General features: G+C 60.5%; 55 protein-coding genes (2 of these 55 only partly in view). 28 read left to right on the forward strand and 27 right to left on the reverse strand.

Annotation, left to right across the window (positions count from 1 at the left end; translation table 11 throughout):
- On the forward strand, window positions 1–108 hold the 3' portion of the coding sequence (locus AAEO81_RS19820) for a hypothetical protein (protein ID WP_341958665.1). The gene continues 141 nt to the left of window position 1, outside the view; the window shows 108 of its 249 coding nt (coding positions 142–249); the start codon falls outside the window, past its left edge; the stop codon is at window positions 106–108.
- Between the two features lie 97 nt (window positions 109–205).
- Here the strand turns inward: AAEO81_RS19820 and AAEO81_RS19825 are convergent, their stop codons facing one another.
- Window positions 206–1,378, reverse strand: a complete 1,173-nt coding sequence (locus AAEO81_RS19825; protein WP_341958666.1) for a mandelate racemase/muconate lactonizing enzyme family protein — start codon at window positions 1,376–1,378, stop codon at window positions 206–208.
- A 120-nt stretch (window positions 1,379–1,498) separates the two neighbouring features.
- Here AAEO81_RS19825 and AAEO81_RS19830 point away from each other — a divergent pair, with 120 nt between their 5' ends.
- The 7 genes from AAEO81_RS19830 (at window position 1,499) to AAEO81_RS19860 (ending at window position 8,365) form a co-directional block, all read left to right on the forward strand.
- Entirely contained in the window at window positions 1,499–2,377 is an 879-nt protein-coding gene (locus AAEO81_RS19830; protein ID WP_341958667.1) for a LysR family transcriptional regulator, read from the forward strand.
- A 279-nt stretch (window positions 2,378–2,656) separates the two neighbouring features.
- Complete coding sequence (locus AAEO81_RS19835) at window positions 2,657–3,289, forward strand: paraquat-inducible protein A (RefSeq protein WP_341964573.1); 633 nt, start codon at window positions 2,657–2,659, stop codon at window positions 3,287–3,289.
- A complete protein-coding gene (locus AAEO81_RS19840) occupies window positions 3,286–3,900 on the forward strand; it encodes a paraquat-inducible protein A (RefSeq protein ID WP_341958668.1) in 615 nt (204 codons plus the stop codon). Before AAEO81_RS19835 ends, AAEO81_RS19840 begins: the two co-directional genes overlap by 4 nt.
- Window positions 3,893–5,575, forward strand: a complete 1,683-nt coding sequence (locus AAEO81_RS19845; RefSeq protein WP_341958669.1) for an MlaD family protein — start codon at window positions 3,893–3,895, stop codon at window positions 5,573–5,575. Before AAEO81_RS19840 ends, AAEO81_RS19845 begins: the two co-directional genes overlap by 8 nt.
- Window positions 5,572–6,183 (forward strand): PqiC family protein, encoded by a 612-nt coding sequence (locus AAEO81_RS19850; protein ID WP_341958670.1) that lies wholly within the window; start codon window positions 5,572–5,574, stop codon window positions 6,181–6,183. Before AAEO81_RS19845 ends, AAEO81_RS19850 begins: the two co-directional genes overlap by 4 nt.
- Before the next feature lie 344 nt (window positions 6,184–6,527).
- Window positions 6,528–6,992, forward strand: coding sequence for an XRE family transcriptional regulator (locus tag AAEO81_RS19855; RefSeq protein WP_341958671.1), 465 nt, complete (start codon window positions 6,528–6,530; stop codon window positions 6,990–6,992).
- An 80-nt stretch (window positions 6,993–7,072) separates the two neighbouring features.
- Window positions 7,073–8,365: an amidase gene (locus AAEO81_RS19860; RefSeq protein ID WP_341958672.1), complete on the forward strand. Its 1,293-nt coding sequence runs from the start codon at window positions 7,073–7,075 to the stop codon at window positions 8,363–8,365.
- A 115-nt stretch (window positions 8,366–8,480) separates the two neighbouring features.
- Here AAEO81_RS19860 and araH read toward each other — a convergent pair whose 3' ends face one another.
- The 5 genes from araH to AAEO81_RS19885 all read right to left on the reverse strand — a co-directional run bounded on the left by araH (window position 8,481) and on the right by AAEO81_RS19885 (window position 13,909).
- Window positions 8,481–9,449: an L-arabinose ABC transporter permease AraH gene (araH, locus tag AAEO81_RS19865; protein ID WP_341958673.1), complete on the reverse strand. Its 969-nt coding sequence runs from the start codon at window positions 9,447–9,449 to the stop codon at window positions 8,481–8,483.
- A 41-nt stretch (window positions 9,450–9,490) separates the two neighbouring features.
- Complete coding sequence (gene araG, locus AAEO81_RS19870) at window positions 9,491–11,017, reverse strand: L-arabinose ABC transporter ATP-binding protein AraG (RefSeq protein WP_341958674.1); 1,527 nt, start codon at window positions 11,015–11,017, stop codon at window positions 9,491–9,493.
- 97 nt (window positions 11,018–11,114) lie between these two features.
- On the reverse strand, window positions 11,115–12,119 hold the full coding sequence (locus AAEO81_RS19875; RefSeq protein WP_341958676.1) for a substrate-binding domain-containing protein: 1,005 nt from the start codon (window positions 12,117–12,119) through the stop codon (window positions 11,115–11,117).
- Window positions 12,120–12,284: 165 nt separating this feature from the next.
- Window positions 12,285–13,163: an SMP-30/gluconolactonase/LRE family protein gene (locus AAEO81_RS19880; RefSeq protein WP_341958677.1), complete on the reverse strand. Its 879-nt coding sequence runs from the start codon at window positions 13,161–13,163 to the stop codon at window positions 12,285–12,287.
- A 53-nt stretch (window positions 13,164–13,216) separates the two neighbouring features.
- Window positions 13,217–13,909, reverse strand: coding sequence for a FadR/GntR family transcriptional regulator (locus AAEO81_RS19885; protein ID WP_341958678.1), 693 nt, complete (start codon window positions 13,907–13,909; stop codon window positions 13,217–13,219).
- Between the two features lie 333 nt (window positions 13,910–14,242).
- On the opposite strand from AAEO81_RS19885, the gene AAEO81_RS19890 reads away from it, so the two are divergent.
- The 8 genes from AAEO81_RS19890 to AAEO81_RS19925 all read left to right on the forward strand — a co-directional run bounded on the left by AAEO81_RS19890 (window position 14,243) and on the right by AAEO81_RS19925 (window position 19,813).
- On the forward strand, window positions 14,243–15,388 hold the full coding sequence (locus AAEO81_RS19890; protein WP_341958679.1) for an aldose epimerase family protein: 1,146 nt from the start codon (window positions 14,243–14,245) through the stop codon (window positions 15,386–15,388).
- Between the two features lie 363 nt (window positions 15,389–15,751).
- A complete protein-coding gene (locus AAEO81_RS19895) occupies window positions 15,752–15,976 on the forward strand; it encodes a DUF6555 family protein (RefSeq protein WP_062382299.1) in 225 nt (74 codons plus the stop codon).
- A gap of 325 nt (window positions 15,977–16,301) precedes the next feature.
- Window positions 16,302–17,246: an ABC transporter substrate-binding protein gene (locus AAEO81_RS19900; RefSeq protein ID WP_341958680.1), complete on the forward strand. Its 945-nt coding sequence runs from the start codon at window positions 16,302–16,304 to the stop codon at window positions 17,244–17,246.
- Between the two features lie 334 nt (window positions 17,247–17,580).
- Window positions 17,581–17,901: a YXWGXW repeat-containing protein gene (locus AAEO81_RS19905; RefSeq protein ID WP_341958681.1), complete on the forward strand. Its 321-nt coding sequence runs from the start codon at window positions 17,581–17,583 to the stop codon at window positions 17,899–17,901.
- A gap of 84 nt (window positions 17,902–17,985) precedes the next feature.
- Window positions 17,986–18,618: an RNA polymerase sigma factor gene (locus tag AAEO81_RS19910; protein ID WP_341964574.1), complete on the forward strand. Its 633-nt coding sequence runs from the start codon at window positions 17,986–17,988 to the stop codon at window positions 18,616–18,618.
- Window positions 18,608–19,042: a hypothetical protein gene (locus AAEO81_RS19915; protein ID WP_341958682.1), complete on the forward strand. Its 435-nt coding sequence runs from the start codon at window positions 18,608–18,610 to the stop codon at window positions 19,040–19,042. The genes AAEO81_RS19910 and AAEO81_RS19915 overlap by 11 nt, the downstream gene beginning before the upstream one ends.
- A complete protein-coding gene (locus tag AAEO81_RS19920) occupies window positions 19,039–19,512 on the forward strand; it encodes a periplasmic heavy metal sensor (RefSeq protein ID WP_341958683.1) in 474 nt (157 codons plus the stop codon). Before AAEO81_RS19915 ends, AAEO81_RS19920 begins: the two co-directional genes overlap by 4 nt.
- A gap of 88 nt (window positions 19,513–19,600) precedes the next feature.
- Window positions 19,601–19,813 (forward strand): hypothetical protein, encoded by a 213-nt coding sequence (locus AAEO81_RS19925; RefSeq protein ID WP_341958684.1) that lies wholly within the window; start codon window positions 19,601–19,603, stop codon window positions 19,811–19,813.
- Window positions 19,814–19,825: 12 nt separating this feature from the next.
- Here the strand turns inward: AAEO81_RS19925 and AAEO81_RS19930 are convergent, their stop codons facing one another.
- Window positions 19,826–20,557 carry a tellurite resistance TerB family protein gene (locus AAEO81_RS19930; protein ID WP_341958686.1) on the reverse strand — a complete coding sequence of 244 codons (732 nt, stop codon included), beginning with the start codon at window positions 20,555–20,557 and terminating at the stop codon, window positions 19,826–19,828.
- Window positions 20,558–20,732: 175 nt separating this feature from the next.
- On the opposite strand from AAEO81_RS19930, the gene AAEO81_RS19935 reads away from it, so the two are divergent.
- On the forward strand, window positions 20,733–21,386 hold the full coding sequence (locus tag AAEO81_RS19935; RefSeq protein ID WP_341958687.1) for an HAD-IA family hydrolase: 654 nt from the start codon (window positions 20,733–20,735) through the stop codon (window positions 21,384–21,386).
- 36 nt (window positions 21,387–21,422) lie between these two features.
- On the opposite strand, the gene AAEO81_RS19940 is transcribed toward AAEO81_RS19935, so the two are convergent.
- The 3 genes from AAEO81_RS19940 to AAEO81_RS19950 all read right to left on the reverse strand — a co-directional run bounded on the left by AAEO81_RS19940 (window position 21,423) and on the right by AAEO81_RS19950 (window position 23,984).
- On the reverse strand, window positions 21,423–22,163 hold the full coding sequence (locus AAEO81_RS19940; RefSeq protein ID WP_341958688.1) for an S-methyl-5'-thioinosine phosphorylase: 741 nt from the start codon (window positions 22,161–22,163) through the stop codon (window positions 21,423–21,425).
- A 9-nt stretch (window positions 22,164–22,172) separates the two neighbouring features.
- A complete protein-coding gene (gene nagZ, locus AAEO81_RS19945; protein WP_341964575.1) occupies window positions 22,173–23,171 on the reverse strand; it encodes a beta-N-acetylhexosaminidase in 999 nt (332 codons plus the stop codon).
- Between the two features lie 102 nt (window positions 23,172–23,273).
- Window positions 23,274–23,984: a TetR family transcriptional regulator gene (locus tag AAEO81_RS19950; RefSeq protein WP_341958689.1), complete on the reverse strand. Its 711-nt coding sequence runs from the start codon at window positions 23,982–23,984 to the stop codon at window positions 23,274–23,276.
- Between the two features lie 252 nt (window positions 23,985–24,236).
- Between AAEO81_RS19950 and lexA the strand changes: the two genes are divergently transcribed.
- A complete protein-coding gene (lexA, locus tag AAEO81_RS19955; RefSeq protein WP_341958690.1) occupies window positions 24,237–24,845 on the forward strand; it encodes a transcriptional repressor LexA in 609 nt (202 codons plus the stop codon).
- A gap of 11 nt (window positions 24,846–24,856) precedes the next feature.
- A complete protein-coding gene (gene sulA / locus AAEO81_RS19960) occupies window positions 24,857–25,360 on the forward strand; it encodes an SOS-induced cell division inhibitor SulA (RefSeq protein WP_166597313.1) in 504 nt (167 codons plus the stop codon).
- A 118-nt stretch (window positions 25,361–25,478) separates the two neighbouring features.
- Here sulA and AAEO81_RS19965 read toward each other — a convergent pair whose 3' ends face one another.
- The 7 genes from AAEO81_RS19965 to AAEO81_RS19995 all read right to left on the reverse strand — a co-directional run bounded on the left by AAEO81_RS19965 (window position 25,479) and on the right by AAEO81_RS19995 (window position 33,868).
- Window positions 25,479–25,715 carry a hypothetical protein gene (locus AAEO81_RS19965; RefSeq protein ID WP_166597312.1) on the reverse strand — a complete coding sequence of 79 codons (237 nt, stop codon included), beginning with the start codon at window positions 25,713–25,715 and terminating at the stop codon, window positions 25,479–25,481.
- A 75-nt stretch (window positions 25,716–25,790) separates the two neighbouring features.
- Window positions 25,791–26,312, reverse strand: coding sequence for a DUF6586 family protein (locus AAEO81_RS19970; RefSeq protein ID WP_341958691.1), 522 nt, complete (start codon window positions 26,310–26,312; stop codon window positions 25,791–25,793).
- Window positions 26,313–26,456: 144 nt separating this feature from the next.
- On the reverse strand, window positions 26,457–29,060 hold the full coding sequence (gene topA / locus AAEO81_RS19975) for a type I DNA topoisomerase (RefSeq protein ID WP_166597310.1): 2,604 nt from the start codon (window positions 29,058–29,060) through the stop codon (window positions 26,457–26,459).
- A 110-nt stretch (window positions 29,061–29,170) separates the two neighbouring features.
- Window positions 29,171–29,407, reverse strand: a complete 237-nt coding sequence (locus tag AAEO81_RS19980; RefSeq protein ID WP_166597309.1) for a DUF1653 domain-containing protein — start codon at window positions 29,405–29,407, stop codon at window positions 29,171–29,173.
- A 103-nt stretch (window positions 29,408–29,510) separates the two neighbouring features.
- Window positions 29,511–30,686, reverse strand: a complete 1,176-nt coding sequence (gene fadA / locus AAEO81_RS19985) for an acetyl-CoA C-acyltransferase FadA (protein WP_341958692.1) — start codon at window positions 30,684–30,686, stop codon at window positions 29,511–29,513.
- A 23-nt stretch (window positions 30,687–30,709) separates the two neighbouring features.
- Complete coding sequence (fadB, locus tag AAEO81_RS19990) at window positions 30,710–32,857, reverse strand: fatty acid oxidation complex subunit alpha FadB (protein WP_341958693.1); 2,148 nt, start codon at window positions 32,855–32,857, stop codon at window positions 30,710–30,712.
- A 573-nt stretch (window positions 32,858–33,430) separates the two neighbouring features.
- Window positions 33,431–33,868: a hypothetical protein gene (locus tag AAEO81_RS19995; protein ID WP_341958694.1), complete on the reverse strand. Its 438-nt coding sequence runs from the start codon at window positions 33,866–33,868 to the stop codon at window positions 33,431–33,433.
- 110 nt (window positions 33,869–33,978) lie between these two features.
- On the opposite strand from AAEO81_RS19995, the gene AAEO81_RS20000 reads away from it, so the two are divergent.
- Window positions 33,979–34,422: a universal stress protein gene (locus tag AAEO81_RS20000; RefSeq protein WP_166597305.1), complete on the forward strand. Its 444-nt coding sequence runs from the start codon at window positions 33,979–33,981 to the stop codon at window positions 34,420–34,422.
- 112 nt (window positions 34,423–34,534) lie between these two features.
- On the opposite strand, the gene AAEO81_RS20005 is transcribed toward AAEO81_RS20000, so the two are convergent.
- On the reverse strand, window positions 34,535–36,454 hold the full coding sequence (locus AAEO81_RS20005) for an ATP-binding cassette domain-containing protein (RefSeq protein ID WP_341958695.1): 1,920 nt from the start codon (window positions 36,452–36,454) through the stop codon (window positions 34,535–34,537).
- A gap of 442 nt (window positions 36,455–36,896) precedes the next feature.
- Between AAEO81_RS20005 and AAEO81_RS20010 the strand changes: the two genes are divergently transcribed.
- Complete coding sequence (locus AAEO81_RS20010) at window positions 36,897–38,825, forward strand: transglycosylase SLT domain-containing protein (RefSeq protein ID WP_166597303.1); 1,929 nt, start codon at window positions 36,897–36,899, stop codon at window positions 38,823–38,825.
- Between the two features lie 121 nt (window positions 38,826–38,946).
- On the opposite strand, the gene AAEO81_RS20015 is transcribed toward AAEO81_RS20010, so the two are convergent.
- On the reverse strand, window positions 38,947–39,558 hold the full coding sequence (locus AAEO81_RS20015) for a glutathione S-transferase N-terminal domain-containing protein (protein WP_341958696.1): 612 nt from the start codon (window positions 39,556–39,558) through the stop codon (window positions 38,947–38,949).
- 289 nt (window positions 39,559–39,847) lie between these two features.
- Here AAEO81_RS20015 and AAEO81_RS20020 point away from each other — a divergent pair, with 289 nt between their 5' ends.
- On the forward strand, window positions 39,848–41,491 hold the full coding sequence (locus AAEO81_RS20020; protein ID WP_341958697.1) for a phosphoethanolamine--lipid A transferase: 1,644 nt from the start codon (window positions 39,848–39,850) through the stop codon (window positions 41,489–41,491).
- 6 nt (window positions 41,492–41,497) lie between these two features.
- On the forward strand, window positions 41,498–42,322 hold the full coding sequence (locus AAEO81_RS20025; RefSeq protein WP_341958698.1) for an AraC family transcriptional regulator: 825 nt from the start codon (window positions 41,498–41,500) through the stop codon (window positions 42,320–42,322).
- On the opposite strand, the gene AAEO81_RS20030 is transcribed toward AAEO81_RS20025, so the two are convergent.
- The 5 genes from AAEO81_RS20030 to AAEO81_RS20050 all read right to left on the reverse strand — a co-directional run bounded on the left by AAEO81_RS20030 (window position 42,323) and on the right by AAEO81_RS20050 (window position 48,837).
- Entirely contained in the window at window positions 42,323–42,910 is a 588-nt protein-coding gene (locus tag AAEO81_RS20030) for a LysE family translocator (protein ID WP_341958699.1), read from the reverse strand.
- A gap of 155 nt (window positions 42,911–43,065) precedes the next feature.
- Window positions 43,066–44,535 carry an MFS transporter gene (locus AAEO81_RS20035; protein WP_341958700.1) on the reverse strand — a complete coding sequence of 490 codons (1,470 nt, stop codon included), beginning with the start codon at window positions 44,533–44,535 and terminating at the stop codon, window positions 43,066–43,068.
- A 167-nt stretch (window positions 44,536–44,702) separates the two neighbouring features.
- On the reverse strand, window positions 44,703–46,094 hold the full coding sequence (locus tag AAEO81_RS20040; protein WP_341958701.1) for a class II fumarate hydratase: 1,392 nt from the start codon (window positions 46,092–46,094) through the stop codon (window positions 44,703–44,705).
- Window positions 46,091–47,392, reverse strand: a complete 1,302-nt coding sequence (dctA, locus tag AAEO81_RS20045) for a C4-dicarboxylate transporter DctA (protein ID WP_341958702.1) — start codon at window positions 47,390–47,392, stop codon at window positions 46,091–46,093. The genes AAEO81_RS20040 and dctA overlap by 4 nt, the downstream gene beginning before the upstream one ends.
- A gap of 89 nt (window positions 47,393–47,481) precedes the next feature.
- Window positions 47,482–48,837, reverse strand: coding sequence for an adenylosuccinate lyase family protein (locus AAEO81_RS20050; RefSeq protein WP_341958703.1), 1,356 nt, complete (start codon window positions 48,835–48,837; stop codon window positions 47,482–47,484).
- Between the two features lie 106 nt (window positions 48,838–48,943).
- Between AAEO81_RS20050 and AAEO81_RS20055 the strand changes: the two genes are divergently transcribed.
- Window positions 48,944–49,687, forward strand: coding sequence for a GntR family transcriptional regulator (locus AAEO81_RS20055; protein WP_341958704.1), 744 nt, complete (start codon window positions 48,944–48,946; stop codon window positions 49,685–49,687).
- A gap of 46 nt (window positions 49,688–49,733) precedes the next feature.
- Here AAEO81_RS20055 and AAEO81_RS20060 read toward each other — a convergent pair whose 3' ends face one another.
- Complete coding sequence (locus AAEO81_RS20060) at window positions 49,734–51,167, reverse strand: NAD-dependent succinate-semialdehyde dehydrogenase (RefSeq protein WP_341958705.1); 1,434 nt, start codon at window positions 51,165–51,167, stop codon at window positions 49,734–49,736.
- A gap of 119 nt (window positions 51,168–51,286) precedes the next feature.
- Window positions 51,287–51,583, reverse strand: a complete 297-nt coding sequence (locus AAEO81_RS20065) for a helix-turn-helix domain-containing protein (protein WP_341958706.1) — start codon at window positions 51,581–51,583, stop codon at window positions 51,287–51,289.
- 379 nt (window positions 51,584–51,962) lie between these two features.
- On the opposite strand from AAEO81_RS20065, the gene AAEO81_RS20070 reads away from it, so the two are divergent.
- A complete protein-coding gene (locus AAEO81_RS20070) occupies window positions 51,963–53,447 on the forward strand; it encodes a nucleobase:cation symporter-2 family protein (protein WP_341958707.1) in 1,485 nt (494 codons plus the stop codon).
- Between the two features lie 52 nt (window positions 53,448–53,499).
- Window positions 53,500–53,979: an LEA type 2 family protein gene (locus AAEO81_RS20075; RefSeq protein ID WP_166597294.1), complete on the forward strand. Its 480-nt coding sequence runs from the start codon at window positions 53,500–53,502 to the stop codon at window positions 53,977–53,979.
- Window positions 53,980–54,008: 29 nt separating this feature from the next.
- Here AAEO81_RS20075 and AAEO81_RS20080 read toward each other — a convergent pair whose 3' ends face one another.
- The gene (locus tag AAEO81_RS20080) at window positions 54,009–54,572 is read right to left on the reverse strand and encodes a TetR/AcrR family transcriptional regulator (protein WP_341958708.1); all 564 of its coding nucleotides are present in this window, start codon (window positions 54,570–54,572) and stop codon (window positions 54,009–54,011) included.
- A gap of 157 nt (window positions 54,573–54,729) precedes the next feature.
- On the opposite strand from AAEO81_RS20080, the gene AAEO81_RS20085 reads away from it, so the two are divergent.
- The gene (locus tag AAEO81_RS20085) at window positions 54,730–56,139 is read left to right on the forward strand and encodes an amidase (RefSeq protein WP_341958709.1); all 1,410 of its coding nucleotides are present in this window, start codon (window positions 54,730–54,732) and stop codon (window positions 56,137–56,139) included.
- Between the two features lie 229 nt (window positions 56,140–56,368).
- A protein-coding gene (locus tag AAEO81_RS20090; protein WP_341958710.1) for an MFS transporter crosses the window boundary here: on the forward strand, window positions 56,369–56,627 show its beginning. Its footprint extends 959 nt past the window's final position; only the first 259 of its 1,218 coding nucleotides appear in the window; the start codon lies at window positions 56,369–56,371; its stop codon lies beyond the right edge, outside the window.

A 56,627-nucleotide genomic window follows, 5' to 3' on the forward strand; every position in this document is an offset into this window, starting at 1 on the left:
AAGAAGAAAGACGCTGAGCCGAAAAAATCGGCCAAGAAGGCTGACAGCAAGCCTGAAAAGGCCAAGAAGTCAGAGAAAGCCGACAAGCCTGCAAAAAAGAAAAAGTGACACCGGTCATTCGCTAGGGCTTCACGCCCTAGCTTCTCCGGCTGTAGATCGTCCCTGCGCACACTCCGCCATCGATCAAGCAGAGCAAAGGTTTTGATCAGGCGCCCTCGCCCAACTCGCGCATCACCGCATACAGCGCCGATTTCGCTTCAAAGCCCACGCCCGGGATGTCGGGCAGGCCAACGTAGCTGTTCTCGACTTGGATGCCATCAGCAAAGCCCCCGAATGGCTGGAACACATCCGGGTAGGATTCATTGCCACCCAGATGCAGGCCAGCGGCGATGTTCAGCGACATCTGATGTCCACCGTGAGGCACGACGCGGCGAGAGGACCAACCCAGCTCTTTCATCACGTCCAGCGTGCGCAGGTATTCCACGAGGCCGTAGGACAACGCGCAGTCGAATTGCAGGAAATCGCGATCCGGACGCATGCCGCCATGGCGCAGCAGGTTGCGGGCGTCTTGGTGGGAGAACAGGTTTTCGCCCGTCGCCATCGGCAGCTCGTAGTGGTTGGCCAGCTCGGCTTGCAGCGCGTAGTCCAGCGGATCGCCCACCTCTTCGTACCAGAACAGGTTGTAGGGCTTGATCGCTTCGGCGTAGGCAATACCCGTCTTCAGGTCGAAACGGCCGTTGGCGTCCACGGCCAGGCGCTGACCGTCGCCTACCACTTCCAGCACGGCTTCGATGCGGCGCAGGTCTTCTGCCAGCGGCACGGCGCCGATCTTCATTTTCACCACGTCATAGCCGCGATCCAGATAGCTCTGCATCTCAGCCTTGAGCTTGGTCTGGTCCTTGCCGGGGTAATAATAGCCCCCCGCCGCATACACCCACACCTTGTCGTCCGCCACGCCATCGCGGTACCGGTCGGCCAGCAGGCGATACAAGGGTTTGCCCTCGATCTTCGCAACCGCGTCCCACACCGCCATGTCAATCGTTCCCACCGCCACCGAGCGCTCGCCGTGACCGCCCGGTTTTTCGTTGGTCATCAGGGTTTTCCAGATGGCGAACGGGTCGAGGTTGTCATGTTCCTGATCGATCAGCGATTCCGGGTCGGCTTCCAGCACACGGGCCAGAAAACGGTCGCGCATCAGGGCACCCTGTCCGTAACGGCCGTTGGAGTTGAAGCCGTAACCAATCACCGGCTTGCCATCGCGAATGACGTCGGTGATCACCGCGACCACCGAACAGGTCATTTTGGAAAAATCGATGTAGGCATTGGCAATCGGCGAAGCAATGGAAACCGTCTTTTCGCGAATATCGACGATACGCATGAAGTCACTCCTATTGTTTTCAGTGAAAGGTGCAGCGCGTGTTGGGTCTCACTCTAGGGCTGGACCTTTCGCGACGGCCAATGCTAAAAACGCGGCACTCAATGCGCGGACGGCATCACGATGGAACTGGTTTGGCTGGAAGACTTCAATGCGCTGGCCCAAAGCGGCAATTTCTCCCGCGCTGCCGAATTGCGCCACGTCACGCAACCCGCCTTCAGCCGCAGGATTCGGGCGTTGGAGACGTGGGTCGGGGTCGATCTGTTCGAACGCACCACCCAAGGGGCGACCCTGACTGACGCGGGCCAGCACATGCTCGCCAACGCGCAAGAGATGACCCGGCGCGTGTACCAGATGCGCCAGGAAGCGCGGGAGGTCGCCGGAAAGCAGGCACGTTCGTTGCACTTCGCCGCGACCCACTCGCTCTCGTTCACGTTCTTTCCCGGCTGGGTCAGAGCGGCAGAACGTACCAGCCCTATCGAGGCCATTCGCCTGCACTCGGACAACATGCGGGTGTGTGAGCAGATGTTGTTGGGCGGCGAAGTGCAGTTTTTGCTGTGCCACCAGCACCCAGAGGTCCCGCCGCTGTTTCCGGCCGAGTCCTTTTATTCCAAAGTGGTGGGAACCGATGTCCTGATTCCCCTCGGTGCCGGGGCTCAGGAACTCTCCGCCGAGCGCGCGTTAGGCGGTCCGCAGCCATTGTTGGGGTACACCGCCGAGTCCGGGCTGGGCCGAATCGTGTCCGCACGGTTGCGCAAAGAACCCCAGCCACCCCACTTGCAGACCGTGTTCAGCTCTCACCTGGCGGCGGTTTTGCTGTCGATGGCGCTGGAGGGAAAGGGTTTCGCGTGGTTGCCCAGGACCCTCGCCGAGCCGGAAATGACCAACGGGAAATTGTGCCGGGCGCTGGACGAACACTGGGACATCCCGATGGAAATCCGCCTGTTCAGACCGAGCATGGCGTTGAGCGATTTCGCCGAAGATTTCTGGGCGAAGCTCTAGCCTTTGATCGCCCCGCTCACCCGCGGCCTGAACGGCGGTGGCACGAATCCACTTCAGCCAGCACGAAGGCGGTGTATCGCGCTACAATCGCCGGGATTTGGACGACAAACGTCGTAACACCTCTCTCACCCGTGCACCGGCGAACGTGCTTTGATTCAGTTGTTTTTCCATGTCGCCCGACCACACCGAACGCCATGCTGGCATTGTGGTCAATGACTCACATGCCCCGCTAGATACCGAATTAACGTGAATACGCCCATTTCCCCGACGACGGCGCCGATGACCAGCAGCCCGCCCTCGCAGCCCGATCCCGCGCAATGGATCATCTGCGAACACTGCGATTCGCTCTACCACGCCCAGCCGTTGAGCAAAGGGGAATCCGCGTATTGCTTGCGCTGTGCGGCGGTTCTCAACCGTGGCCACCGCATGACCATTGAACAGATGCTGGCGCTGAGCGTTGCGGCGGGGATCATGTTCATCTTCGCCAACGTGTTTCCGGTCATCAGTATCAGCATGAAGGGCCTGTACAACCAGGTGACCCTCTGGGGTTCGGTCGAAGCGCTGGCTCAGGGGCAGATCACCTTGATCGCGATGGTGGCCGGGCTGGCGATCATTCTCGCCCCCGCCCTTCAAATCGCACTGCTGTTCTGGGTACTGGTGCACGCGCGACGCAACGAAATCGCCCCCGGCTTCAAGACCTGCATGCGCACGCTGGAACACTTGCGGCCCTGGAGCATGCTGGAAGTCTGTCTGCTGGGCATTCTGGTGGCGATCATCAAACTCGGCGGGATGCTTGACGTTCATCCCGGCGTCGGCCTTTGGGCCATGGCCATGCTCATGGTGCTGATCGTCCTGATCGCGGGTAAAGACATCCGCAGGCTGTGGGACGATTTGGGGGTCGAGCCCGAATGAACGGCATCCCCTACGCCCGCGAACGCCAGGTCACGCTCTGCCATGTCTGCTCTTACGTCTGCCCGGAAGACGTCGAGGTCTGCCCACGCTGCGATTCGGCGGTGCACCGGCGCAAACCCAACAGCCTGACGCGCACCTGGGCATTTCTCATCGCGGGGCTGATTTTCTACATCCCGGCCAATACGCTGCCCGTGATGTTCACGACGCTGCTGGGCAGTGCCAGTGAAAACACCATCATGAGCGGTGTCATCGAATTCGCCGAGGGCGGCTCCTGGGACATCGCGATTCTGATTTTCATCGCCAGCGTGCTGGTGCCGTGCATCAAGTTTCTGGTGCTGGGCATGCTGTTGATCACCTGCCAGCGCCGCAGCCAATGGGCCATGCGTGAGCGTTCCCGGCTTTACCGTTTCATCGAGCTGATCGGCTACTGGTCGATGCTCGACGTGCTGGTGGTCGCCCTGGTGGCGGCACTGGTCCAGTTTCGCGGGCTCAGCACCATCGAGCCGCGACTGGGCATCCTGTTCTTTGGTTTGGTGGTGGTGATGACGATGCTGGCCGCCATGAGTTTCGATCCCCGGTTGATCTGGGACGCAGAGGTTGAAGATGTCTGATAACGCCCTCCCCCCGTCGGCCCCGGAGCCTGCACGACCGCAGGTCAAGGCCCGCAAAGCCCGTATTTCGCTGGTCTGGCTGGTGCCGATCGTCGCCGGTGTCATTGGCTTGTCGATGGTCATTCACGACTTTCTCAACGTCGGGCCGAAGGTCGTGGTCAGTTTTCTGACCGCCGAAGGCCTGGAAGCCAAGAAAACCCAGGTCAAGTACAAGAACGTGGTGATCGGCACGGTGACCGACATCGCCTTGAGCGACGACCGTACGCACATTCTGGCGACCATCGAACTCAATCAATCGGCCACCCCCTTTACCCGCGCCGACTCGCAATACTGGGTCGTACGCCCACGCATCGGGGCACATGGCGTGTCTGGCGTGGACACCCTGCTGTCCGGGGCTTTCATCGGCGCCGACGCGGGCAGTTCGGACAAAACCGAAAAGAATTTCATCGGCCTTGAAAACCCGCCGCCGGTCACCTTCGGCGAGAAAGGCAAACGCTTCATTTTGCACACCGACGACCTCGGCTCACTCGACATCGGCTCGCCGATTTACTTCCGGCGCATTCAAGTGGGCCAAGTGGTGGCTTATGAGCTGGCGAAAGACGGCAAGGGCGTGGACATCGAAATCTTCGTCAATTCACCCAACGATCAATACGTGCTCACGGATTCGCGCTTCTGGAACGCCAGCGGGGTGGACGTCAGCCTGGGCGCGGCGGGTTTGAAAGTGTCGACGCAATCGCTCACCTCGATCATCTCCGGCGGCATCGCCTTCCGCGAACCGAAGTACAGCCCGGACGCCAAGCCCGCCAACGCCAACGCCGAATTCAAATTGTTCGAGGACCAGACCACAGCACTTGCGCCTCCGGACGGCGAGCCGAAATACATCCGCATGCGCTTCAATCAGTCGCTCAGAGGCCTGGTGGTCAACGCCCCGGTGGACTTTCTTGGCGTGAACATCGGGCGGGTGGTTTCGGTGGATCTGGACTATGACCCGGCGACGGGAACGTTCCCCGGCGTCGTTGGCGCCGTCATTTACCCGCAGCGGCTCGGCGCGGCCAATGACAAACTCAAGGAACAGGCCGGTGGTGGCGACGAAGAAGAACAGACGTCACGGATTCTGGGACGCTTCGTCGAACGCGGGCTGAGGGCGCAAGTGCGCACCGGCAACCTGCTGACCGGCCAGTTGTACGTGGCCATGGATTTTGATCCCAAAGCCCCAAGAATTGCCTACGACCCTAAAGCGCGACCGCTGGAAATCCCGACCGTGGGCGGCAGCTTCGACAAATTGCAGGAGCAACTTCAGGCCTTCGTCGACAAGCTGGGCAAGATCCCCATCGACGATCTGGCAAAAAACCTCAATGGCAGCCTGATCGAACTGCAAAAGACCATGAAAACCGTCAACGGTCAGGTCCTTCCGCAAATGACCGGCACTTTGCAACAGGCGCAGAAAACCCTCGGCAATGCCAACGACACGCTGTCGGACGACTCGCCTGCGCGGCAGCAACTGGGTCAGGCGCTGGATGAAGTGCAGCGCACCGCCCGCTCGGTTCGGGTGCTGACCGACTTCCTCAGTCGCCACCCCGAATCGCTGATTCGTGGCCGCTCCGGCGATGCCGCACCCGGTTCCTACAAAGGTTCGTCCTCTTCCCGTGAAATTGCTCCGGAGCCTGCCCAATGACTGTGCGTACTCACCTGCTGGCCGTCGTCTGCGCGCTGAGCCTTGGCGCCTGTTCGTCGACGCCGACGCATTACTACACCCTGATCGCCCCCGCTGCTCAGGGCTCGGCGGGTGTCACGCCAGCCCCCTTTCAGTTCGAGATGCAGCCGGTGCTGATGGCCGTTCAGGTGGATCAGCCGCCGCTGGTCGTTCGTCAGGGCAACGGCAGCCTGGCCATTCTGGAAAACGAGCGCTGGGGCGCGCCGTTGGGAGATGAATTTCACGACGCGCTGACCGGGGAGCTGGAACGTCGCTTCGGTTCTCGCGATCTGGCCGGCTTGCCCAAACAGAGCGACCAGCCGGTTCTGACGGTCCGAACGGACGTGCGTCGCTTCGAGTCGGTGCTGGATCAATACGCCTTGATCGATGTCGTCTGGAACTTGAGCCTGCGTGCCGACGGCAGCAAACGCCAGACCCTCACCTGCAGCAGCGTGATTCGCCAGCCTGCCGGGACGGGTATGGAAAATCTGGTCATTGCCCATCAAAAAGCCGTGTCCAGCCTGGCTAATGCCATCGCCAAAACCGCAAATGAATGGGCTCGAAACACGACAGCCCGCTGCCCTTCCTGATTAAACATTCCGTTTAAGCGGCTTTCTGTCCGGGAGGCCGCTGGCGTCGCGGCTGCCCTAATTCTCACTCGCAACTTATACAGAAAAGCCATTTCGTACAGCTATTAACAAAAATAGATCATACGTACGTTTCACGAAATATCTTTAACAACCGATTGGATCCCTTTCCACTTCAATCGGATGTTCTGTATTGTCACCACATCGTTCATACACTCTCTACGAAACTTCGACGAAATGATTGAGCGCTTTGATTAATCATTCATTCAACTTTACTTGTGTTATGCGTACACCCGCTTGCTGCCGGGCCGACGAAGGCCACCTGCGGATGGACGCTGGAGGCTCATATGACAGGGATTGGTCCGCGACTTCGGCAAGAGCGCACCCGACTTAAACTTTCGCAAAGCGCTTTGGGGGCGATTGGGGGCGTTGAAACCAACGCACAAGGTAACTACGAAAGCGGCGCACGGTCGCCAAAAGCCGATTATCTATTGCGCATTTCAGGTGCCGGTATTGATATCAATTATGTATTGACGGGTTCACGCCTTCTTGAACTTGATAGCACCAAGCCATCTCCGTTTATGCCTGATCATGCACCTGACGAACATCTGGAAAAAGTGACCGAACAGTTACACCGCAATCTTCACGGCCTCATCGACGCGTTGTATCAGATGGCTTTATTGGTGGAAGTGCGCTCCAGTGGCACTCAGGACAACGCCGTCAAACAGGAACTGGAAGTCATCCGCACCGAGGCGCAAGAGTTGGCACAAGCGTCTGTCAGGCTGATTTTCGTCACCTCGAAACTGACGTGAGCCCTTGACCGCTCCGGTGTACATCGCCGCACTTCATAGCGCATGATTCACCGATTCGACGACGCCCCATGGACTTCGCTGTGACCCATACCGCCCCTGATCTGACCCGCTTGACCGCCAGCGCCGCCGCTCGGTTATTACAACGCCGCGAGTTGACCGCGCTCGCTTTACTGGACGCTTGCATTGAGAGGATCGAAGCGCGAGAGCCCGAACTTCAGGCTTGGCGCCACTATGATGCTGACGGCGCCCGAGCGCTGGCACGGCAGTTGGACGGTGGCCCGATCCGTGGTCCTTTACATGGGTTGCCATTAGGCGTTAAGGATCTGTTCGACACCCGTGATTTCCCGTCCGCCTACGGTTCTCCGATCTATAAGGCGCATCGACCCGCCCACGATGCGGCGGCTGTTGCGCTGTGCCGCGACGCGGGCGCCATCGTGCTGGGCAAAACCGTGACCACCGAGTTTGCAACCTTCACCCCGGGGCCCACCGGCAACCCCCACAACCCGGCGCACACACCGGGCGGCTCGTCCAGCGGATCGGCCGCGGCGGTTGGCGCACACATGGTGCCCCTTGCGCTGGGCACCCAAACGGCCGCTTCAGTGATCCGCCCAGCGGCCTATTGCGGCATCGTCGGTTTCAAACCGAGCTTCGGATTGATCCCCCGGGCCGGCATCAAGAGCCTCAGCGAGTCGCTCGACACCGTGGGCGGTTTCGGTCGTTGTGTCGAAGACGTGGCACTGCTCACGTCAGTCATGGCGAACGCCCCGCAATGGCGACAGGTGCCGACAGATCGTAAACCGCGCATCGGGGTGTGCCGCACGGCGTTCTGGGACAGGGCCAGCCCGGCGGCGCAAGCGGCGTTCAACGATGCGGTTCAGCGGCTGACGGCTCAAGGCGCTCACGCGGTGGACGTGACGTTGAGCGATGCGGTTGCGACGCTGGCCGACGTGCACGACGAAGTGATGTCCGCCGAGGCGTTTAAGGCACTGGCCGATGAGCGACTGAATCATCCGGACCTGTTAAGCGAACGGCTGCAGGCCATGCTGGAACGTGGCGGACAGATCAGTTTCGAACAAAGCCTTCAGCACCGGGCACACGTAGCCTCGGCCCGGCACCAGGTGGGGCGTGGCTTCGCGGACTACGATGTGCTGCTGACGCCCAGCGCCTGTGGCGAAGCGGAGTTGGGACTGGAGCGAACGGGCGATCCGCTGTTCTCACGCATCTGGAGCCTGCTGGGCTTGCCGAGCCTGAACCTGCCTGTCGGTTTCGGGCCTCAAGGGTTGCCGTTGGGCATTCAGGTGATCGGACCGGTGATGAGCGACACGGCAACGTTGGGTTTTGCCCACTGGATCGAGCGCAGCCTGGCAAGTTAACCCTCAACTAGATGTTTGGCTCAAAGTGTCGCCAGACGCTGTCACTCCAGAATGAACCCGGCCCCCACAGGATCGGGGGGCCATAAAATCCTGGCCCGACTGAAGACCCTTCGGGTTACCGCCGTTTCAACCGGTCAATGATCACCGCGAGCAGCAGGATGGTGCCGCGAATGACGTACTGGTAGAACGTGTCGATGTTTTTCAGGTTCATCGCGTTTTCGATGATCGCCAGAATCAACACCCCGGCGATGACGTGGCGAATCATGCCGATGCCGCCGCTGAGGGACACGCCACCCAGCACGCACGCCGAAATCACCGTCAGCTCAAAACCCTGCCCGATCATGGGCTGGCCGGAGGTCATCCGCGACGCCAGCACCACACCGGCCAATGCGCCGATCAAGCCGTGCACCGCGAAGATAATAATCTTGGTGCGGTCAACGTGGACGCCCGCCAGCAACGCCGCTTCCTGATTGCCGCCGATGGCCAGCGAATTGCGGCCGTAGGTGGTGTAGTTGAGCAGCCAGCCGAAAAACACGAAACACACAATCGTGATCAGGATCGGCACCGGCACGCCGAACAACTGGCCGTTGCCGAAGACGAAGAACGCTTCGTCGCCCACGCCCACCGCCTTGCCGTTGGAAAAGATGTAGGCCAGGCCGCGCACGATCTGCATGGTCGCCAGCGTGGTGATCAGCGCGTTGATGCGCAGTTTGGCGATCACGATCCCGTTGATCAGCCCCACCAGCAAGCCCATCGCCAGCGCCGCCGACACGCCAAGAAACACGCTGTCGGTGTCGCGAATCACAATCCCGGCGATGACCCCGGAACAGGCCAGCACCGAACCGACCGACAGGTCGAAATGCCCCGACGCCAGGCAAAACAGCATGGTGCACGCGGCGATGCCGACCGTGGAAATCGCCAGCCCCAAGCCGCGCATGTTGAGGGGCGACATGAAGTTGTCGATGAGCAAGGCACAGAGCACGAAGATGCCCAATGCAGCCAGGAGCATCGCCCAGTCGTCGAAGAATCGGCGCAGGTTCATGCCTTGGCGGGGAGCCGTCAGGCGGCTGGTTTCGGTAGACATACGCACCTCGTTTTTATTTTTCACTTGGGTGATCCGGTTTTTCAGCCGCGGGTACGCGGCAACGCCAATTGCAACAACCGTTGTTCATTGGCCTCGTCGCGAGACAACTCGCCGGTGATGGCGCCTTCGCTCATGACCAGAATCCGGTCGGAAATGCCCATGACTTCCATCAGATCGCTGGACACCACGATCACCGCGATGCCGTCGGCCGCGAGGTTATGGATGATGTCGTAGATCTCGGATTTGGCACCGATGTCGATGCCACGGGTAGGCTCGTCGAGCAGCAGCACCTTCATCGGCATCGACAGCCAGCGACCGAGAATGGCCTTCTGCTGATTGCCGCCCGACAGAAACAGCATTTGCTGTTCCGGCGAAGGCGTTTTGACGTTCATCGCGCGGATCTGCTGTTTGGCGTTGTCACGCTCCCAGCGGCCCTGAATCAGACAACCCAGGTGCACATGACGAGGCCGCGCACCGATGTTGATGTTCTCGGCCACGCTGGACAACGGCACGATGCCTTCTTTCTTGCGGTCCTCGGGGCACAACAGAATCCCGGCCGCAATCGCGTCTCGGGGCGACCGCAGATTCAACGGTTTGCCGTCGAGTTGCAGGGTGCCCGCCTGGGTCCGCGTCAGCCCCGAAAGCAGGCGGAACAGCTCGGTGCGACCCGCGCCCACCAGACCGAAAAAGCCCAGCACTTCGCCTTTCTCCACGGCGAAGCTCACCGGCTCCTGAATGCCCGGCCCTTCCAGCCCGGTCACTCGCAGGCTCGGCCCCTGATGCTGGCGCGGGCGGTAGTTGTAGATGTCTTGAATGTCGCGCCCGACCATGCACGTCACCAACCGGTCATGGTCCAGATCGGCCATGTCTTCGAAGGTGCGCACGAAGCGGCCGTCCTTGAATACCGTCACCGCGTCGCACACGCGGAAGATCTCTTCCATGCGGTGGGACACATACAGAATCACCCGGCCCTCGTCCCGCAGCTTGACGATGATCGCCATCAAGCGATCGATTTCCCGCGCCGAGAGGCTACTGGTGGGTTCGTCGAAGGCGATGACGTGGGCGTTGCGCGACATGGCCTTGGCGATTTCCACCAGTTGCCGTTGCCCCAGCGAGAGGTCCCCGAGTCGGGTGTTTGGGTCGATTTCGTCCGCCAGGCCTTTGAGCAACTCCCGTGCACGACGCACCATGGCCCGCCGGTTGACCATGCCCCAGCGGTTGGGCATGTGGCCAAGTAACAGATTCTCCGCCACCGACATTTCCGGGACCAGATGCAGTTCCTGGTGGATCACCGCAACACCCGCAGCAATGCTGTCGGCGGTGGACTTGAACGCCAGGTGTTGATCGCCGATTTGCAGGTCGCCACTGTTGGGCTGATACGAACCGCCGAGGATTTTTAACAGCGTCGATTTACCCGCGCCGTTCTCGCCCATCAGCGCGTGAACGCTGCCGGGGCGGGCTTCAAAATTGATGTCCGACAGCGCCTTCACGCCGGGAAAGGTTTTGCCGATCCCGTTGAATCGCAAACTGCCGCCGGATGGCTGTAGCTGAACCGATGCCTGTTGCATGTAACCCCTCCTCCTCGCTCCGCCCGATTGGGGTGAAGCGAGGCCTAGCAGATGTCAGCCTGACGCAGGGCGCCAGGCCGCTGATGGCTGCCGCGATTTACTTGTAGAGGCCGATTTTGGTCAGCACGTCCTTGAAGTTCTCGCGGGTGATCAGGGTCACGTCGTCCATGGCGGTGTATTTCGGCGGCTCCTTGCCGGTGGACACCCATTCATACATCTGCAGCGCGGTGTTGTAGCCTTCCTTGTCCGGGCTTGGCAGCATCGAACCGAAGAAGCCGCTTTCCTTTTTCTTCAGTTCATCGATGGCGTCAGTGCCGTTGATGCCGATGCCGATCACGTTGGCCGGAGCGAAACCCGCACCTGCGGTGGCGCGCACGCCGCCCAACACGGTGTTGTCGTTCATGCCGCCGACGATCAGGTTTTTCGCCCCGCTCGGCAGTTTTGGCAGGGCCGCGTTGGTGGCGTCCATGCTGCCCGGCACGTCGAGGGTTTTCTGCGGAGTGAAGAGGATGTGGTCTTCCGGCAGACCGGCTTTCTTCAACGCATCGACCGAACCGTCGGTGCGCTTCTTGCCGGTGTCCAGTTCGTTGTAGGTGTTGATGATCGCGTAGGTCTCTTTCCAGTCCCACTTGCGGTTCTGCGCTTCGGTGGCCATGGCCGCACCCTGTTTCTGGCCCACCTCAAAGGCGGCCATGCCGAGGTACGGCACGTCTTCCATGAACTTGCCTTTGGCGTCGACGAAACGGTCGTCCACGGCCATGACCTTCAGGTCGTTGGCTTTGGCCTTGGCGACGATGGCCGGGCCGAGGGACACGTCAGGCGGGCAGATGACAAAGCCCTTGGCGCCGTTGGCGGCCAGGTTGTCGATGGCAGAGAGGGTTTTTTCGCCGTCCGGTACGGCGATCTTGATGACTTCGAAGCCGTGTTCCTTGCCCGCCTTTTCGGCGAACTGCCATTCGGTCTGGAACCAGGGCTCTTCGGCTTGCTTGACGAGGAAACCGATCTTGACCTTATCGGCGGCCATCGCACCGCTGCTCATTCCAACGATGGCAGTGGCAACAGCGGCACAGCACAGGGAACGAATCCCGTGGCGACTCAACATAGCTAACTCCTTATTTTTATTGACTAGCTACAGCGTCCAGCAGTGAGTGTCGTGACAGCCTGAAGGAGAAATACGCGACAGGCCGAATCGACTGATTACAGTCTTATCATATTATCAATGGCGTCTATGTAACCGAGTGTCACACCTCTACAGCGCTCCCGTGACTCAACCCGCAAAACGGTTCGATGCCAGCCCTTTGATACCGGTTTCGGCCTGCAATACGCTCCCGTCCAGCGCCAAGGCATCGCTGGAAGGACGAGCGCTGGTGACGAACAGCGTGGCCATCTCCGGGCCGCCAAACACGCAACTGGTGGGGTGACTCACGGGCAGGTCCACGATCCGGTCGACGCTGCCGTCGGGCGCAAACCGAATGAGGCAATGGCCGCCCCATCGGGCGTTCCATACGTAGCCCTCGGCGTCCATGGCCGAGCCATCCGGCACGCCGCGCGCATGTTCAGAGGCCCAGACCTGACGTTCGCCCAGGCGGTCGTCGGCCTGAATCGGGTAGCGATAAATGACACCGTCCAGGCTGTCCGCCGTGAGCAGCGCAGCGCCGTTGTCGGGCCAGAGCATCGTATTGACAATCCCCTGGCCGTCGAGCAACGGCGTGACGCGCGCGTTGGCATCGACACGGTAAATCCCGCCGGAACGTCGTTCCAAAGGCAGGTCACCGCCTTCGGCATCGAGGTTGTTCTGCATGCTGCCCAGCCACAGACGGCCCTGACTGTCGCAGCGTGCTTCATTGGCCCGATTGCCTTCGACGGGGTCGGCCACACAGAGCAATGTCAGGGCGGGGTGTTCGGTAGGAGAATCGAGGTTCAAGCGGTACACGCCGCTGGCCAGAGTGACCAATGCGTCACCTTTGACGGTCGGGATGAACGCAGAGACGGGCTCATTGAATTGCCAGTGACGCACCTGCCCTTGATGCAAGCGCAAGGCTCGAAATCCGGCGATGTCCACCCAGTACAGGCTCTGCTGGACGTCGTCCCAGAACGGCCCTTCGGCCAGTTTGAATCGCAGGTCGGAGACCGGCTGCCATTTCATACGCAATGTCCTGTTCTTGTTTTGGTGAGGAAGGCTCGGGGTGCCGTCCTGTGTCACGTCGCCCGCGAGCGGGAAATCACCTCGTTGGCGTTCTCAATCAGACTCATGCAAGCCCACACGCCACGCGCCGGATCACGGGTCGCGATGGCATCGGCCAGGTCCTTGTGCAGCGGCAACGTACGGCCCAATTCGCCCGGCACCGCCGATGACACTTCGAACGAAATCGCCAGCAACGCCCCGAGCGCCGGGAGCATTTGCTCGATGAACTGGTTGTGACTGGCCGCCAGCACCGCCTCGTGGAAACGCTGGTCGGCATGGTTGTAATCGCCCTTGTCCGCCACGCTGGCCGCCAGTTGCAGATACGCCGCCTGAATCTCCGCGATCTGCGCGGGGGTGGCCCGTTCACAGGCCCAACGCACCGCCATCGGCTCGATGGCTCGACGCAAATCCAGCAGATCCGCCACAAAGCTCTCCGGCAAACCCTTGGCCGCTAGCCAACCGACCACCTGGGGGTCGAACAGGTTCCAGTTGCGCACCGGCAATACTCGCGTGCCGACCTTCGGCCCGACTTCCAGCATGCCCTTGGCCACCAAGGTCTTGATGGCCTCGCGGATCACCGTTCGACTGACCCCAAACTCCTCGCCCAACGCCGCTTCGACCTTCAACGACTGCCCCGGCGCCACACTGCCCTGAGCAATCCAGGCCCCCAGGCGGTCCACTGTTGACGCGTGAAAACTATTGCTCATCCATCCGCCCCTTCTTGCGGTGCTTTCCGCAAATCGAGGCTAATCATCATACGATTGACTGTCAAACGGCTGTACAAGGTCAAAAAGCTGGGCTAAACCTGTTCAAACGTCAGGCCTGAGCCTGCCTCTCGGTTAATAGTATTACAATTAATTTTAAAATCGAGCTTTTCGATCCAATAAAACCCAACACAAGATCACTGATGACAAATTAGTCATACCAATGATCGTTTTCAGGCTTCAATTGATCGGCGTGTCAACCTGCTTGCCGCTTGCCACTCGCCGCTCGAAGCTCGCAACTTTCCCCCGCTTCTAAAACAAAAAAGGAACGACGCAATGAGGAAGACGCTTATCCCTGCTATCGGACTGACCCTGCTGGTCTCTGCCCTTCAAGCCCATGCAGGCGCCGGGCTCACGGCCGAACACGCCGCATTCGGCAAACTGCCAGACGGCACCTCCGTGGAAAAATACGTGCTGCGCAACAGCCTTGGCATGCAGGCCACGGTGCTGACCTACGGCGGCACGCTGCAATCGCTGCTGATTCCGGACAAACACGGCAAGACTGAAGACGTAGTCCTCGGTTTCGATGACATCGACGGCTACCTCAACGGCACGGCGTATTTCGGCGCCACCATCGGCCGCTTCGGCAATCGCCTGGCCGACGGCAAATTCACCCTCGACGGCAAGCGCTACCAAGTCCCGCAGAACGACAAGACCAATGCCCTGCACGGGGGAACGAAAGGGTTCGACAAGCAAATCTGGAAAGCCGAGCAGATCAAGGACAAGGGCTGGGTGGGCGTCAAGCTGACCTATGTTTCGGCTGACGGCGAGATGGGTTTTCCGGGGACGTTGAAAACCGAAGTGACCTACAGCCTCAACGAAAAGAACGAACTGCGCATTCAGTACCACGCCACCACCGACAAACCCACGGTGCTGAACCTGACCAACCACAGCTACTTCAACCTTGCGGGTGCGGGCAATGGCGACGTGCTTGATCAGGTCGCCATTGTTCATGCCAGTCATTACACACCGGTCACTGAAAAGCTGATCCCGACGGGCGAACTGCCCACCGTGACCGGTACCCCGCTGGACTTCCTCAAGCCGGTCGCTTTTGGCAAGCGCATTCGTGAGGACAACCAGCAACTGAAATTCGCCGAACCGACTCAAGGCGGCTACGACCACAACTGGGTGCTGGATAACAAAGGCAAACTGTCAAATCTGGCGGCCGACGTGGTTGATCCGAAATCGGGGCGCCGCCTGCAGTTGTTCACCACCGAACCGGGCGTGCAGCTCTACACCGGCAACTTCCTCGACGGCACGGTGAAAGGCAAGGCTGGCAAGATTTACCCGCACTGGGGCGCCTTTACTCTCGAAACCCAACACTTCCCGGACTCCCCGAACCAGCCGAACTTCCCGTCCACACGACTCGATCCGGGCAAGGCGTATACCCAGACGACGGTGTTCAGGTTTTCCAGCAAATAGCCCTCACGTCAGACACTGCATGACCTGAGGCTTGGTCCAAATCCTGTGGAGACGCCGGAGGTTACGACGGCAGCGATTGTGGTAGGTCAGACACGCGTCTGCAAACTGACCCACCGCCTCGCTGCCGTTGTCCCTCCGGCCTCTCCACAGTGACCTCGGCGGTGCCAGAATCTGCGACCGGCACATCCGCTGCGCCGACTCTGAAATGCCCTTCGACCCATCCATTCGTCCACATCTGCAAGCTCCGAATCACCCTTCTGTACCACGCGTAACCGTTTGGCAACGAAAGGAATAATCCGACTGAATTTTCCCGAAAGATCTGACTCAAGGAGATGTGAGCGACTGATAGGGAGGTTTGCAAGCGTGGCACAGTACAAGCATTTCAGAATCGATTACCTGCTGCATGGCAAGTACAAAAGCTTCTACATCAGCGCCGAAGCCATGGACAACGCATCCGCCTGGCATTGGGCGTCGGTGGACGCAGGATTCGGGCAAATACCCAAATACCGTTCGGACAAGGTGCCGAAAGTCAGCAAGCCCAAGGCTGAACAACTCGGGTTGACTGACGTGGAATGGGCGGAATCCTGATTCGCACCCCATTCGCTGAAAATCGGTGCCGCCGGCCTTCGGGTTTCGGCGGTTTTTTTTGAAGGGTCCGCCCATGCCTATGTTGACCCGGCAACAGCGAATCAACAGCTTGCTGCTCATGATGCAGCCCTTGACCCGGAATCCCTTCCCGCCTCAATCACCCTGCCTCGCCAAAGCGCTGAACCGGCCAACTCTGCCGGGCGACGATGGCACCCCGTGATGGCACAGCCCCTGCAATCCTCAGTCCACGTTCAGGACGATCCTGAATGCCTCTCCTTTCAACGTCGACACCACCTCACCTGATCGACGTCATCGAGACACCGCAATGACCCTGTCCCGTTTCCTGCGTCGCAGCCTCGCATCCCTGGCCTTGCTGACCCCGCTCGCCCACGCCGCCACGCCCGTCACCCTGGTCGTAGGCGATCAGAATTATTACAACGTCCGCGCTTCGGTGGAGGCTTCCGGCGTCCTCAAGGACGCGCCTTACACCGTGGAATGGAAACATTTCCAGTCCGCCGCCCCGGTGGCTGAAGGCCTGGAAGCAGGCGCCCTCGATTTGGGTTTCCTTGGCGATTCAGGCTTCATCTTCCTTGCCGCCAAAGGGGCACCGGTCAAGCTGATCGGCGTGTCCCGACAAAACCCCGACACCATCGCCCTGCTGGTGCCCAAGGACTCTCCGGCAAAAACCATTCAGGACCTGAAAAGCAAGAAGGTCGCTTACTGGCCCGGGGCCTGGAGCCAGCAACTGACGTTGCGCGCGCTGGAAAAAGCGGGTTTGCCCAAGGATTACGTAGAATTCGTCAAACTGATGCCGATTGACGCCGCCGCAGCTTTGCCCCAAGGCAGCATCGATGCGTTCCCGGTGTGGGAACCGTACATCTCGCAACAACAGGTGTTTTCCGGTGCGCGTCCGATCATCACCGCACGCGGCCTGATGCCTGGGCTGTCGAGCATCGCGGCGAATGCCAACGCCATCGAACCCAAGCGCGCCGCGATCAGCGACTTCCTCGGCCGATTGCAGAAAGCCCGGGCATGGGTGCAGGCCAACAAAGAGGCCTACGCGGACCTGTGGGCGAAGAAAGCCAATCTGGATCAGGCGGTGTCACGTCACTGGATCGGCCAAGCTGACATGAGCGTCGGACCGGTAGACGATGGCGCGGCGAAAGACTATCAAGGCACCGCTGATTTCCTCGTGCAAACCGGCGCACTGCCCAAGCCGTTCGACACACACAGCGTAATCGACACGTCGTTTAGCGCCGCCTTTCACTGAGGCGCGACCTGACCATTGGCGCACTGCATCAGTGCCATTGAAAGAACTGATCATTAAACGACCATTGCGAGTAAGCCCTTGCCTTTAAGGGCTTACAGCCAGTTATCCACAGAGATATTCACGCTTTCCGTGGACAACTTTTTGAACAAAATGCCGTTGACTTTCAGGGGCTTCCGCGCGTAGCTCCTCGTTCAAACGGGGCCCCCTCCGTGTCCCGGGCACCGCTTCTTGGTACGGCAAAAAAAAATGTGTTTTTTCCGCGACGGATTTCCTCACCCACGCCGTTTAACCCTTCAACTGCACCCGCATCGGGTACAGGTTTGAAGGAGTTGTCATGAGAGCAGCACGATCTCTGGCGAAGTTACGCTATGCCTTGATCCTTCCGGTCGCCCTCGCCGCCCTGGCCAGCACCCCGACCTACGCCCGTGAAGAAATCATCATTCGCCAGGCGCCTCCGCCCGTGCGCATGGAGCCTGTTCCCGTGGCTCGGCCTGGCTATGCGTGGGATCAGGGCCACTGGCGCTGGCAGGGACGCGGCTACGTCTGGGTGCCGGGGCACTGGCAGCCGGTGCGTCACAACGGCCGTTGGCAGCCGGGACATTGGGAAGCCCGTGGCCCGAACTGGTATTGGATAGAAGGTCGCTGGCTGCGCTGAACCACTGACTGGGTTGTGGTCTGAGATGACAGGCTATTTCAGGCCCTCCCCGTCGCTCCCGCCTGGGATCGGCAGCCCCACGACCTGTCGAGACATGCCGTATTGAAAGACATTGATCCGGACATCGAGCTGTTGACCCGCATCGGCAACAACGAACCGGAAGCCGTCAATGAGATGGTGTCGCGCAAGCTCCCGCGCCTGCTGGCACTCGCCAGCCGCTTACTGGGCGATGCGGACGAAGCCCGCGACGTGACGCAGGAAAGCTTCATCAAGCTCTGGAAAGCGGCCGCCAGTTGGCGCAGCGGACAGGCGCGGTTCGACACCTGGCTGCACCGCGTCACGCTGAACCTGTGCTACGACCGGCTGCGGCGCCGCAAAGAACAGCCGCTGGACGATGACAGGCTGTTGCAGGAAATGACCGATCCTTCGCCCGGCGCTGACGAACAGGTGGAGACCGACGCGCAGCGCGCCTTGATGAGCGCAGCGCTGGCAGCCTTGCCGGACCGCCAGCGCGAGGCCATCGTGTTGCAGTATTACCAGGAGCTGTCGAACATCGAAGCGGCGGCGCTCATGGACATCAGCGTCGACGCACTCGAAAGCCTGCTGTCCCGAGCGAGGCGCAACCTGCGCCGTTATTTGACCGAGGCTGAGGGTGCCGATTCGCACACCGCCGTCAGCCCGGGTCTACCTCAAGGAGAGAAACGCCATGACGCCTGAACGCTTTGCTCATCTGACCGAGGCCTACGGGGCCGACCTCAGACACTGGCCCGCCGATGAGCGTGACTCGGCGCGGGCGCTGATTGCCCACGGTGATGAAAGCGTGCAGGCCGCACTGCAACAGGCCGCATGGCTCGACCATCGCCTTGACCTTCACCTGGCTACGGTTCCGGACGCAGCATTGATGCACGACGTCATGGCTTCAGCCCGGCGAGTGGAGCGCCCCTCGTTTTGGCAGCGCTATGCCGACTGGCTGTCGAGCCTTGGGTTCGTGGGCGTCGGCCTGGCCGGTGTTGCGGCGGGCATGCTGGTAGCGTCCCTGAGCCTGCCGCTGTCCGGTTCGCAGGAGCTGCTGCCGAGTGTGTTCGATCAGGGCGACACGGCGCTGATGATCGGCATTGATACCGAAGAGAGCGAAGAATGAGCCAGTCCCCGCAACGCTTGAAACGTCTGCTGATCGCGTCGTTGCTCGCCAATGTGTTTCTGGTGGGCGGCGTGGTGGGCGGTCTGTATCAATGGTCGCAGCACCCACGGCCAGCGCCCGCAGTGGTGCAACATGGCTTGCGTCAGGCGATCGCCCATCTGCCCCAGGAACGCCGCCATCAACTGCGTCAGATGCTGCGCGAGACCCGCGCCGACAATCAATCGCTGATCATGGCCAGCCGAGATGCCCACCGAGACGTCGTCCAGCGCCTGAAAGCGCCGTCCCTCGACCGCGATGCACTGGATGCGGACCTGGATCGTGCACGAACCGCCGACATCACGCTGCGCACCCGCGTGGATGCCACCCTCGCTGACTTCGCGGCGAGTTTGCCCGTCGAACAGCGGCAAGTGCTGGCCGACGCCATGACCGCTCGCCGTCAAGGCAAAGCGGCCAATACAGCAAAAGACTGACAGACAGCGACGGATTTGCCTGCCAGCCGCGTTAAACCCTTGAACGCCTCGTCAATCGGTCGAAGGCACGCTGGATCAAGGATTTCACATGCTGCGTAAAACCAAAGCTGCCCTGTTGGCCCTGGCCGTGACGCTGTCACTCTCAGGCTGCGTCATCGAACGCCCTCACCCGCGTCGTCCGCCCCCACCCGTTGAAGTCGTGCCCGTCATGCCCGCCCCCGGCGCGCAATGGGTCGGCGGACACTACCGCTGGGCCGGCAATCAATGGTTGTGGGTGCCGGGTCACTGGCGCAGGTATTAAGCCTGATAGGGCTCAGGCCGGTGCGCTTTTGGCCTGTTGCTCCAGGTGCAGCTGGAGCTGAGGATCGATGCTGAGCGCGGCGGCGAGCTCGTCAAGGTAATTGCGCTCGGCGTCTTGTTGATCGTCCACCAGTAGCACACTGGCCAGGTACATTTCAGCGGCCATCCCTGGCTCGCCATCAGCGGCCTGGGCGACTTCGGCAGCGTCCAATGGCTTGGCGACTTCTGCGTCCAGCCACTGTTGCAACTGCGGGTCGTCGGCGTGGCGGGCGATTTCCTTGCGGATCATGTCCTGCTCGTGCTCGTCGATAGTGCCGTCAGCCTTGGCGGCCGCGATCAGGGCACGCAGGATGGCATGGCTGTGATCCTCAGCTTCCGGCCCGGCCAGTTGATCGACCGTGCGCGGTGCCTCCTGTGGCGCGGATGCCTGTTGCCGCTGCCACGTCTGGTAGGCCTGAAACGCCATCATGCCGAGAGAGGCCAACATCGCGTAATTGCTCGACCCCGACCGGGTCTGTGCGCCACCGGCGGGTCGGCCCGCCAGCCCTCCGCCGCCGAGCAAGCCGCCCAGCAGACCGCCCAGTCCGCCCAGCCCACCGCCAGCGCTCGCACCGCCTGAGCGGCCACCCAACAGACCGCCCAGTAATCCGCCCAGCCCGCCTTGCCCTGTTTCGTTGCCACGTTGCTGCGTCGCCGACCCCTGACTGGCGCGCAAGAGTTGTTCCAGCAAATCGCTGGTGTTCATGTGCAGTTCCTCATCCGAGACATGTCACGCCTGAATCCAAACCATAGCCCTCAGACGACCGGTCGGCATGACCGTCTGGCCGACACCGTGTTCGGAAAATATTTATGGCCCGCCATTGCCTCAAAAGACGCGTGTTAGCATCGCCCCCTTCTCGACGCTTGAAGGAGCCCAAGGCATGCAGGACACCCACACATTCGCCGCCTTTCTGTTCGACATGGACGGCACGCTCACCAATTCCATCGCCGCAGCGGAACGGGTCTGGACCCAATGGGCCGTGAGCAAAGGGCTGGATGTCGAAGAACTGCTGTCCACCATCCACGGCGTGCGTTGCGTCGACACGATGCGTCGGCTGAACCTGCCCGGCGTGGACCCTGAACGCGAAGCCGAACGGCTCGCCCAGATGGAAACCGACGATGTCGAAGGCGTGGTGTCCATCGAGGGTGCCGCCCGATTTCTCGCGGCACTGCCGCCTGACCGCTGGGCCGTGGTGACGTCTGCGCCACGCCTGCTGGCCGAACGCCGGATTCAGGCGGCGGGCTTGCCTTTGCCGAACATCATGGTCTCGGCTGAGGACGTCGAGCAGGGGAAACCGGCACCGGACTGCTTTCTGTTGGCGGCGAAAAAACTGGGGGTGAAACCGGAGGACTGTCTGGTGTTCGAAGATGCGCCGGCCGGAATTGCCGCAGCAGAAGCCGCCGGAGCAAAGGTCATGGTGATCACCGCAACTCACAAGCATGTGATCGAGACGCCGCATCCGGGCCTGACCAGCTACGACGCCTACACCGTCTCCATCACCGATCAGGGATGGCTGGCACTGAAGCCGCAATGACAGGCGCCCATTGCGGGCGCCCACCTTCATCCTGCATCAGGCCGCGTTCAAAACCCGCGCCAGCACCGACTTGACCGTGCCGATGCCCTTTTGAAGGGCCTGATCAATCTCAGCCATGGTGATCACGGAGGACGATTTGCCCGCTGCGGGGTTCACCACCAGCGCGAGGCAGGCGTAATTCAGCTCAAGCTCACGCGCGAGCGCAGCCTCTGGCATGCCGGTCATCCCGACGATGTCACAGCCGTCGCGCTCCAGTCGCAGGATTTCGGCGGCGGTTTCCAGACGGGGGCCCTGAGTGCAGCCGTAGACGCCGTAATCGCTGAACGGGCTGCCTTCGGCTTTCAACGCGTCGACCAACCGCTCGCGCAGCGCCTGGCTGTACGGCTGGGTGAAATCGATGTGGGTGACCCGCTCCAAATCATCGGCAAAATAGGTGTGCTCACGACCACTGGTGTAGTCCACCAGATCATGGGGCACGCAGAAATGTCCCGTGCCCATGTCAGCGTTAATACCGCCCACCGCGTTGACCGCCAGAATCGCCTGCGCCCCGGCCTGCTTCAACGCCCACAGATTGGCGCGGTAGTTGACCTTGTGCGGCGGCAGACGATGGGGATGACCGTGGCGGGCCAGAAACATCACTTCTCGTCCGCCAAACTCGCCCACCTGAACCTCGCCCGACGGCTCGCCATAGGGCGTGCTCATGGCCAGAGACTGACGAATCGTCAGCCCCTCCAGTTGCGCCAGCCCTGTGCCGCCGATGATCGCGTAAACCGTCATGGCCAATCCTCAGTCGATCAGTTGAGCCGCACGCAGCGCTGTCAGCGCCGCGAGCCAGCGGGGATGTTGACGGTATTCGGTGGTGGCCAAGCCCTGACCGCGCATGCGAGCTATACGTGCGTGTGGCGTGATCTTCATCCGTTGTGCAGCGCTCAGTGCCAGCTCGGCGGCCGCGCGGTCGTTGCACACCAGCCCCATGTCACAGCCTGCGGTCAGTGCCGCTTCGATGCGGCTCGCGGCGTCGCCCACCACATGCGCACCTGCCATGGACAGGTCATCGCTGAAAATCACCCCGTCAAAGCCCAGCTCGCCACGCAGGATGTCCTGCAACCAGCGGCGTGAAAAGCCAGCGGGTTGATTGTCGATTTGTGGGTAAATGACGTGGGCGGGCATCACGGCCGCCAGCTGTTTGCTCAAGCGGGCGAATGGCACCAGGTCATTGGCCCTGAGGGTTTCGAGGCTGCGCTCGTCGGTGGGAATCGCGACGTGAGAGTCGGCTTCTGCCCAACCGTGGCCAGGGAAATGTTTGCCGGTCGCGGCCATGCCCGCGTCGCTCATGCCTTTGATAAACGCGCCAGCCAACAGCGCTGCGCGCTCCGGATCGCCTTCGAACGCACGACTGCCCACCACGGCACTGCGCTGATAATCCAAGTCCAGCACCGGGGCGAAACTCAGGTCGATCCCGACTGCCAACACTTCGGTCGCCATCAGCCAGCCGCATTGCTCGGCGAGGAATTCGGCATTCGGGTTGTCCGCAATCGCCCGCATCGCAGGCAAACGGACGAAACCCTGGCGCAGACGTTGAACCCGCCCGCCTTCCTGATCGACTGCCAACAGCAGGTCAGGACGAATCGCACGAATGGACGCGCTTAGCTCACGGACCTGCCGTGGACTCTCGATGTTGCGCGCGAAAATGATCAGGCCGCCCACTTCGGGCTGACGCAGAAACTGACGGTCGTCGGACGTCAGCCAGGTACCGGCGATATCCACCATCAGGGAGCCATGCAGGCCAGAATGCATAGAAAGATCCTTCAACAACCATTGCCCAATGCGGCATGGTGCGGGATCGTCGGGTGCGATGCAAATGCACGGCACCCGGTGAGGCGGGAATCAGACCTTGGCGGGCGCCGGGGTTGAACTCTTGCTACGGGGCTTGAGCTGCGCGCTGATCATCGCCGCGTCGGTGACACCGGTTTCGGCACGCATGCCGGCTGCCAGGAACGGCACCATCAAACGCATGACCTGCTCAATCGAGGTGTTGACACCGAAGTCGGTCTCGGCAATCGCTCGCAGTGCTTTGATGCCGGACATGCTGAACGCGGCCGCGCCGAGCATGAAGTGCACGCGCCAGAACAGTTCGATGGGAGGAATACGGGGGGCGGCTTCGTTGACCAGAACCATGTAGCGGCGGAACACCTTGCCGTACATGTCTTCGAGATAACGCCGCAGGTGGCCTTGGCTCTGACTGAACGCCAAGCCCAGCAGGCGCATGAAAATCGACAAATCATTGCCGCTTCGGGGTTGCACTACCAGCGCTTGCTCGACGAGAATTTCCAGCAACTCTTCAAGGGTAGGCTTGTGTTCGGGCTTGGCTTGCCGACGTTCCAGCTCCTTGTCGAGGCTGGCGCAAAACGGCCCCAGAAAGCGCGAGAACACGGCCTGAATCAGCGCCTTCTTGGAACCGAAGTGATAATTCACCGCCGCCAGATTGACCGACGCCTTGCTGGTAATCAGCCGCAACGAGGTTTCGGCAAATCCTTTCTCCGCAAACAGCTGCTCCGCAGCATCCAGAATTCGTTCAACTGTTTCCGACTGAGCCATGGGTTCTTCGCCTGACAAACACTTGTTTGAAACATACGTTTCAGCCGTCAGGCTGTCAACCCTCGGCTGTTCGCTTTCTGTCTGGCCGGTCACGGCATTTAATCATATAAATCGCGGCCCCAAGCCATCATTCCCGCCCGGTGGATCCATTCTCTTGGCGACGGTCGGTCAAGCCGCGTGAAAAGGATGATTGCCAAGACGCGATCACTGTATATAATCCCAGTCACTGTATAAAAAGACAGAGCGATTCACATGATCAAACTGACGTCACGCCAAGCTGAAATCCTGGACTTCATCAAACGCTGTCTGGAAGACAACGGCTACCCGCCTACCCGTGCGGAAATCGCTCAGGAACTGGGGTTCAAATCCCCCAACGCCGCTGAAGAACACCTCAAGGCCTTGGCCCGCAAAGGCGCCATTGAAATGACCCCGGGCGCGTCCCGTGGCATTCGCATTCCTGACTTCGAAGCCAAGGCAGACGACAGCGGCCTGCCGATCATCGGTCGTGTTGCCGCAGGTGCCCCTATTCTCGCCCAGCAGCACATCGAAGAATCCCTGGCCATCAACCCTGCCTTCTTTCATCCGAGTGCCGACTATCTGTTGCGTGTTCACGGCATGAGCATGAAGGACGTCGGCATTCTTGACGGCGACCTGCTGGCCGTTCACACCACCCGCGAAGCCCGAAACGGCCAGATCGTCGTGGCGCGGATCGGCGATGAAGTGACCGTTAAACGCTTCAAGCGGGAAGGCAACAAAGTCTGGTTGATCGCTGAAAACCCTGAATTCGCCCCCATCGAAGTCAACCTGAAAGATCAGGACCTGGTCATCGAAGGGCTGAGCGTCGGCGTGATTCGCCGCTAAGGAGAACGTTTATGCAGTTCCCACAGACACCGCAACAACATGCACAACTGCCGCTGTTCGAAGCCTTCATGGCCCCTGCCATGCCGCTGCTCGACGTGCCGCTGCTCCAGATTCCGGTCCTCGAAGACGTCGTCGAGGCCCCGTGGAGCAACGAACCCGAAGTCTTCAGTGAATTGTCGTTGCGCGGCGCTGCCGGAAACTGCCTGAACCTCCTCGCGCCGATCTTGCGCGACCTGAGCCAGGACCGAAACGATCGCTGGTTGACGCTGATCGCGCCACCGTCGAGCGTGACACAAGCCTGGCTACGAGACGCGGGCCTGAACCGGGAACGCATTATCCTGATGCACCCGAGAGGCACGCAAAGCGCGCTGGAGCTGACACGGGAAGCCTTGCGACTGGGCCGCAGCCACACCGTTGTGAGCTGGATCAACCCGCTGCCAAGCACCGCGCGCCAGCAATTGATCAGCGCAGCGCGTGTCGGGGATGCACAAAGTTTGAATATTCGCCTGGGCTGAGGCTATTCGCTCGAGCTACTCGGGACGGGCGTAACCGCCGGAAGCAGGCATGCGCCGGGCCTCTCGTCAAACAGAGAAGCCAGCAGAAAGGGTAGTACGAGGCTGATCCAGAACAGGATCAGTGCAGGACGCGAGGCCCCTCTTCTTCTTTGGTCAGCTCGCCTTCGGCCAGGCGACCGGCCATTTGCACGCCCACGCTGAGCATCGCCTTGGCGACTTCGACGTGTTGGCCATGCAGAAATGCCTTGGCGTCCTCAGAGAAGTTCAAGGTCACCAGCGACCCTTCATCTTCGGCGCGGCGCAGCTCAATGCGGCCGTCAGGCAGTTCTACAATTTCCAGAAAAGAGGTTGGCATCAGGACAGTTCTCCACGAAAGGCGGGCATTGTAACAGCCTGATGACTCAGGCCCTAGCCCACCGATCACAATGCCTTAACACTCGCTCAGCCCTTCACGGAATCGAATCGCCAGGCTTTTCAGCTGTTGGCGCCAGCTTTCCATTTCTTCGCGAGTCAGTTCGGGCTCGACTTCGTCTTCGGCGCCCACGGAAATGATCAACGGTTGGGTCACATCGCCTTTGGGTTTTTTCGGCGCGCGAGGCGGCTGAAACAGCGCGTTGTAGGACGCCAGCAGTTGCGCCAGCCAGGTTTCGCGCTGCTGAGCCAATTCCACCAACTCACCCATTTCAGGGATTGCGATGGCTTCCAGCACTTGAGGAGTGAGCAAGTCCTCGGCGCGGGCCGTGTTGGCGTTGGGCAGGCGATAGAAACCCGCAATTTCATGGCACAAACCCAGCAGCGCACCATAGAGATGAAAGATTGCCGACTCGCGTTCCGCCTGCTCAAGCCCTTGGGCGTTCATGGCGCGGCTTTCTTTCGCCTTGGCCATGGATTCGAGCGCCAAGCCTGCGAAGAACAGCTTTTGGTTGGTGCGGGTATAGAGTTCGTGAGCCATATCAGTGGTCTCCCCATCGATAAAGTGTTGTAACGAATCCGCCAAGGAAAAAAATCCCTCGATGCGCAGACCGGCCACCGAGGGATTCTTTTAACGCAAAGCGCGGGCGCTTGCCAGCCGCGTTAGCAGCTCACACGCGAGCGATCAACGCTTGTCTTCGACCTTCCACTTGCCGCCGTCGTAGAAGGCACGCCAGCCGGTCGGCTTGCCTTCCACTTCAGTCTGCACATACTGCTCCTTGGACTTACGGCTGTAACGAATCACCGCCGGACGGCCATCAGGGTCTTTCTGTGGGGCTTCGCACAGGAAGTGGTACTTCGGATCGATCTCGGACTTGTGCGGCACGATTTCCAGCACCAACGGCGCTCGGGTCTCGCGGTTTTTCGGGAACTGGCTGGCGGCCAGGAACAGCCCCGACGCGCCGTCGCGCAGAATGTAGGTGTCGTCGACCTTCTCGCACTTCAGCTCCGGCATTTTCACCGGGTCCATTTTCGGCGGCGCCGCTTCACCGCTCTTCAGCAGCTTGCGGGTGTTCTTGCAATTGGTGCAGCCGAAGAACTTGCCGAAACGGCCGGTCTTGAGCTGCATCTCACCGCCACACTTGTCGCACTCGACGCTCGGGCCTTCGTAGCCCTTGATGCGGTAGGTGCCCTCTTCGATCTCGTAGCCCGCGCAATCCGGGTTGTTGCCGCAGATGTGCAGTTTGCGCTTCTCATCAAGCAGGTAGGCATCCATCGCCGTGCTGCAGATCGGGCAGCGGTGCTTGCCACGCAACACGCGGGATTCTGATTCACCTTCGTCGTCTTCGGCGATTTCGTCGCCCGGCGTCAGGTTGACCGTGGCCTTGCAGCGCTCTTTCGGCGGCAGGCTGTAGCCCGAGCAACCGAGGAAAACGCCCGTGGACGCGGTACGAATCTGCATCGGACGGCCACACACCTTGCACGGGATGTCGGTCATCACCGGCTCGTTGGCTCGCATACCGCTGCCCGTGGCTTCGGCTACTTCCAGCTTCTTCTTGAAGTCGCCATAGAACTCGTCGAGCACGTTTTTCCAGTCGCGCTCGCCCTGGGCCACATCATCGAGGTTCTCTTCCATGCCGGCGGTGAAGCCGTAGTCCATCAGGTTGGAGAAGCTCTCGGACAGGCGCTCAGTGACGATGTCGCCCATCTTCTCGGAGTAGAAGCGGCGGTTGTGCAGCGCCACGTAGCCACGGTCCTGAATCGTCGAGATGATCGCCGCGTAAGTCGACGGACGACCGATGCCGCGTTTTTCCATCTCCTTGACCAGGCTCGCTTCCGAATAGCGCGCAGGCGGCTTGGTGAAGTGCTGGCTCGGGTCGAGCTTGATCAGCTTCATCACGTCGCCCTGAGCCATGTCTGGCAGCACGTCGTCATCACCGGGCTTGCTCATCTGCGGCAGCACACGGGTGTAACCGTCGAACTTGAGGATGCGGCCCTTGGCGCGCAGCTCGAACTCACTCGCCGCCACGCTGACAGTGGTGGACAGGTATTGCGCAGGCGGCATCTGGCAGGCCACGAACTGGCGCCAGATCAGCTCGTACAGACGCTCGGCATCGCGTTCCATGCCCGTCAGCTTGCTCGGATGAGTGTTGACGTCGGAAGGACGAATCGCTTCGTGAGCCTCTTGTGCACCTTCCTTGCTGCTGTAGACGATCGGCGCGTCCGGCAGGTACTTCTTGCCGAACTCGGTTTCAATGTAGGTGCGGGCCATGGCCACGGCGTCGGCCGACAGGTTGGTCGAGTCGGTACGCATGTACGTGATGTAACCGGCTTCGTACAAACGCTGGGCCATCATCATGGTTTTCTTCACGCCGTAGCCCAAGCGGTTGCTCGCGGCCTGTTGCAGCGTGGACGTGATGAACGGCGCCGACGGCTTGCTGCTGGTCGGTTTGTCCTCACGCTTGGCGATCTTGTAGGCAGACGCCTTGAGCTTTTCCAGCGCGGCCATGGCCTGCGCTTCGTTCAGCGGCTTGAAGGCCTCGCCGTTTTCCCGCGCCACTTCGAAACGCACGTTGGCGCCTTTCGCGGTGCCGAGGTCGGCGTGCACTTCCCAATATTCTTCCGGGTTGAACGCACGGATTTCGCGCTCACGCTCCACGACCAGTTTCACGGCCACGGACTGGACGCGGCCGGCAGACAGGCCACGGGCAATCTTCTGCCAGAGCAGCGGCGAGACCATGTAACCCACGACGCGGTCGAGGAAACGGCGGGCCTGCTGGGCATTGACGCGGTCGATGTCCAGCTCGCCCGGCTTGGAGAACGCTTCCTGAATGGCTTTCTTGGTGATTTCGTTGAACACCACGCGCTTGTAGCGCTCGTCGTCACCGCCGATGGCTTCGCGCAGGTGCCAGGCAATGGCTTCCCCTTCGCGGTCCAAGTCCGTCGCGAGATAGATGGTGTCGGCATCTTTGGCCAGGCGGCGCAGCTCGTCGATCACCTTTTCCTTGCCAGGCAAGATCTCGTACTTGGCTTTCCAGCCATGCTCCGGATCGACGCCCATGCGAGCCACGAGCTGGCGCTTGGCCTTTTCCTTGGGCGTCAATGCAGGCGCTTCGGAAGCTGTCTTGCCCTTTTTGGCGGCAGGTTCTTTCGCAGCGCTAGCCGAACCGCTGGTGGGCAGGTCTCGGATATGGCCGATACTCGACTTCACCACGTACTGGCTGCCCAGGTACTTGTTGATGGTCTTGGCCTTAGCCGGGGATTCCACAATGACCAGCGATTTGCCCATGGATCGGAAAATTCCTAATGCGAGAAAAAAAGACGTCAGAGCCGTCGAGGCCCCGCTATATATAGTGGCTACAAGGTGAGGTCAAGCAGAGGCTACTGCAAGGTCTCGCCTTACGACCTTGAAAAAAGGTCAGGTTCGGCCGTGACCAAAGCAAAGCGTGGCACGTGCTCGCCGTCAACCTCGACTGACTCCAGAAACATCGTCAAAGGACGAACCCAGAGGCCGTATTCACCATACAGCGCCTGATAGAACACGACTTCTTCTTCGGTCTCAGAATGCTTCGCGACACCGAATACACGGTACTCGGGGCCTTTGTAATGACGGTAGAGACCTGGCTTCAACGGCATGCTGTGGACCTCTCGAACGGACGCGAAAAAAACTTCAAAAAAAACATTTCCTGAAAAACACAAAAGCCGGGGCACGTGGCCCCGGCTTGAACACTCATGCCGATTAAACGCGTTCGAACACCGTTGTGATGCCTTGGCCGAGACCAATACACATCGTGGCCACACCCAAGGTGCCGCCCTTCTGCTTCATCACATTGAGCAAGGTGCCGGAAATCCGCGCCCCCGAGCAACCAAACGGGTGACCCAAGGCGATGGCGCCGCCGTGCAGGTTAACCTTCTGGTCCATCTTGTCGAGCACTTTCAAATCTTTCAGTACCGGCAAGGCTTGGGCGGCGAACGCTTCGTTGAGTTCGAAGTAGTCGATGTCAGCAATGCTCAGACCCGCGCGCTTGAGCGCTTTCTGGGTCGCTGGAACCGGGCCGTAACCCATGATCGCCGGGTCCACACCCGCCACGGCCATGGAACGGATCACCGCCATCGGCTGAATGCCGAGGTCCATCGCACGCTGGCCGGACATGACGATCATGCACGATGCGCCGTCGGTGATCTGCGACGACGTACCCGCTGTCACGGTGCCGCCTTTCGGGTTGAACGCAGGCTTCAGGGCAGCCAGGCTTTCCAGCGTGGTCTCTGGGCGAATGGTTTCGTCGAAGTCGTACATCTTCAGGAAACCGTTCTCGTCATACCCTTGCATCGGGATGATTTCGTCCTTGAAGTTGCCTTCCACGGTCGCCTGATGGGCCAGACGGTGCGAACGTACGCCGAACGCGTCTTGAGCTTCACGGGTGATGCCGTGCATCTTGCCGAGCATTTCAGCGGTCAGGCCCATCATGCCCGAGGCCTTGGCGGCATACAGCGACATGTGCGGATTGGGATCGACACCGTGCATCATCCCGACGTGGCCCATGTGCTCGACCCCGCCGATGACGAAGACGTCACCGTTGTTGCTCATGATCGCCTGAGCCGCAGTGTGCAGCGCGCTCATCGACGAGCCGCACAGACGGCTGACGGTTTGTGCCGCCGACGTGTGCGGAATCTGAGTCATCAGCGACGCCATGCGCGCGATGTTCCAGCCTTGCTCCAGGGTCTGGTTGACGCAGCCCCAGATCACGTCCTCGACTTCTGTCGGGTCGACCTTGCTGTTGCGCTCCAGCAGTTTGCTGATCAGGTGCGCCGACATGTCTTCGGCGCGGGTATTGCGGTGCATGCCACCCTTGGAGCGGCCCATCGGTGTGCGACCGAAGTCGACAATCACGACGTCTCTCGGATTCAAGCTCATATTCTCACCTGTTCGTTGGGCACTTAGCCGAAGAAGCGCTGGCCGGTCTTGGCCATTTCACGCAGCTTCGCAGTGGGGTGGTACAAAGCGCCCAGATCAGCGTATTGGTCAGCCAGGGCAACGAATTCAGCGACCCCGATCGAGTCGATGTAACGCAGCGCACCGCCACGGAACGGAGGGAAACCGATGCCGTAGATCAAGCCCATGTCGGCTTCGGCGGCGGTGTCGACGATGCCGTCTTCCAGGCAACGCACGGTTTCGAGGCACAGCGGGATCATCATCCAGTTGATGATGTCCTCGTCGGTGACTTCACGCTGCTCGTAAATCACCGGCTTGAGCACTTCCAGCACGGAGGCGTCGACGACTTTCTTCGGCTTGCCCTTCTTGTCGGTCTCGTAGACGTAGAAGCCCTTGCCGTTCTTCTGGCCCAGGCGATTGGCTTCGTACAACGCGTCCACGGCAGAACGGCGGTCGTCCTTCATGCGGTCCGGGAAACCCTCGGCCATGACGTCGCGACCGTGGTGGCCGGTGTCGATGCCGACCACGTCCATCAGGTACGCCGGGCCCATTGGCCAGCCGAATTTTTCCATGACTTTATCGATGCGCACGAAATCCACACCGGCACTGACCAACTTGGCGAAACCGCCGAAGTAGGGGAACAGGATGCGGTTGACCAGGAAGCCCGGGCAGTCGTTGACCACGATCGGGTTTTTGCCCATTTTCTTGGCGTAGGCCACGGTGGTCGCGACCGCGACTTCACTGGACTTCTCGCCACGGATGACTTCTACCAGCGGCATCATGTGCACCGGGTTGAAGAAGTGCATGCCAACGAAGTTTTCCGGACGCTTGAGCGCCTTGGCCAGCAGGCTGATGGAAATGGTCGAGGTGTTGGATGCCAGAATGGTGTTCTCACCCACCTGCGCTTCCACTTCGGCCAGTACGGCCTGTTTGACTTTCGGGTTCTCGACGACGGCTTCGACCACCAGGTCCACGTGACCGAAATCGCCGTAGGACAGCGTCGGACGAATCGCATTCAGCGCTTCGGCCATCTTCGCCGGGGTCAAACGGTTTTTCTCGACACGCTTGCCCAGCAGCTTCGACGCTTCGTCAAGGCCCAGTTGAATGGCCTCCTCACGAATGTCTTTCATCAGAATCGGCGTGCCTTTCAGCGCCGACTGGTAGGCAATGCCGCCGCCCATGATGCCCGCGCCGAGTACGGCAGCCTGCTTCACGTCCTTGGCGACTTCGTCGTAGATCTTGGCTTTCTTTTTCAGCTCCTGATCGTTCAGGAACAGGCCGATCAGGCTTTCGGCAGCCGAAGTCTTGGCCATTTTCACAAAACCGGTGGCTTCGACTTCCAGCGCCTTGTCGCGACCGAAGTTCGCGGCTTTCTGGATGGTCTTGATGGCTTCGACCGGGGCCGGGTAGTTAGGGCCCGCTTGACCGGCGACGAAACCTTTGGCGGTTTCAAAGGCCATCATTTGCTCGATGGCGTTGAGCTTGAGCTTGTCCAACTTCGGCTGACGCTTGGCCTTGAAGTCGAACTCGCCGGAAATGGCCCGTTTGATCAGGTCCAGCGCGGCTTCCTGCAGCTTGCCCGGCTCGACGATCGCGTCCACGGCGCCCACTTTCAGGGCATCTTCGGCGCGGTTGTCTTTGCCGGAGGCGATCCATTCGACGGCGTTATCGACACCAATCAAACGTGGCAGGCGCACGGTGCCGCCGAAACCCGGGTAAATGCCGAGTTTGACCTCTGGCAGACCGATCTTGGCCGTGGTGGACATGACGCGGAAATCCGCCGCCAGGCACATTTCCAGGCCGCCACCCAGAGCGATACCGTTGATGGCAGCCAGGGTCGGCACGTTGAGGTCTTCAAAGTCACTGAAGATTTTGTTCGCTTCAAGGTTACCGGCGACCAGTTCGGCGTCCGGCAGCTTGAAGTTGTCGACGAATTCGGTGATGTCGGCGCCGACGATGAACACGTCCTTGCCGCTGGTGACGATAACGCCCTTGACCGACCCGTCGGCCTTGATGGCATCGACGGCCTGGCGCAGGTCATTGAGAGTGAGGCGGTTGAACTTATTGACGGACTCACCCTTGAGGTCGAATTTCAGTTCGACGATGCCACTTTCAAGAGCCTTAACCGTGATGGCTTTACCTTCGTAAATCATCAACTGATCTCCACGATATGGAAGCTGAACAATACGCGTCAGACGCTGAAATCTGGCGCAAATCACGAGGTTTTCGTGGTTGCGAACACCAAACGCCAGTTACCCCGTCGACACGATTCGGGCGTCTGTCAGAGCATTCCTACGGCAAACGCTCAATTCATACGCCCGTTTGATTTGGGTGCGCCTACCTTCTGCCATATTCCAGCAATTGTCAATTCAGCAGACAGCGGACAAAACCGGCAAATCACAGGTAAAAGACACAGGTGATAAGGCAGCATTCAGCGTAATGATCGCGTTCAACAGACAAGCTGGGGGAGTAAACGCGAGAAGCGACGACCGGTACGCAAATCCTGGAAAATAATGGGATCCACCGCAGACAAATGCACCAAGAAGGTCTACATTCTGTGCACTGCGCATCAAGACGGGTCGTTTTTCAGAAGTGATGTGAAACGAATCGGCACGTCTTCTGCGGTATTGCACCGCAAAGCACCACGAATTACGGCCTGCCTGGCCAACCCCCAGCCCGATGTTGTTATCGGGCTTTTTAATGCCTGCGATTTGCCCTTGCCGCCGTCACGCCAACGCTTTCAACACGGCAGCAATGCGCTGCAACACTTCCGCTTCGCCGCGCTCCGCCCAATACAGGGCGATCAGCTGCTTGCCAGCTTCGACCTTGTACACGTCGGCGGGCAGCGTCTGAAAGTGCGCCTGCAAGCGGGCATCCTTACACGGCTCGCGCCATTGGTTGACCCACTCTCCGGGTGTCATCTGCCAGTAGGTCCAGACATCCGGCTCGCGGGCCGTGCGAGGTCGGTGATACTGCGCGCACGGGCTCGGCGGCTCGACGGGCAGCCAATGGGGCCATTCCTGTGGGATCAGCTGCATGGCCAGCCCCATGCGCCGTGCCTCCATTCGCATCGCCATGCGACCGCTCTGAGAGCGCGATGGTCTGAGCCATACCAAAGGGCTTAATATGACGGCAATGATTGACAGCACTATCCACACCGTCATATGTCTATGCCCCTGTCGCGGGGAGCGACGAGTAAAACATGAAGGCGTGCCATGAGGCGCGTGAAAAGAGCCATAATCAACACCATCGCAGACCTCAGAAGGAACATCCCATGTCCTATGAACATATTTTGGTAGCCGTGGACCTCACTGAAGAGTGCGATCCCGTTATCAAGCGTGCCATCAAGCTGGCGTTGGGCACCAACGCCAAGCTGTCGCTGGTACACATCGTTGAACCCATGGCCATGGCCTTTGGCGGCGATGTGCCAATGGACCTCTCGCAGCTGCAACAACAGCAGTTCGATCAGGCCAAGGAAAAGCTTGAAGCACTTAAGTTGAAATACCCTGACGTGAAAACCGGTGACAGTCATCTGACCTACGGCCAGCCGCGCCAGGAAATTCACCAGTTGGCCAAGGAACATCACGTAGACCTGATCGTGGTCGGCAGCCATGGCCGTCACGGCCTGTCGCTACTGTTGGGTTCAACCGCCAATGACGTGCTGCACGGTGCGCCGTGCGACGTGCTGGCGGTCCGCCTGGTCAAACGCGCCGAGTAATCCTGCGACGCAAACAAAAGCCCGGCCCGTTGAAGGGGTCGGGCTTTTTTGTGGCTGCCGATTGCCGAAGGATTACCCTTCCTGCTAAGCGCTTACTCGTCCAGCTCGGCGCTCACTCGTCAAGCTCGGCCCAGCGCTCGACCAACCCGTCCAGTTCCTTGTTCAGTTGCTCCAGGGACGCCAGCACTTTGGCCGTTTCGGCAGCCGGACGCTGGTAGAAGCCCGGATGGGCAATCTCGGCTTCAACGGCAGCAATCTGCTGCTCTTTGGCGTCGATCTCGCCCGGCAACGCTTCCAGCTCACGCTGCAGTTTGTAGCTGAGCTTTTTCTTCGTGGCGGGGGCGGCTTCCTGCACAGGTGCGGGGGCTGCAACCGGCTCGACGATGGCCGAATTCAGGTCGGCTTTGCCGGACTTGCTTTCCGTCACGCCCAAGAGACGCGGCGAACCGCCCTGACGCAGCCAGTCCTGATAGCCACCGACGAACTCGCGAACCTTGCCCTCGCCTTCGAAGACCAGCGTGCTGGTGACCACGTTGTCGAGGAATGCCCGGTCGTGGCTGACCATCAGCACAGTGCCTTTGAAGGTCAGCAGCACTTCTTCCAGCAGTTCGAGGGTCTCGACGTCCAGGTCGTTGGTCGGTTCGTCGAGCACCAGCAGGTTGGCGGGTTTGCTGAACAGCTTGGCGAGCAGCAAACGCGCGCGCTCGCCCCCGGACAGCGCCTTGACCGGCGTGCGAGCACGCTGAGGGCTGAACAGGAAATCGCCGAGATAGCTGAGGACGTGGCGGCTTTGGCCGTCGATGTCGATGAAGTCGCGGCCTTCCGCAACGTTGTCGACCACGGTTTTTTCCAGGTCGAGCTGGTGACGCAGCTGGTCGAAGTAGGCGACCTCCAGGTTTGTCCCCACATCCACCGAACCGCTGGTGGGCTGGAGATTGTCGAGCATCAGCTTGAGCAGCGTGGTCTTGCCGGTGCCGTTGGCGCCGAGCAGACCAATGCGGTCTTCACGCTGCAGGACCATGGAGAAGTCCTTGATCAGCATCGGGCCACCGGGGTGGGCGAAGCTGACGTTGTCCAGCACCATGACCTGCTTGCCGGATTTCTCGGCGGTGTCCAGCTGGATGTTGGCCTTGCCGGTGCGGTCGCGACGCTCGCTGCGTTCGACGCGCAGGGCCTTCAAGGCACGCACACGGCCTTCGTTACGGGTACGACGGGCCTTGATGCCTTGACGAATCCACACCTCTTCCTGAGCGAGGCGCTTGTCAAACAGCGCGTTGGCGGTCTCTTCGGCAGCCAGGGCGGCTTCCTTGTGCACAAGGAAGCTAGCGTAGTCGCCGTTCCAGTCGATCAGGCCGCCACGGTCCAGCTCCAGAATGCGAGTGGCGAGGTTTTGCAGGAAAGAACGGTCGTGCGTGATGAACAGCACGGCGCCCTGGAATTCCTTCAGCGCTTCTTCGAGCCAGGCAATCGCACCGATGTCCAGGTGGTTAGTGGGTTCGTCGAGCAGCAGCAGATCGGGCTCGGACACCAACGCCTGGGCGAGCAACACACGACGACGCCAGCCACCGGAGAGTTCGGCGAGGGTCTTGTCGGCGGGCAGTTGCAGGCGGCTGAGTGTGCTGTCGACCAGTTGCTGCAGGCGCCAGCCGTCACGGGCTTCAAGGTCCGACTGCACGTGCATCAGCTTGTCGAGGTCTTCGGCGGTGACGATGTTCTGGCTGAGGTGGTGGTATTCGGCGAGCAAGGCACCCACACCATCGAGGCCTTCCGCCACGACGTCGAATACGGTGCGGCCGTCGGCCACGGGCAGTTCCTGAGGCAACTCGCCGATTTTCAGCCCCGGCGCACGCCAGACGCTGCCGTCATCGGGCAATTGCACGCCCTTGACCAGCTTCAACATGCTGGATTTACCGGTGCCATTGCGACCGATGATGCAGACCCGCTCTCCACGGGCGATCTGCCAGGACACCTTGTCCAACAACGGCATGGCGCCGAACGCAAGGGACACATCGCTGAATTTGAGCAGGGTCATGAGCTTCTCCAAAAACCGGGGGCGCATTCTACCTGAGATGGCGAGGGGATTGGGCGGGATTCGATGATGGGGTGGGAATTGGTTTTCAATCGTTATTTTGATGCCCTCCGGGCCTTTCGCGAGCAAGCTCACTCCTACATTTGCTTAAACGTGCCATGGCCTGATGGACCGAGTTGGGAGCCTTTGGGTTAACGGGATATTGATCTGGAACACCAAAGGCTCACAACGCGGTCCAACAGAATGCGGCGCGTTGCAAAAAATGTAGGAGTGAGCTTGCTCGCGATCAGGCCCGAAGGGCATCAGAGTAAGAATCCCAAGCGAGCCCCTTAAACTACAACCATTTGTTTCCATCCCCTCACCCCCACCACCTTCGCGCTTCAACCCACGCGGTCAACAGGCTAAGCTAGCGGCACTTTTCACGGTTCATCTGCACGGAAGTCTCATGCGCAGTCGTTTGTTCAGCCTTTTGTCCTGCCTGCTTCTGTCGGCCACCGCCGCCCAGTCCGTCCAAGCGGTCGATATCACCACCCAACGTCAATATTACGATCAGGCCAAACGCGCGCTGGCCAAAGGCGATGCCGGGCCGTATCGCATGTACGGCGCGGCCCTGGCGGATTATCCCCTCGAGCCGTACCTCGCCTACGACGAACTCACGGCCCGCCTCAACACCGCGAGCAACGACGAGGTCGAGCGTTTCCTGGCCGAGCATGGCGACCTGCCACAGGCCAACTTCATGAAGCTGCGCTGGCTTCGACTGCTCGCCTCGCGGGGTGACTGGCAACCGTTCGTCAAATATTACGACCCCAAGCTCAATTTCACCGAGCTGGACTGCCTGTACGGCTCCTACCAGCTCAGCCACAACATGCGCTCTGAAGGCTACGCCAACGCCGAAAAGCTCTGGATGACCGGTAAGACGCTCCCGACAGCGTGCGACACGTTCTTCACCCAATGGGCCGTCGAAGGCCAGTTGACCGAACAGAAACGCTGGCAGCGCGCCAAACTGGCCGCGCAAACGCGTAACTATTCATTGGCCAACCAGTTGGTCAACAGCATGACCACCCTCGCTCCTCAGGGTCGTTTGCTGATCGCCGTGGCGCAGAAACCGGAAATGGTGAACAACCAGGGCCAGTTCATGCCGGCCGATGAAGCCATGTCCGACGTGGTCGGCCTGGGCCTGCGCCGCTTGGCAAAACAGGACCCGCAGCGGGCCATGGAATTGCTCGACAGCTATTCGCCCATGCTGCGCTTTTCTCACGAAGAACAGGTGCAGATCGCCAAGGAAATCGGCCTGACCCTCGCCCGCAGCTACGACGATCGCGCCCTCCCGCTGATGACCAAGTACGACCCGGACCTGCGTGACGACACCGTCACCGAATGGCGCCTGCGCCTGTTGCTGCGTTTGGGCCGCTGGAATGACGCCTACGAGCTGACCCGCCGTCTGCCGCAGGACTTGGCGACCACCAATCGCTGGCGTTACTGGCAGGCCCGTTCGCTGGAGCTGTCCCAGCCGAACAGTCCGTTGTTGCCAGCCATGTACAAAGCCGTGGCGAAGGAGCGGGATTTCTACGGTTTCCTCGCCGCAGACCGTACCCAGACGCCGTACATGCTGAACAACAAGCCGCTGCCGCTGACGCAGGCAACCCTGAATAAGGTCCGCAATACGGCGGGCGTGCGCCGTGCGCTGGAGTTCTACCAGCGTGGGGAAGTCGTCAACGGACGCCGTGAGTGGTACCACGTGACGCGTCACTTCAGCCGCGACGAGATGGTCGCCCAAGCGAAGCTGGCGTATGACATGGGCTGGTACTTCCCGGCGATTCGCACCATCAGTCAGGCGCAGTATTGGGATGATCTGGACATCCGCTTCCCGATGGCCCACCGCGACACCCTCGTGCGTGAGGCGCAGGTTCGGGGCCTGCACGCCAGTTGGGTGTTCGCGATCACCCGTCAGGAAAGCGCGTTCATGGACGATGCTCGCTCCGGCGTTGGCGCCAGTGGCCTGATGCAGCTCATGCCTGCCACCGCGAAAGAGACGGCGCGCAAGTTCAGCATTCCGCTGGCCTCCCCCGCCCAGGTGCTGGACCCGGACACGAATATTCAGTTGGGTGCGGCGTACCTGAGCCAGATTCATGGGCAGTTCAACGGTAACCGGGTGCTGGCGTCGGCGGCCTATAACGCTGGTCCGGGCCGCGTGCGGCAATGGCTGAAAGGTGCGAATCACTTGGCGTTCGACGTGTGGGTCGAGAGCATTCCGTTCGACGAAACCCGCCAATACGTGCAGAACGTGCTGTCCTATGCGGTGATCTACGGTCAAAAGCTCAATGCACCGCAGCCCTTGGTGGACTGGCATGAACGGTTTTTTGATGACCTGTGATGGATAGGGTGTAAGCGGGGGGATCAGGCGTTTCGGCAGTGACTGATCCTCCCTCCATCACGTCACGGCCCGTGCGACCCCCAACATCGGCGAAGCCCCTCCCGGAGCCAGAGCACCCGTTTCAAACCATCGGCAATGTTCGAAAAATTTCCAGCGCTTCTGCTTCTGCACTAAACCCTGCCAGCACCGGAAACGCCTCGCCGCTCACTTGATCGCCTACGACCAGCTGAATGAACGACCAGCCCACCGTGATACTGATCCCGTCCTGCCCGATATCCATTCCCGCGCTCAACGGCCGCGCCGTCAGTTCCCGTTCAAGCTCACCGCAAGCGGTCTTCAACTGCCCACTCACTCGCTCCAGCCACGGCCCATGCTGACGCTCCACAGGCCGCAGGTTACGTTCGTAATGAATCTGCACCGCTTTTTCATAGGCCACCAACGCCAGCCCGGTCAGCCGTAACGTCCGTGTCCGCTCTGCCAGCGTCTCGGGCATCAATCCCTTGCCGGGCCCTTGCAGAAACTCCACGTAGTCCAGAATCAGACTCGACTCCATCAACACCTGCCCATCATCGGTGACGAACGTCGGCGCCTTGATCACCGGATTGATCTCGCTGAAACGCGCCATGCCCTGAAACACCGACACCGACTCATGCTCGAACGCGATCCCCATCCGTTTGAGGCTGACCGCGACCCGCCGCACATAAGGCGAATCCAGCATTCCGATGAGCTTCATCCCCTGCCTCCTATAAGCCTGCAAGCCAATTGACGGGTTTCGACAACGATCCTTCGCAGGCTAGCTGAAGCGCTCAAGGCCGCAACGTACAGCCTGGGAAAACATTTCAGTTCGTAACACGCCGTCTACGCTGTATTCACGAAGTCTTCACAAACGTTCTGAAAAACTCCGCGCGATCCCCGTTATCCATCAACCCGCTTGCCTGTTCGGCAGGCCTGTCTGACGTGCACGTCGCAGGGATTGCTTGACGTGAAATGCACCCCCAGACCCGCTCCGAGTCGTTCGTCATATGGAAATACGTTCAAAACTGCCCGTCGTTACCTCCACCCGCCTGGTCATGCTGTTTTCCCTGTGTCTTGTGGCGTTTTACAACCTCGCCACCTGGCATGCACTGGTCGGTCTGACGCAGCTGCAAGGGGTTAAGGTCGTCGCGTTTTATGTCTCTTTCGCGTTTTTCCTGTGGGCGGCGATCACGCTGCTGCTGACGCCGTTCTCCTTCCGGCCGACGCTCAAGCCGGTGTTGAGTCTGGTGGCGATGTGTTCGGCGGCCGCCGCGTATTTCATGAACACTTACGGCATCACCATCGACACGGTGATGATGCAGAACGTCCTGGAAACCAACCCGGGTGAAGCCAAGGCGCTGCTCAGCGGCAGGCTCTTCCTTTATCTGGGCCTGCTTGGCGCGTTGCCGATTGCCGTGATCTGGCTGATCCCGGTGACCTACCGCCGCGTGCTGCCGGGGCTGATCAACAAAGTGCTGGTCTGCGTCGGTTGCGTGCTGGTGATCGCGGCCGCCGTGGGGCCGTTCTACTCGACCTACGCGCCGATCTTCCGTGACGAAGACAAGCTGACCCACTTCATCAACCCGACCAACTACATCTACGCCATCGGCAAGCTGACCAAGCAGACCGTGGCGATCAAGGAAACGGTCAAGATCCAGACCGTGGGCACCGACTCGGTCCTCAGTCCAGAAGCGCAAGCGCGGCCCAAGAAAAGCCTGATGATTTTCGTCGTCGGCGAAACCGCCCGCGCCGACCATTTCTCGCTCAACGGCTACGCCCGCGACACCAACCCGGAATTGAAGAAGCAGGACATTCTCAACTTCACCCAGGTGGCGTCCTGCGGCACGTCCACGGCAGTCTCGGTGCCGTGCATGTTCTCCAAATTCCCGCGTAGCGATTACAGCGACAAGAAAGGCAAGACCTATGAGGGCCTGCTGGACATGCTGCAACGGGCGGGTCTGAAGGTGGTGTGGCTGGACAACAACAGCGATTGCAAAGGCACCTGCCTGCGCGTGCCCCACAGCGACATTCCGAAAAACCAGCCCAGCCCCTTCTGCGACGGCCAGAACTGCCTGGATGAATCGCTGCTGGTGGGCTTGCAGGCGTACATCGACTCGCTCAAGGACAACGCGATCATCGTCCTGCATTCCGACGGCAGCCATGGCCCGGAATACTATGACCGCTACCCGAAATCCCTGGAGCGCTTCACGCCGGTCTGCCACACCAACCAACTGGGCAGTTGCACTTCGGACGAGCTGAAGAACGTGTACGACAACACGATTCTCTACACCGACCACTTCCTGTCGCAGACCATCGAGCTCCTCAAGCGCAATCAGGACAAGGTCGACACGTCGATGATCTACGTCTCGGACCACGGCGAGTCTCTGGGCGAAAACGGCATCTACCTCCATGCCGCCCCTTACGCCATCGCCCCGAGCGCGCAGACCCATGTACCGATGGTCATGTGGTTCGGCAACGCCACACTGGAAGACGCGGGCGTCGATCGCAGCTGCCTCGCCGCCAAGCAGAACCAGCCCGACCTGAGCCATGACTACATGTTTCATTCGGTGCTAGGCTTGCTCGGCGTCAACACCACCGAATACCAGCCGGCTCTGGATATATTCCACAGCTGCAAACACAGCAAAGGATGACCTGACATGCCCCTCCAGAACCCGGTAAGCCCCTCAGCGACTCCGGTGTTCTGGCGGGACGCGCAATTGCCATTCATCGAAGCCCGCTCCATCGCCGATGGCCGTAAGGTCTGCTATTCGCGGCACTCCCATGATGTGTTTTCCATCGGCGCGATCACCTCCGGACAGAGCACGTACCTGCACGAAAAAACCCACCAGACCATCAGCACCGGCACCGTTGTGTTGATGAACCCCGGCGACGTCCACGCCTGTAACCCGATCGACGACCAACCTTGGTCGTACATCATGTTTTACGTCGATGCGCCGTGGTTGGGCCGGGTGCAGCAGGCGTGCGGGGTCGAGGGGTTTCGGGCGATTCCGGCCATTTCCAGTGTTGATTCCGTGCTGTTCACCGGGTTACTGGAATTGCACCGGACCTTGATCGACCCGACGCTGGACTCGCTGGAGAAACACGAAGCCGCGGTCGCGTTTTTCACCCTGATGCAACAGCGGCTCGGAGGCGTGAACGCGCCGCTGAAGAAGGTCAATCTGAGGGTCGAGCGCGCGGCGCGGTACATCAATCAGCACTTTCTGCGGGCGATCCGGCTGGAGGAAATCTGCCGGGCGGCGAACCTGTCAGAGGCCTATCTGATTCGCGCCTTCGAGCAGCATTACCACATGACGCCTCACGCCTATCTGATCAACCGCCGCGTCCAGCACGCCCAGGCGCAGTTGCGTCAGGGCGACACCCTGGCCGACATCGCCCAGCAGAGTGGCTTTTCCGATCAGGCGCATTTTCAGCGGGTGTTCAAGAAACATCTCGCGGCGACCCCCGGCCAGTACCGCCAGTGATCAGACGTACAGCAGCGACAATGCACACCCGGCCAACAGCGCCGACATGCTGCGATTGAACAGGCGAATCCGTCGGGGGCTGCGCAGCCAAGGGCCGAGAAACGCCCCGGCGTAGGCCCAGCAGCCGACCGACAGATAGCACACCACGAAGTAGATCAGCGCAAACAGCCCGATCAGTCGCGCCTCGCCGTCCGCCACGAACGCCCCCATTCCCGCCACTGCCGCGAGCCAGGCCTTGGGGTTGAGCCATTGCATCGCAGCGCCGTGCCAGAACGACGGCGCGTGGGTGGGTTTGTCGAGGTGCAGGCGGCCATCGTCCATTGCCAGTTTCCAGGCGAGGTAGATCAGAAACGCCATCCCGGCCCAACGGATCAAATCGGTCAGCACGGGGTATTGGCGAAGCACTTCGTGCAGGCCAAACCCGGTGAAAATCAACAGCACGACAAAGCCCACCGTTGCACCCAGCACATGCCGCAGACTCGCCCCCAAACCGAACTGGGCCCCGGAACTCAGCGCCACCACGTTCACGGGCCCAGGAGAAATTGACGCCGCAAGGGCGAACGCCGCCATGGAAATCATCAGGTTCATTACCGCCCTTCTCCGTTCAATGAATGAGCGCAGACAGTAACGGGTGGGGTTGGGGGCGGTATTGAAGAAAACTGACCAGTGCCTGCCATGCTCACCCGTGTGAGGTCCGGCTCCCACGGCCTTCAGCCAGAATCAAACGCGCGGGTCTACTGCGGTTAATCACTCGCCTGCGACAACGGTCGAGCGACGTCTTCCAACGATTTGCGCTCGGACGCCACGCCCCAGATCGCTTGCACCGCCGCCGCCAGCAACATCAACGCGGCGCCGATCAGGTAACCGATGAACACCGGCCCCCGCTCATGGCTATCGATCAACTCACCAAACAGCGTCGGTCCGATGATCCCGCCTAGCGCGGTGCCGAAGGCATAGAACACCGCAATCGCCAGCGCGCGAATTTCCAGAGGGAAGGTTTCGGCCACGGTCAGATAAGCCGAACTGGCCGCCGCCGAGGCAAAGAAAAAGATGATCATCCAGGCAATGGCCTGCTGGGTGACGTTGAGCACGCCTTGTTCGAACAGGTAGCCGCTGATGCTCAGCAGCACGGCCGACACCGCATACGTCAGGCTGATCATGACCCGCCGCCCTACCACGTCAAACAGCCTGCCGAGCAGCAACGGTCCGCAGAAATTCCCCAGTGCCAGCGGCAGCACGTACCAGCCAATCGACGCTGACGGCACCTGGTAAAACTCGGTGAGCACCAACGCATAGGTAAAGAAGATCGCGTTATAGAAAAACGCTTGCGCAGTCAGCAGCGTCAGGCCGACCGATGCGCGCTGGCGATAGGTGTTGAACAGCGTGTCGAAGATTTCCCGTAACGGCGTGTGATCCCGCGCATGCAGGCGCAGTTTTTTTCCACTCGGCTCAGGCAGGTCATGGCCTTGCTCACGAAAGCGCGCTTCGATGCCTTCGACGATGGCTTTTGCTTCTTCGGCCTGCCCATGGATCAGCAACCAGCGAGGGCTTTCTGGGAGCCACAGGCGCATCAGCAAAATCATCAGCCCCAGCAACGCACCGATGCCGAAGCACAAACGCCAGCCCAGATCGCCGCCGATCCAGCCAGGGTCCAGCAGAATGATCGAGCCGCCCGCCCCCAGCGCCGCCCCGATCCAGAACGTGCCGTTGATGGTCAGATCGACCCAGCCGCGAAACCGGGCCGGGGTGAATTCCTGAATGGTCGAATTGATCGCCGTGTATTCGCCACCGATGCCCATGCCGGTCAGGAACCGGAACAGCATGAAGCTCCACAGGCTGAACGAAAACGCCGTGGCGGCCGTGGCGCAGATGTAGAGGGCCAGGGTGATGAAGAACAGCTTGCGTCGCCCAAGGCGGTCGGTCAGCCAGCCAAAAAACAGCGCCCCCAGCACGGCGCCGCAGATGTAGGCGCCACCCGCCAACCCAATGTCGGCGTTGGTCAGGCGCAGCACCGGGCTCTCTTTCAGCGCCCCTGATACCGACCCCGCCAGCGTGACCTCAAGACCGTCGAGCAGCCAGGTGATGCCGAGGGCAAACACCAACAACGTATGAAAACCGCCCCACGGCAAGCGGTCCAGACGCGACGGAAGGTCGGTTTCAAACACCCTGCCCTTGGCCTGCTCCGCTGCTGAATCGACGCTCGCGACGGTCATGGTGAATCCCTGCTCCACAGATCGGGATGATCTGAGGGTGAGAGTTCGGGGGCCGATTGCGAGTTCAGCCTAATTCGCCGTTCCTCAGCTCTTCGATTTTGCGAATACGCTCACCTCCGACACGTTCCGCATTTCGCCACGCATCCACCCCATTGGCGATTGCGCGCTCACCGAGGCGCCACCATCCACTCCGGTCGCACCATCCGTTCATACTCCTGCGTCGTCAGGAACCCCAGGGCCACTGCTGCGGCCTTCGGCGTAAGCCCCTCCTGCGCGGCTTTGCGGGTGATCTGAGCCACTCGGTCGTACCCCAGAACGGGATTGAGCACAGTGGCCATGAGCAAAGCGTTTTCAACGTTTTCGGCAAGCTTGGGCACGTTCACCTCCAGCCCTCTCAACAGCCGCTCGGTAAAGATGCCGACGCAGTGGGCCAGGACGCCAATCGATTGCAGCAGGTTGTGGATCAGCACGGGTTTGGCGACGTTCAGCTCAAACACGCTGGATGCGCCGGCGACAGTGATCGTTGCGTGATTGCCCATCACCTGCATTGCCGCCTGCACCAGCACCTCGGCCAAGGTCGGATTACGTTTTCCTGGCATGATCGATGAGGTCAAACCGTCGTCCGGCAGCACTAGCTCCGCCAGACCGCAGCGAGGGCCTGAGCCCAAAAAACGAATGTCATTGGCGATCTTGCTCAACGACACGGCCAGTACATTCAGCGCCCCCGACACTTCGACCAGCGCATCGTGGGTGCCCATGCCCTCGAACTTGCTCGGGTTCGGCACGAATGGCTCGCCAGTGATGTCGCTCAACGCCTCGCAGAACGCCCGATCGAAACCCTCCGGCGTATTGAGCCCGGTGCCCACGGCCGTGCCGCCTTGAGGCAACGTCCGCAGCCGTGGCAGGCACCCTTCAATACGGTCGATACCGTGGCTGATCTGATGAGCAAAGGCATCGAACGCTTGGCCCTGGGTCATCGGCACAGCATCCATCATGTGAGTGCGGCCAATTTTCAGCACGTTCGCCCAGGCCCGTGCCTTTGTGGTGAGAGCGTCGCGCAAGGCGGCCAAGGCCGGCAGCAATTCATCGCGCAGCTGCAAGGTTGCCGCAACGTGCATGACCGTGGGAAAGCTGTCGTTGGACGACTGCGATCGATTGACGTGATCGTTGGGGTGGACCGGTTGCTTGCTGCCCAACGCACTACCCAGCGCGAGGTTAGCCAGATTGGCGATGACCTCGTTGGCGTTCATGTTGGTCTGGGTGCCGGAGCCAGTCTGCCAGACCGTCAGCGGAAAGTGCTCATCGAACGCGCCCGCTGCGACATGCATGGCGGCCTGTTCGATGGCCAGCGCGAGGTCTTCCGGCAGCGTGCCCAGACGTAGGTTCGCCTGAGCGCAGGCCCGTTTTTGCAAACCGAAGGCGTGGATCAGCCCGGCGGGAAAGCGTTCGCCATACGAGCCGAAGACCTCCAGCGCACGCTGAGTCTGCGCGCCCCAGTAGCGGTTGGCCGGAATCGACACTGGCCCGAACGCATCGTGTTCCTGACGCACGTCGCTCATAACGCCGCCCCCGGCGCACGGCCCAGCTCACGGCGGTACTCTTCCTGCGCTGTCTGCTCGGAAAACTCCCCGGCCCACTTGGCAACAACCACGGTGGCGACGCTGTTGCCAACGGTGTTGCACGTGGCGACGGCCATCGACATGAAGCGGTAGACGCCGAACAAGAGCGCCAGGCCCTCGGCAGGCAGCACGCCGACAGCGGTAACCGTGGCGGCGAACACCACGAAGCTGCCACCGGACACAGCCGCCGCGCCCTTGGACGTCACCAGCATGATGGCAACGATGCCCAACTGGTGCTCCCAGCTCAGCGGCACGCCGTAGGCATTGGCGATAAACAGAACACACAAAGACATATAGATGGACGTGCCATCCAGGTTGAAGGCGTAACCGGTGGGCAATACCAGGCCGACGCTCTGCTTGGAGCAACCAAATTTTTCAAGCTTCTGCAACAGTCGGGGCAACGCGCTTTCAGACGACGCGGTGCCCAGTACGATGAAGATCTCGTCCTTGATGTAATTCAAGAACCGCCACAAGCTGAACCCGGACAGACGGCAGACGGCACCCAGCACCACGAAGATGAAAAAGAAGATCGCCACGTAAAACATCAGCACCAAATTGGCCAGGGACATCAGGACTGCCGTGCCGTTACTGCCAACGGCGTAGGCCACGGAACCAAAGGCACCCAGCGGCGCAAACTTCATAATCAGGTTGATGAACTCGAAGAAGCATTCGGAAATACGGCTCAGGCCTTCTTCGATCACTGTGCGGCGTTCTGGCTTGAGCGCCAGCAAGGCAAAACCGAACAGCACCGAAATCACCAGCACTTGCAACAGTTGGCCACCGGCAAAGGCGCCGACGAAGTTGTCGGGAAAAATGCCGTAGATGAAGTCCATCGTCGAGACCGGACCGTGCCCCTTGGCGACGGCAGCACTGGCCGCTGCGGCAGTGGCGCTGCTGGGGTGGGCGTCGTGCATGCCTGAGCCGATGTGCAGCACGTTGCCCCAGATCAGGCCGATGGCCAGCGCCAACGTCGACAACACTTCGAAATAGATCAGTGCCCGCAGGCCGACCTTGCCCACGCGTTTGATGTCGCCGGCCGAAGCGATGCCGTGCACCACGGTGAAGAACACCAGCGGCGCGACGGCGGTCTTGATCAGTTTGAGGAAGGTGTCGCCGAGGATCTTGAAGCTCGCCGCCAGCTCAGGAGCGATAAACCCCAAGGCAATCCCGAGGACCATGGCCGCGATTACCTGAAACGTCAGGTCGCGGTAAAACGGTTTTTTACCGGTAGAAGACATGCTTGCGCTCTCATTGTTGTTATGGGGCAAAAACAGGGTCTGAAACACAGGGCATCACCGAGCACGGATGAATGGGCCCGGCCAACAGGTCAGCGCCTGACGGAGCCTTCCCGGGCAAGGGCGCGATCCACCATCTGAGGCGCCAGTCCCAGGTAGTTGCAGGGGTCGGTGAGGCGTTGCAATTCGGCCAGATCCAGACGTTCGGTCACCTCGCCCTGCGCGACGAGCGCGTCCAGGAGGCTAATGTTTTCTTCGTTGGCAACCCGGCAGGCGGCGTACACGACATCGTGGGCAAGCTGACGTCCCAGTGCGGGTGCAAGGCCCATCATCACGGCCTCGGCGACAATCAGCCCCTGAGTCATGTTGAGGTTTTTCAGCATGCGCTCCGGGCGCACTTCGAGGCCGGCGAGCATGAACTTGGCTTGACCGAGCGAGGCAGCGCTCAACGCAAAGGCCTCCGGGATGGCAATCCATTCCGCTTGCCACGGACCGGTCGAGCGCTCGAAATCCTGAATCATTGCGTCAAGCATCAAACCCGCCTGCTGACGCACGCCTTTGGCGGCGGCGTACATCAGCTCGCAGGAAATCGGGTTGCGCTTCTGCGGCATGGTGCTGCTGGCGCCCCGGCCCTTGACGAACGGCTCGTAGGCTTCGCCCAGTTCACTGGTCATCATCATCATGACGTCCAGTGCGACCTTGCCCAGCGAGGCGGTGACCAGCCCAAGGAAGTTCAAGGTCTCTGCCAAACCGTCGCGAGCCACGTGCCACGTGGCTTGCGGCACGCCCAGCCCCAGCTCGGCCATCAGCGCTACCTGCACCTCGAGGCCCTTTTCGCCCAGCGAGGCCAAGGTCCCGGCGGCACCCGCGAACTGCCCCACTTCCACCCGAGGACGCAGCTCAACCAGACGCTCGGCATGACGGTCGAACATGCTCAGCCACACTGCGCACTTGTAGCCGAAGGTGATAGGCAGTGCGTGTTGCAAGTGAGTGCGCCCTGCCATCGGCGTATCCCGGTATTTCTGCGCCAGTCCGGCGAGCAGGCCACGTACGGCCTGAACGTCACGCTCGACCAGCGCCAGCGCGGCCCGCACCTGCAGGACCACGGCAGTGTCCATGATGTCCTGAGTGGTCGCGCCCCAATGCACGTAGCGCCCGGCTTCGCCGCAGGTCTTCGACAGTTGCTCCACCAGCGGCAGGATCGGGTAACCGACGATTTCGGTTTCGTGTTGCATCCATGCCAGGTCCAGAGAGTCAAACGTGGCCTTGGCGGCGATCTGTTCGGCTGCGTCGGCAGGGATCACGCCACAGCGTGCTTCGGCCCGGGCCAACGCCACCTCGACCTCGATGTAGCGCTCGATCAGCGCTTTGTCAGAGAACACGTCGCGCATTTCAGCGGTGCCGAACATGTCGCGGAACAGCGCAGAATCAAAAACGGTAGTAGACATGATTGGGGTCCTGGATGTTGTTATTGGCCGTACATATTTAATATGTCCGTACATAATTATTACCCGGTCCCCTGATACACTGTCAACTCGCTGTGGGGAGAGCTCGATGGAAGGCAACAATCAAACGCGTTATGTAGCCGTGGCCAATGACCTGATGGACGGCATCAGCACTGGGCGGTACCCGGTAGGGTCATTGCTGCCGACGGAATTCGAGTTGTGCGAGCTTTACGAAGTCAGCCGCCACACGGTGCGCGCCGCGATCACGCAGTTGCAGAATCAAGGGATGGTGTCGCGCCGCAAACGCGTAGGGACCCGCGTAGAAGCGGCTGAACCCAGCGGGGGTTATTCACAGTCGTTGGCGTCTGTGGCGGATCTGGTGCACGTGGCAGAAACCCACATTCGTGACGTCCAGGACGTCCGGCATTTCGTCGTGGACATTACGTTGGCGCGACGCCTGGGGCTTGAACCTGGCTCGCACTGTTTCTGCATGTCGAGCGTCAAAGTCGACATTAATCACCGCCAGGCGCCGTTATGCTGGACGGACGTGTACGCCGATGACGGCTATGCCGAGGTGATCCCGCTGGCCCGGGAGTGTCCCGGCGAACTGATCGCCGCGCTGATCGAGCGGACATTCGGGCGCAGGATCGATGCGGTCGATCAACAGGTCAGGCCGGTGCAATTGAGCGTGGTACTCGCGCATCGCCTGAATGCAGGTCCAGGATCATTGGGGCTGAACATTATTCGCCAATACCGCGACGACCAGGGAGGGCTGATCGCGGTCTCGGAAACGGTCTATCCGGATGACCGATTCACGCTGGTCATGCAAATGAAACGGGAGCGGCGCGGCTGACGAAAAAAAACCACCCAACGGTGGTTTTTTTTCATTCAGGCCATCATCACAGATTGAACACCGTCACCAGCTTGGTGTTCAGGTACGCCTCGATGGCCTCGGTCCCGCCTTCCGAACCGTAGCCGGAATCCTTGATCCCGCCGAACGGTACTTCCACCAGGCCAATCCCCTGATGGTTGATCGACAGCATGCCGGCTTCGATCCGGGTGCTGAGGATGTGTGCAGTCTTCATGGAGGTGGTGAACGCATACGACGCCAGCCCGAACGGCACGCGGTTGGATTCTTTTACCGCGTCTTCAACGGTGTCGAACGGCACGATCAGCGCGACTGGCCCAAACGGCTCTTCGTTCATGATGCGCATCTCGGTGGTCAGGCCGCTGAGCACCGTCGGCTGGAAGAAATAGCCCGGACCGTCGACCGATTGGCCGCCAGTGTGCAGTTTGGCGCCCTTGTCAGCCGCATCGTTGACCAGCGAGGTCAGGGCCGGGGCACGGCGTTCGTTGGCCAACGGCCCCATGGTCACGCCCTGTTCCAGACCGTTGCCCACCTTCACCTCATGGGTCAGGCCCACGAACTTCTCGATGAACTGCTCATAAACGCCACGCTGCACGAGGATACGCGTCGGCGACACGCACACCTGGCCCGCGTTACGGAATTTGGCGCCTGCCAATGTGCGGGCTGCGAGGTCCAGGTCCGCGTCATCGAACACCAGCGCCGGGGCGTGACCGCCCAGTTCCATGGTGGCGCGCTTCATGTGCTGACCGGCCAGGGCGGCCAGTTGCTTGCCCACCGGGGTGGAACCGGTGAAGGTGACTTTCTTGATGGTCGGGTGCGCGATCAGGTAGCTGGAAATCTGTGCCGGATCACCAAAGACCAAGCCGATCACACCTGCCGGCACGCCTGCGTCAATGAAGGCGCGGATCAGCTCGGCGGGCGACGCCGGGGTTTCTTCAGGGGCTTTGACAATGATCGAACATCCGGCCGCCAGCGCGGAGGACAGCTTGCGCACCACCTGATTGATCGGGAAGTTCCAGGGGGTAAACGCCGCGACCGGACCGACCGGTTCCTTGATGACTTTCTGCTCGACGGACGCGTTGCGCGACGGCACCAAACGGCCATAGGCGCGGCGGCCTTCTTCAGCGAGCCAGTCAATGATGTCAGCTGCGGCCAGGGTTTCCATGCGCGCTTCGGCCAGTGGCTTGCCCTGTTCCTGGGTCATGATGCTGGCGATGTTATCCACGCGCTCGCGCAACAGGTTCGCGGCTTTCTGCATGATTTTGTAGCGGTCATAGGCTGGGGTGCTGCGCCAGGTTTCGAAACCGCGCTCGGCTGCGGCGAGGGCTTTGTCCAGATCGGCAATGTCGGCATGGGCGACAGTGCCCAGGGTGTCGCCGGTGGCCGGGTTGATGACCGCGAGGGTGCGACCGTTTTCACTGGCGCGCCATTGGCCGTCGATATAAAGCTGAACGTCTGGGTACATGAGAAAACTCCGAGTGCGCCATCACGAGGCGTGGCAATGGAAATAGCGTGGCGGACAAACTTACAGGCATATACCTTGAACGATCAAGGCGAATTCATAAGATGTCTGACGAGGAAGTTCTAGCCGAGTTGCATCAACTGCTGCGCATACGCCTGAAGCACTTCGCGCTGCATCACGAAACTGGCGTACTTGCCTTCACGCACAGTAGAAATCAGTCCCGCGCGCTCAAGTTCTTTTGTGTGATGGGACACGGTCGCCGCGCTGACTGGGTGGACCTTGAGCAGCTCGGCGCAAGGCACGGCCTCTGTAGAGGCACTGATCTGAAGCAGAATCTGATAACGCCGACGGTCGGCGAGCGCCCTGGAAATCAGTGCGACTTGTTGGTCGGTCAATGACAATTGATGTGCCGTGCTCATGAAGATCGTTACACCCCAGTTGAAACCTCCTTGTCGAGACTTCTTATTGTGAGAGTCGTCGCCCCGGACATGACTGACTCCCGTTAAAAACAAGTGTCAGTTGAGACGCCAAACAGCATATCAAGGTTCAGTCTCCACAGAATAAGCGCGTTGCGCACACCCGCGAAGTATTTTCTGGCATTCTGCGCGCCCTTTTCTTACAGGTCATGCAGCCAACTCAATCCGATTTGTTGTACACAATTTTCGTAATAATTGTTTTTAGATTTGTGGACATGTTGTAAAGTCGAAAACCTGACCTGCTAGACAGATTTTGTGTACAGGTTCGGACTGCGTCACCTGCAAAGCCCACGACCGAATAAAAACAATTGGCAGGCTAACCATGACCACACCTCAAAGCAGTTCCCCTTCGCGCCCGACCGCCAGAAAAACCGACCTGATTTACGGGCTCAACGATCGCCCGCACTTCACGGCCGCGATCTTCGCCGCACTGCAACACGTGCTCGCCAGCTTCGTCGGCATCATCACCCCGACCCTGATCGTCGGCGGCGTGCTGGGCCTGGACAGTGAAGTGCCCTACCTGATCAGCATGGCGTTGTTCGTGTCCGGCCTCGGCACGTTCGTGCAGGCCAAACGCTTCGGCCCCATCGGCTCGGGCTTGTTGTGTTTGCAAGGCACCAGTTTTTCCTTTCTCAGCGTGATCCTCAGTGCCGGTTTTCTGGTGAAAAGTCGCGGAGGTGGCACCGACGAAATCCTCTCGACCATCTTCGGCGTGTGTTTCTGCGCCGCGTTCGTCGAGGTGGTGCTGAGCCAGTTCATCGGCAAATTGCGCAAGCTGATCACCCCGGTGGTGACCGGCACGATCATCACACTGATGGGCCTGTCATTGCTCAAAGTGGCCATGACCGACATGGCGGGCGGCTTCGGCGCCACGGACCTTGGCTCGGCCGCCAACCTCGGACTTGCCGCACTGGTGCTGGTCACGATTGTGGTCCTCAACCGTTTCAATATTCCGCTGCTGCGCCTGAGCGCGATCATCATCGGGCTGACGCTGGGCTTTCTGGTGGCGTGGTACATGGGGCGGATTGATTTCGCGCACATGCCGCACGTGCCGGTGATGAGCATTCCGGTGCCGTTCAAATACGGCTTTTCCTTCGACCTGCTGGCGTTCATCCCGATTGCGGTGATCTTTCTGGTCTCCCCGTTGGAAGCGGCGGGCGACCTGACGGCCAACTCGATGATTTCCCAGCAGCCTGTGAGCGGCCCGGTGTACATCCGCCGGATCAAATCGGGTCTTCTCGCCGACGGCCTCAACTCGGCCATGGCCGCGACGTTCAACAGCCTGCCGATGGTGACGTTCGCCCAGAACAACGGCGTGATCCAGCTGACCGGCGTGGCCAGCCGTTACGTGGCGTTTTTCATCGCCGGGATTCTGGTGCTGCTGGGCCTGTTCCCGATCATCGGCGCGGTGCTGCAATTGATGCCAAAGCCGGTGCTCGGTGGCGCGACGCTGATCATGTTCGGCACCGTGGCGGTGGCCGGGATCAAGATTCTGTCCGAAGCCGGGCTGCATCGGCGCAATATGCTGATCGTGGCGATTTCACTGGGCATGGGCCTGGGTGTGGCGGCGGTGCCTGAAGTCCTGCGCGAGTTGCCGAAGGCGCTGCACAACATCTTCGAATCGCCGATCACAGTGGGCGCCTTCTGCGCGATCCTGCTCAACATCTTTCTGCCGGAAGAGCATATAGAAGACGAGGTCACCGAGTTCGACCCGGAAGCCTCGACGGTGAAGGTGTTGCAAGACCCGGCAAAAGCCCCGGAAACAGAACCTCTCTCGCCACACGCGGTCGCACAGTTGGAACGCTAGGCTTAACTGAGCGGGAGCCCTCTCCCGCCCTGCCTCGCCACTGGAGCCCCCAATGCCGCTACGCCCAATCCGTTCGCTGTTCGCCTGCCTGCTGATTCTGGCGTTGAGCGCCTGCGCGCTGTTTCCCAACCGCGACCCGCTGAACATCAATGTGGTAGGCATCGAACCGCTGCCGGGTCAGGACCTGGAAATTCGCTTCGCCGTCAAACTGCGCCTGCAAAACCCCAACGATGTCGACATTCCCTATGACGGCGTGGCGCTGAACCTCGACGTCAACGGCAAGCTGCTCGCGTCCGGCGTCAGTGACCAGAAAGGCACGATCACGCGGTTTTCCGAAGGCGTGCTGACCGTGCCCGTGACGGTATCGGCCTTCGCCGCGCTGCGCCAGGCGGTGGGCCTGACCGAACAACAGCGTCTGGACAATCTGCCGTACGAACTGCACGGCAAACTGGCCGGCGGGCTGTTCGGAACCATGCGCTTCTACGACAGTGGCACGTTGAGCCTGCCGCAGCCAGCGAGCGGCAGTTGGTAAGCGCCGTCGATTGAACGCTGCTCCTGGTTTCAGCCCGGTAGCAATCCAATCGACCGATAGTCATCGACGATCGCGTCGTACAGTGAAATGTCCGCTCGACCCCGGGCGCTCAATTGCGCGCCAGCGATGCCGGAAAAAATCGCAAAAGCCCGCCGCTCGGCACCGGCCTCATCCACAAGACCGGCCAGCACCAGCATCTTGCTCAGCCACGCCACGTTGACGTCTGCGAACACCTGCACCTCGGTCTGCACATTCGGCGGCAGGTCGTCGTATTCGGACGCCATGAAGCTGCACATGCACATGCGGTTCCCCGTTTCCAGCGCCACGCGGAAAGTGCCGGGGTAGCGACGAAGGCACTCGACAGGGTCTTCCAGCTCCGCGTACATCGCGTCCAACGCGGCGCCCGCGTCTTCCCAATAACGCCTGGCAACCGCCACGCCGAGGTCCGCCTTGCTCGGAAAGTGGTGATACAGGCTCGCGGCCTTGATCCCCACTTCGGTCGCCAGGTCACGGAAATTCAGGCCGTTGTAGCCGTGCGCCTGCCCGGCGAGCCTGGCCGCCGCCAAAATTGCTTCACGAGAATTGGTGCTCATAGCCGTCTCCACTGATCAGCCGCCACGTTAACAAAAAAGCCTACCAACTGCTAGGTATAGACTTGACAGCCTTGTGTGATGACGCCTAGCATCCGCCCTACCAAGTGATCGGTAGGAATATCCCGACGATCATATCTTGTTGAACCTCATGGGAAACATGACTGTGAAAAATGACATCACTTCATCCGACGCCACACAACTCGCCAGCCTGATCCGCAATCGTGAACTGTCTTCAGTCGAGGTCGTAAAAGCGCACCTTGATCGCATCGAAGCGGTAAACCCCAAAATCAACGCCATCGTGACCCTCAACGCTGAAGGCGCACTGGCCGCAGCGAATCAGGCGGACAAAGCGATCGCCCGTGGCGACAAGACCGGCCCTCTTCATGGCGTTCCCTTCACCGTTAAAGACGCGCTCGACACGGCGGGCATCCTGACCCAACGCGGTTCGCGCTTCTTCGCCGGCAACGTGCCGACTCAAGACGCTTCCACCGTCGCCCGTCTGAAAAGCGCAGGCGGCATCATCCTTGCGAAAACCAATCTGCCAGAGTTCTCTACCTGGACCGAATCCGACAACCTGCTCACCGGTCGCACTAACAACCCATGGAATCTGGACCGCACGCCGGGCGGCTCGTCCGGTGGCGAATCCGCCGCCATCGCTGCGGGCATGTCGCCGCTGGGCATTGGCAGTGACGTCGCCATTTCGGTCCGTGGCCCCGCCGCCTTCACCGGCATCGCGGCGTTGAAAGCCACCCACGGCCGCATTCCTTACAGCGGTCATTTCCCCACCGTGACCTCGCAGTGGTGGCACGTCGGTCCGATGGCCCGAACCGTGCGCGACGTAGCCCTCGCCTACTCGCTGCTCAAAGGCCCTGATGGCGCTGACGGTTATGCCGTGCACGCGAAAACCGCGATCGCCGATACGGCGCGCATTTCCGGGCAAACCATTCGTGTGGGTTGGGTATCGGACGCGGCGTTCGGCCCGGTCGATCCTGAAATCACCGCCGCCGTGAAAGCCGCCGCGTCACAACTTGCGGCCCTCGGGTGCGACGTCGAGGAAGTCACGCTACCGTTCCTCGACGATCCGCTCTCCCCGCTGATGCTGATGGTCTACGCCGAACTGGCCCCGGAAATCCGCAAACTGGCCAAAGGTCGCGAACACGATCTGCACGCTGTAGGCCAAGGCATCTACGATTCGCCGGACCCGTCGTTCACTGACTTCAACGCCGCGTTGCGCAAGGCCGAAGCCCTGCGTTCAGCGTTCTCTGCGTGGTTCGATCAGTACGATGTCCTGCTGTGCCCGGTGACCCCGATGACGGCCACGCCGCATGGCGCGCAAGAACTGGTCGTCAACGGTCAGACCGTCTCGTGGCTGCACGTGATGAGCGCCACTTCGGCGTTCAACCTGACCGGCCTGCCCGCGCTGTCGGTGCCGTTCGCCTTGAGTTCCGAGCGCCTGCCGATCAGCGTCCAACTGGTCTCTCGCTGGTTGAACGAAGACGTGATCCTGCAACTGGGTGCGTTGCTCGAACGTCGTGGTGGTCTGGGGGATACCTGGCCGAGCCTGTGACTCAGGCGCTGCGCGTATAACGCGCAGGTGAACGTCATCCTTCAGCAATCACGTTGAAGCCCACCGCCTGGGACCCACTCGATGCTCCCAGGCAATTTTCATTTCACGCCTGACAGGCGCCTTGAACACACGTCTTATATTTAATGTGTAATATCATGCCTGTCGTTGATGACTCACCCCTCCATTCGCGTTCGAAAACTGAACCTTGTCCACTGCTCAGGAGACCGGAATGTCAGACCTCGGTAACCCCTCTCCATCGCTCGTCCGCCCGGCCAGGGCGTTCGCATTTCCTTTACTGGCCACGGTGCTGTTCGCTTACTTCTTTGCGGCCAGCACCCCTTCACCGCTGTTCGTCGTGTTCCAGCATCATTGGGGGTTTTCGTCCGGCCTGTTGACCGTGGCGTTTTCCGCCTACGCCATCACCCTGCTGGTCGCCCTGCTCAGCGCGGGCTCGCTGTCCGATCACATTGGCCGCAAACCGGTGATCG

This window comes from Pseudomonas sp. RC10 (assembly GCF_038397775.1).
Lineage (GTDB): Bacteria > Pseudomonadota > Gammaproteobacteria > Pseudomonadales > Pseudomonadaceae > Aquipseudomonas > Aquipseudomonas bambusae.

Coding starts and splice junctions, on each gene's coding strand:
- AAEO81_RS19825 (WP_341958666.1), bottom strand. CDS start 1,378: ATGCGTATCGTCGATATTCGCGAAAAGACGGTTTCCATTGCTTCGCCG.
- AAEO81_RS19830 (WP_341958667.1), top strand. CDS start 1,499: ATGGAACTGGTTTGGCTGGAAGACTTCAATGCGCTGGCCCAAAGCGGC.
- AAEO81_RS19835 (WP_341964573.1), top strand. CDS start 2,657: ATGACCAGCAGCCCGCCCTCGCAGCCCGATCCCGCGCAATGGATCATC.
- AAEO81_RS19840 (WP_341958668.1), top strand. CDS start 3,286: ATGAACGGCATCCCCTACGCCCGCGAACGCCAGGTCACGCTCTGCCAT.
- AAEO81_RS19845 (WP_341958669.1), top strand. CDS start 3,893: ATGTCTGATAACGCCCTCCCCCCGTCGGCCCCGGAGCCTGCACGACCG.
- AAEO81_RS19850 (WP_341958670.1), top strand. CDS start 5,572: ATGACTGTGCGTACTCACCTGCTGGCCGTCGTCTGCGCGCTGAGCCTT.
- AAEO81_RS19855 (WP_341958671.1), top strand. CDS start 6,528: ATGACAGGGATTGGTCCGCGACTTCGGCAAGAGCGCACCCGACTTAAA.
- araH (WP_341958673.1), bottom strand. CDS start 9,449: ATGTCTACCGAAACCAGCCGCCTGACGGCTCCCCGCCAAGGCATGAAC.
- araG (WP_341958674.1), bottom strand. CDS start 11,017: ATGCAACAGGCATCGGTTCAGCTACAGCCATCCGGCGGCAGTTTGCGA.
- AAEO81_RS19875 (WP_341958676.1), bottom strand. CDS start 12,119: ATGTTGAGTCGCCACGGGATTCGTTCCCTGTGCTGTGCCGCTGTTGCC.
- AAEO81_RS19880 (WP_341958677.1), bottom strand. CDS start 13,163: ATGAAATGGCAGCCGGTCTCCGACCTGCGATTCAAACTGGCCGAAGGG.
- AAEO81_RS19885 (WP_341958678.1), bottom strand. CDS start 13,909: ATGAGCAATAGTTTTCACGCGTCAACAGTGGACCGCCTGGGGGCCTGG.
- AAEO81_RS19890 (WP_341958679.1), top strand. CDS start 14,243: ATGAGGAAGACGCTTATCCCTGCTATCGGACTGACCCTGCTGGTCTCT.
- AAEO81_RS19900 (WP_341958680.1), top strand. CDS start 16,302: ATGACCCTGTCCCGTTTCCTGCGTCGCAGCCTCGCATCCCTGGCCTTG.
- AAEO81_RS19905 (WP_341958681.1), top strand. CDS start 17,581: ATGAGAGCAGCACGATCTCTGGCGAAGTTACGCTATGCCTTGATCCTT.
- AAEO81_RS19915 (WP_341958682.1), top strand. CDS start 18,608: ATGACGCCTGAACGCTTTGCTCATCTGACCGAGGCCTACGGGGCCGAC.
- AAEO81_RS19920 (WP_341958683.1), top strand. CDS start 19,039: ATGAGCCAGTCCCCGCAACGCTTGAAACGTCTGCTGATCGCGTCGTTG.
- AAEO81_RS19925 (WP_341958684.1), top strand. CDS start 19,601: ATGCTGCGTAAAACCAAAGCTGCCCTGTTGGCCCTGGCCGTGACGCTG.
- AAEO81_RS19930 (WP_341958686.1), bottom strand. CDS start 20,557: ATGAACACCAGCGATTTGCTGGAACAACTCTTGCGCGCCAGTCAGGGG.
- AAEO81_RS19935 (WP_341958687.1), top strand. CDS start 20,733: ATGCAGGACACCCACACATTCGCCGCCTTTCTGTTCGACATGGACGGC.
- AAEO81_RS19940 (WP_341958688.1), bottom strand. CDS start 22,163: ATGACGGTTTACGCGATCATCGGCGGCACAGGGCTGGCGCAACTGGAG.
- AAEO81_RS19950 (WP_341958689.1), bottom strand. CDS start 23,984: ATGGCTCAGTCGGAAACAGTTGAACGAATTCTGGATGCTGCGGAGCAG.
- lexA (WP_341958690.1), top strand. CDS start 24,237: ATGATCAAACTGACGTCACGCCAAGCTGAAATCCTGGACTTCATCAAA.
- sulA (WP_166597313.1), top strand. CDS start 24,857: ATGCAGTTCCCACAGACACCGCAACAACATGCACAACTGCCGCTGTTC.
- AAEO81_RS19965 (WP_166597312.1), bottom strand. CDS start 25,715: ATGCCAACCTCTTTTCTGGAAATTGTAGAACTGCCTGACGGCCGCATT.
- AAEO81_RS19970 (WP_341958691.1), bottom strand. CDS start 26,312: ATGGCTCACGAACTCTATACCCGCACCAACCAAAAGCTGTTCTTCGCA.
- topA (WP_166597310.1), bottom strand. CDS start 29,060: ATGGGCAAATCGCTGGTCATTGTGGAATCCCCGGCTAAGGCCAAGACC.
- AAEO81_RS19980 (WP_166597309.1), bottom strand. CDS start 29,407: ATGCCGTTGAAGCCAGGTCTCTACCGTCATTACAAAGGCCCCGAGTAC.
- fadA (WP_341958692.1), bottom strand. CDS start 30,686: ATGAGCTTGAATCCGAGAGACGTCGTGATTGTCGACTTCGGTCGCACA.
- fadB (WP_341958693.1), bottom strand. CDS start 32,857: ATGATTTACGAAGGTAAAGCCATCACGGTTAAGGCTCTTGAAAGTGGC.
- AAEO81_RS19995 (WP_341958694.1), bottom strand. CDS start 33,868: ATGACGGTGTGGATAGTGCTGTCAATCATTGCCGTCATATTAAGCCCT.
- AAEO81_RS20000 (WP_166597305.1), top strand. CDS start 33,979: ATGTCCTATGAACATATTTTGGTAGCCGTGGACCTCACTGAAGAGTGC.
- AAEO81_RS20005 (WP_341958695.1), bottom strand. CDS start 36,454: ATGACCCTGCTCAAATTCAGCGATGTGTCCCTTGCGTTCGGCGCCATG.
- AAEO81_RS20010 (WP_166597303.1), top strand. CDS start 36,897: ATGCGCAGTCGTTTGTTCAGCCTTTTGTCCTGCCTGCTTCTGTCGGCC.
- AAEO81_RS20015 (WP_341958696.1), bottom strand. CDS start 39,558: ATGAAGCTCATCGGAATGCTGGATTCGCCTTATGTGCGGCGGGTCGCG.
- AAEO81_RS20020 (WP_341958697.1), top strand. CDS start 39,848: ATGGAAATACGTTCAAAACTGCCCGTCGTTACCTCCACCCGCCTGGTC.
- AAEO81_RS20025 (WP_341958698.1), top strand. CDS start 41,498: ATGCCCCTCCAGAACCCGGTAAGCCCCTCAGCGACTCCGGTGTTCTGG.
- AAEO81_RS20030 (WP_341958699.1), bottom strand. CDS start 42,910: ATGAACCTGATGATTTCCATGGCGGCGTTCGCCCTTGCGGCGTCAATT.
- AAEO81_RS20035 (WP_341958700.1), bottom strand. CDS start 44,535: ATGACCGTCGCGAGCGTCGATTCAGCAGCGGAGCAGGCCAAGGGCAGG.
- AAEO81_RS20040 (WP_341958701.1), bottom strand. CDS start 46,094: ATGAGCGACGTGCGTCAGGAACACGATGCGTTCGGGCCAGTGTCGATT.
- dctA (WP_341958702.1), bottom strand. CDS start 47,392: ATGTCTTCTACCGGTAAAAAACCGTTTTACCGCGACCTGACGTTTCAG.
- AAEO81_RS20050 (WP_341958703.1), bottom strand. CDS start 48,837: ATGTCTACTACCGTTTTTGATTCTGCGCTGTTCCGCGACATGTTCGGC.
- AAEO81_RS20055 (WP_341958704.1), top strand. CDS start 48,944: ATGGAAGGCAACAATCAAACGCGTTATGTAGCCGTGGCCAATGACCTG.
- AAEO81_RS20060 (WP_341958705.1), bottom strand. CDS start 51,167: ATGTACCCAGACGTTCAGCTTTATATCGACGGCCAATGGCGCGCCAGT.
- AAEO81_RS20065 (WP_341958706.1), bottom strand. CDS start 51,583: ATGAGCACGGCACATCAATTGTCATTGACCGACCAACAAGTCGCACTG.
- AAEO81_RS20070 (WP_341958707.1), top strand. CDS start 51,963: ATGACCACACCTCAAAGCAGTTCCCCTTCGCGCCCGACCGCCAGAAAA.
- AAEO81_RS20075 (WP_166597294.1), top strand. CDS start 53,500: ATGCCGCTACGCCCAATCCGTTCGCTGTTCGCCTGCCTGCTGATTCTG.
- AAEO81_RS20080 (WP_341958708.1), bottom strand. CDS start 54,572: ATGAGCACCAATTCTCGTGAAGCAATTTTGGCGGCGGCCAGGCTCGCC.
- AAEO81_RS20085 (WP_341958709.1), top strand. CDS start 54,730: ATGACTGTGAAAAATGACATCACTTCATCCGACGCCACACAACTCGCC.